Source organism: Enterobacter cloacae complex sp. IR5459, assembly GCF_049238005.1.
GTDB lineage: Bacteria > Pseudomonadota > Gammaproteobacteria > Enterobacterales > Enterobacteriaceae > Enterobacter > Enterobacter hormaechei_C.
Map to the genome: position 1 here is coordinate 1 of NZ_JBMKIG010000015.1, position 53,725 is coordinate 53,725.

Below are 53,725 nucleotides of genomic sequence, written 5' to 3' on the forward strand. Positions count from 1 at the left end.
GGCGCATAACAAAACGTGGCAGGCAAACTGCCAGATAACAAAAGAATCGGGGGCAAAGTGACGAAAACCAACCAGTGCAGTGAAGGTTTCGACAATCCATCCAGGTTCCGTGAGGAATGGGATAAGCAGACCCAGGGGAAATAGAGCCTCATACCTGAGTTTCTGACTCAGCCTCGCATTTCCGAGTTGGGTTGAGAAAAATGACATAGAACATCTTTTAGTGGTGCAATTTACTGCAAGCTGTCATAGCATTTTCCTTTTCGAAGGAGAAAGATATGACTTATCGTCTATACAGGCGCGAAAAAGTAAAGAGCGGTAATTATTATGTAGCAGTAGCATGTCACCGTTGTAACAAAAACATTTATATATTGGATGACCCTTCAAAAGGTGCTAAGGGAATACCGTCCTTTGGCGAGGCTGATTTTTCAATCCCATGCGGCCGTTGCGGGCACGATGATATTTATAGGCCTCAGGAGTTAATGGCATTAGAATCAAAAGAGGATCTTCCTTCAACCTATCCACCTCGAGCCATAATTTCTAAATCACCAAGAAAACCGCTAAACAAGAGCTATCCAAATGCGAAGGTAGTTATGGGTGTCGGATATATTGAAGATAGACCCAGAGCTGCTGCTCTTGTTGGAAGGATTATTACATCATGGGCTGATGTAGAAGTACAATGCGCACGTTTACTCTCTGCTTTAATGCATACTGGCATCCCTGAATCAGCAGCTGTTTTTGGAAGTCTTAGACGTAGTACCTTTCAATCTGATGTTTTAACTGCTGTAGCTGAAGTTGCACTACAGCACAAAGACATGATGTTGTTTAAAGCCTATCTCAAGAGAAAATCAGCCTTGGAGAAGGAAAGAAATGACCTAGCTCACGGTTGTTTTGGAGTTTCAGTAAGCATCCCAGATCACATAGTGTGGGTTTCACAAACGGATTTTTTGAATTATTCAGTCGCTCACTCTGCTGGAAAAGATGGTGTGACATTAACTGATAAACTATACGTTTATGAGTTAGGGACACTTGAAAGAATCGCGTCAGAGATAAGCGACTTCTATCATCAATTAGGGTATTTGGTTGGATATATCAGGGCGCGCAAAGAGGGGCGGGATGAATTTTGCGAGGAGAGATATCAAGATCTATGCAAATTGCCATACCTAAAAGATTTTATTAATTCAGCTAAAAAAAAATGAATTGTTATCATGGCCTCACTTTTGTGGGGCTTATTTGTTGTCATATCCATGTGTATGACCATCGTAATGGCAATATCCCCACAAGCGGATAAAGAGGCTCTCAATGTCCGACATCTACCAAATTACGCTAACCACCCAGACAGGCGAAACCTTCACGGGCAAGATGTCACGACGTCAGCCTGAGCTGGTTAACGGCTTCGTGCCGCTGGCGACGGAAACGGGCCAGTGGCTGTATTTCGCTCCTGCTGATGTGAAGCGAGTGGAGTTCACGCCGGTGCCGGAAGAGCAGGCCGAGCAGCCAGAAGAACAAACAACGGAGTAACGAATGAGCAAACCGGACTGGGAGGCCATCGAAACTCAATAGTACGACGGCCCATTCATAAAAAATTATTTCCGGAATTTCTGATGAGAGATGTGTCGATCAAACGGTGGGTAGATAGAGGTGCTGTCAGTCACTTCATAAGAAGCTACCACATTCCCTTCAGGGTCTAGCTCATCAAAAACGTATACATCAATATCCTGACCTTTTCTTTGCCCTTTCCATTCCATGGATACTTGTCGGAGAGAATGGGCCTCAGGAATGCCAATCTTTTTTTTGTATTCATCACTCATATGAAGTCCTTGAAGGTTAATTATGGCACTCACCGACAAGCAAGAAATGTTTTGTCGCGAGTACCTCATCGATTTAAACGCCACGCAAGCGGCTATTCGGGCGGGGTACAGCGCAAAGACAGCTAACCGCACCGCGTCCGAAAACCTGTCAAAACCTGACGTGCAATCCAGAATTGCCGAACTTAAGTCGCAACGCAATGATCTGGTTGGCATAAATGCGACATACGTCCTGAATCGTCTCGTCGAAATTGACCAGATGGATGTTCTCGACATCTTGACCTCGACCGGAGAGCTTAAGCCGGTTTCTCAGTGGCCGAAGGTCTGGAGGACGACATTATCCGGCCTGGATGTCGTCGAGATGTCAGCCGAGGGAAACACAGCCGCACTTCTCAAGAAGATTAAGTGGCCTGATAAGGTTAAGAACCTCGAGCTGATTGGTAAGCATATCGACGTCCAGGCATTCCGTGAGCAGGTGAAAGCTGAGCATGCCGTTGAATCAATTTCTGAACTGATGGATTCACTGTCTCAGGGGGCGTAATGAAACCTGAGCACATCAAGCTGCTGGCCGACAAAGACTGGCGTCTGAACAACCTTTACTGGATCACCGACAAAGAGGGAAAGCCAGCGCGCTTCAGGATGACGCCTGAACAGCGGGAATACTTCGAAGGGATCCACACCCGCAACATAATCCTGAAAGCACGTCAGCTCGGTTTCACGACTGAGGTGTGCATAATCCAGCTCGACGCGGCTCTGTTTGAGTCGGCGAAGTGCGCGCTGATTGCCCACACACTAAATGACGCAAAGCGCCTGTTCCGTGAAAAGGTGAAGTACGCATACGACAAGCTGCCGGCAGAGATAAAGGCTGCCAACCCGGCGAGCAATGATTCGTCTGGTGAGCTCGTCTTTAAGAAGGGCGGATCGCTATACGTCAGCACGTCGTTTCGTGGCGGTACGCTGCGCTATCTGCATGTTTCCGAGTTCGGAAAGATATGCGCCAAGTATCCAGACAAAGCCCGTGAGATCGTCACTGGTGCGTTTGAGGCGGTATCGACGGGATGCTTCGCTACTATCGAGAGCACGGCAGAGGGACGGGCGGGTTACTTCTTTGATTACTGCCAGACGGCAGAGAAAGCGTTGCTACAGGGCAAGCCCTTATCCGCGCTGGACTGGAAGTTTTTCTTCTTCTCCTGGTGGAAGAACCCGCAATACGCAATCGACCCGGTAGAGTCTCTGCCGGTGCGCCTGCTTGAGTATTTCGCTGAAATGGAGTCGAAGCACGGCATAGTGGTCAATGATCGCCAGAAAGCCTGGTACTACGCCAAAGAGAAAACGCTCGGCGATGACATGAAGCGCGAATACCCGACCATTCCGGCCGAGGCGTTCCAGCAGTCGGTCGAGGGCGCGTACTACGCCAAGCAGTTCCGCTGGCTGTACACCAACAAGCGGATCGGCCAAATCCCTGATAACTCGCACCTCCCGGTACACACGTTCTGGGATATCGGTGTGGGTGACTCCACGGCGATATGGTTCGTTCGTGAGGTCGGCGAAGAGTTCCACATCATCGACTACTACGAAAACTCTGGCGAAGGCCTTAGGCACTACATGAAGGTGCTGAAAGACCGAGGCTATGAGTACGGCGAGCACTGGGGGCCGCACGACATCGAGAACCGCGAGTTCGGCGCTGATGCCAAATCGCGCAAAGAGCTCGCGCAGGAAGGCTATGAAATCGACGGCCAGGTTTACTCGATGACGTTCAATGTTGTTCCGAAAACGGGTGTCGATACCGGCATTGAGTCGGTGCGTGAAATTCTCCCATCCTGTGTTTTCGATGAAGAGAAATGCGCTGAAGGCATTTCCCACCTTGAGGGCTATCGCAAGGAGTGGGATGACAAGCGCGGCTGCTGGAAAGATAAGCCACTTCATGACTTCACATCACACGGCGCCGATGGCTTCCGCTACTTTGCGGTAGCGAAGAATAACCATAAACAGGTTGGAGCTATCTTCTTCACATAAGGAAAACTCAGTGAGTAACACTACAGAAATGCAAGTCCTCGCTGGGCTCATTGTGAACAGCCTTAACGAGGTTGGGCGCGCGCGCCAGTTGTATGCATCAGGGCTTGGGAAGTCCGGTAACACGAAGCGTCACCATCTGTGGTGCGAATTTGGTTACCCGGAGAGACTCGACTTCGACCACTTCTACAACATGTATGAGCGTAACGGCGCGGCGTTCGGCGCGGTGCATAAGTTGCTCGATGCATGCTGGACTGATACCCCGGTGATCGTCGACGGCGATGAGACGAAGAAGTCGAAGAAGTCGACGCCGTGGGAAAAGAAAGTCACCAAGCTCATGAAGAAGCATTGGGCGAAAGTGAAGGATGCAGATCGGCGCAACCTGGTCGGGCATTACTCAGCACTTATCCTCCAGTTTGCAGACAGCAAGGAGTGGTGGGAGCCAGTCGATCGTAGCGTGATGCGTAATTCTCGCGAGCGCGGCCTGGTCAAGATGATCCCCGCATGGGAAGCGCAGGTTAAACCCGGTGAGCTTGAGCAGGACCAAAAGTCTCCAGACTACGGCATGCCGAAGTTCTACTATTTCCAAGAACAGCAGGTCGGCGATAACGGAAATATTCCCGGGCCGATGCGGTCTATTAAGATCCACCCTGAGCGCATCATCATGTTTTGCGAAGGGTCAGAAGACGAGACTTCGCTGGCTGGCATTCCTTTCTTGCGTGCTGGTTATAACGATCTGCTCGACATGGCAAAGACCTCCGGTGGTAGTGCCGAGGGCTTCCTGAAAAACGCCAGCAGGCAGCTCGGCATTAACATGTCGAAGGATACAAACCTCAAGACCATTATCGAAGAGGCGAAGAAAGCTGGTTACTCAGGACTGGCTGAGGCGCTGAACGCCGCCATCCAGAAACTGAACTCAGGTACTGACTCGGCACTGGTTACTCAGGACGGAGAGGCTAAGGTTCTGTCTGTGGCTGCTGCCGACCCGAGCCCTACATGGACGGTCAGTGCAAATCAGTTCTCTTCATCCGTACAGATACCTTTCACCATTATTTTTGGTCAGCAAACGGGCCGCCTGGCCTCCGATCAAGATAAGAACGACTTTGCTAAGCGTTGTAATGGACGTCGTGCTGGATTCCAGACTAGCCGTGTAACCGCTGTTATCGAACGCCTATGGACCGTGGAAGTTATCGAACCACCTAAATCTGGCGAAATCACGTTAACCTGGTCTGATCTGCTCGCTCCAAGTGAGAAAGAGAAGATTGCCAACATGAAGGAAATGGCTGCGGTTGCGAAGGATACCCAGCAAGCCTACGGCACACCGGCTGTTGATGAGAACGAGGTCAGGGAAGCGGGAGAACTTGAGCCGCGTGATGATATTAAGCCGCCTGACCCAAATAAAAAGGTAACGACCGATGATCCTCTTTCCGATGACACCGGAGCAAAAGACGAAAGTCGGGACACCGGTAGTTCCGCGCAGCAAGGTTGACCCGACCCGTTCGGCAAAGCAGGTTACCGCGATGTTCCGGGATATCGAGGAACGGTATCTCGGCATCAAGCGCGCACTGAAAGCTCTATTCGATCAGCGTCTGACCGGGCGAAAGCGAGAGGTGAATAGCCATAACTGGCACTTCCTTTGCCACGACCACGGCGCGGATATGCGGCTCTACCAGGTAAACGCCGGCAAGTTCATCTACGACATGTCGGCGCAGGAACTGGCTGACCTGCTGGAAGCAGTGCAGTCCATTCTCGACGATTACCTGCTTGAAGGTGGCGAGCAAAACCTATGGGCGATGGATTATGTCGTCGCAGAAGCGCAGCGCGGAACGCTGGAGGCATTCAATAACCTCTCGCAGCAGTCGCAGGTATACGCCAGCCAGACGACGCTACAGCAGCTTTTAAGCAGCCCCGGTTATCTGAACCAGATATCGTCAGCCAGGCTGACAACGTTTAGCGACTGGAAGGTTATCAGCGACACCGCCCGCGGCGACCTGACCAACATCATCACCGATGCGGTGGCTCGCGGCGTGAATCCTCGCGAGACAGCCAGCGTAATCAGTAAGCGCCTCGATGTGTCGATGTCGAAGGCCAAAACCATCGCTCAGACTGAGCAGGTCGGCGCGCTGCGGCAGGCGCAATGGAACGAAACGGACTGGGCAGCCGACAGGCTGGGTCTTAATACCGGCCTGCTGTGGCTGTCAGCGCTCAAGCCGACGACGCGTACCTGGCATGCCAGCCGCCACGGCAAGGTCTACACCACCGTAGAGGTGCGGGACTTCTACGCTCAGAACGGCAACCGTTACAACTGCTATTGCAGCCAGATTCCGGTGCTTCTCAACGACGACGGCAGCACATTCAACGAAGGGCTGGCGGATAAGCTGAAGAAAGAGAGAAATGCCTGGCAAACTTGATTTTTTGCTGAAATGATAATGCCTTACAGGATAAGTGAGGTTAAAAATGGATTCAAAAAACGCAGACTTTAAAATTAAAAAGGTCAGCTTTGACTGGAAGGAAATCAACAAGTCAGAGCTTTCAAGTAGTTATAGGGTCGTGTGTAAAGTTATATTTGAGGGCGGATTGGAAATTGAAGGAAGCAATTTTTATACTTGGTATAAACCAAACGCGAACCCTCTTGGCCCTATAAATTATGGGAATGCAGAAATTAATGCAGAGCATGAGGCATTTAAATTAGCTTTATCGCGTGCTCATGAAATTTTTACTTCTCAAACCGTGCCCAGATAAAGCAATCAATAGTATAAACATTCAATGAATATAGGTCGCCACGGCGGCCTTTTTTATTGCCTGCAATCCACCAATGAGGACCCAGCATGAAACGCAACCGCGTTAACGTGCTGACCGTCGTCAACTCCGCTTCAAACATCACCACTGAAACCATCGACGGCAAGCCACATATCGTGGTTCGCGGCATCACGCCTGTCGTGGACGATATCGTGATGAACCGGAAGTTGTACCCGGCAGCAGAAATCGAAAAGGCCTACAACACGCTCGAGCGCAACCCGATGCCGCTGGGTCACCCGAAAGTGGACGGCAAGCATGTGTCGGCACGCGATGTCCGGGCGGTGAACGAGTATCACGTCGGTGCCTGGCTACAGAACGTCAGCCACAAAGACGGGAAGGTGACTGGCGACATGTACGTTAACCGGCAGTACGCCGAATCCAGCGAGAAGGGTAAGCGCCTGATTAATCGCCTGGATGAGATGCTGTCCGGTACCAACTCCGACCCGATCCATATCTCCACCGGCCTGCTGTATTCCGGTATCGCCGCCAACGGCGAGTCGAAGGGCAAAAAGTACAACGAGATCGCCACCAACATGATGTTTGACCATGTGGCGGTGCTGCTTGATGAGCCCGGCGCCGGAACTCCGGAGGAGGGGGGTGGCATCTTCGTTAACTCAGAAGGTGATGAGCAGCAGATCGAAGTTGCCCGCCTGGCTGACGGAATCGACTGCACCCGCGATGGCCTGCTCAACAAGACCAAATTTTTCTTCACCAATGCCTCCAACTTCTCTTTCGACGATATCTCCCGCGCTATCAGCGACAAGCTGCGCGAAGGTGATGAAGAAGATAAGTGGCTTTGGCCTGAAACGGTGTGGCCGGACAGCTTCATCTACCGCGATGACACCAAATACCTGAAACAGAAGTACCTCATCGATGATGACGGCAAGGCCGTGTTCGTCGGCGAACCTGTAGAAGTCGTGCGCAAACCCACTGAGTACGAGATTAAAACCAACGGAGAGAACGATCCGATGAAAGAACTGATTATCAATGCGCTGCAAGCCGCTGGTAAGCCGACTGAAGGCAAGTCCGACGCCGAGCTGATGGACGCATACAACCAGATGAAGGCCGAAGAAGCCACCGCCAAGAAAAAAGGCGATGAAGAAATCGACCCGGAAACCGGCAAGCCCAAGAAAAAAGAGCAGGCCACCAATAACGAAGAGATGCCAGCGTGGGCGAAAACACTCGCCGATCGCGTGGACGTCGTTTTCAACAGCCTGAACGCGAACGCCGACAAAGAGAAAGGCGAAAAGCGCGCGGCTGTGAAGCTGGCGATGAACATGAGCGATGAAGAAGTCGCAGATCTGGATGGTAAGGCGCTCGACGCCATGTATGCCAAGTGCCAGACATCTTTCGGCCTGAACGGTGCATTCCGCCAGGCAACCAACACCCAATCAGTCAGCGAAATGCCGGAGTAAAAAATGGCTAAAGACGGAAAACACGTAATTCACGCCGGTGGCGTATTCCCTAATCCGCTGCTCAACCGTGAAGGTGCCGCGGCGGCCGCCACTAAGCCAGGTACTGTTGGCTTCTTCTCCGCAGCCAAGTTCACGGCCTCGGTTGATGGCAACGAAGAGGCGATCCTATATGTCGCTGACTTTGACTATCTGCGCTGCCAGACGGTTGACGACTCAATCCCTGTGAATGAGTTGGTGGTAGGCATCCATCCGATGCCGGGCATGTTCCTTAACGTGCGCGCGGCGGCAGGCACCTACAAAAAGGGGCAGCCATTATCCATCGCAAACGGCCAGGTTAAAGCCCATGCCACAGGCGAGTCCATCCGCGCATATGTCGAAGAAGACACGGCGTACACCGTCGCTGCAGGCGATCTGCTGCGCGTCGTTATCAAGTAAGGAGCACATGAATGCTTGTATTTTCTCGCTCTATCGGTGAACGCACCGGTAACCTCGAAGTGAACCAGGCACAGTTCCGTGAACTGGAGATGGCGCGCAACATGAGCGCCCAGGCCGTGGCTGACTTCATTGCCCGAGCTCGTTTTGGTGATAATGGTCACCTGGACGCAGTCAACGCCGTCGACGACATCCGCCGCATGTACCGCGCTTATGATCAGACTGTGTTGGCGCAGTTCGAACCGAACACTGAGTTCACCCTGTTTAACGACCTGATGCCGCTGTCTCGATCTGTACGACTGGAAGAGTCCGTGTATGAATATGCACGTACTGGCGGTCGTGGCTGGGCGCACACCTCCATGTCTGGCCAGATTGGTGCTGCGCTGGATGCTCGTGCATACAGCTTCGACGGCACGATGGTGCCAGTGCACGATTCAGGTTTCAAATTCCACTGGCGTGACCCGATCTTTAACAAAGGTTCCGCACTGGCCTCCCTGTCTGACGCTCAGCGCGGCTCTGTTGATGATGTGCGCCGTAAAATCGTGGATTACATGTTCAATGGTTTCCGCGACTCGGAAGGCAACTTTGTAACTTTCGACGGCAAAACCTGGAAAGGCCTGAAGAACGATGAGCGCGTCGGTCAGGTTGATTTAGGCGCATCTGGTCTGAACATCGACTTCTCCAGCCGCACTACAACCGCAGAACAGAACCGAAATGGTGCGATCGCACTGCGCGATACGCTGAAAATCGGTAACAACCAGTACGCACCACAGACCTGGTATGTTTCCAGCGAGATCATGTCCAACTGGGAGCGCTATTACAGCGACAATTACCAGTCTGGCACCATCCTGCAGGAAATCCTGAAACTGTCTGGCATTGCTGCCGTGAAAGAAGATGCAGAACTCACCGGAAACCAGATTCTGGTGGTACCGCTGACTGCAGGCGTTATCGCTCCGATCACCGGCCAGGCCGTAGGTACTGTTGCTGACCCTCGTCAGTTCTATAACAGCGACTACATCTGGCGTACCTGGGGCGCAATGGGCCTGATGGTTAAGCAGGACATCAACCTTAAACACGGTGTGCTCTTCGCGAGCAGCTAAGGAGAAACTGAATGGCACTGGTAGAAATCACATCAGGTAACGTGTTCGCTGGTGCCAACCTCCGCAAGCTGGAGGTTGGTGCGGTATTTGAAGTGGACGATGCAACAGCAGCGCGCTGGAAAGCGACCGGTAAAGCGAAAGATACCGACAAGAAGAAGGGTGAAAAGCTCTTCGGCGAGTCCGTTCCGGCAGCATCACAGCCAAGCGATTTGCTCGAGCAGCTCGCGGCAGTGACGAAGGAGCGTGATGAATCCCTGGAGCAGCTGGCTAAGCTCACTGACCAGGCTGCAGCTGACAAAGTAACTTTCGACGAGCAACTCTCGGCAATGACGAAGCGCGCTGAAGAGGCAGAGGCCGCACTGGCGGAAGCAACCAAGAAGGCGAAATAACCATGGCTGACCCAATCACAGCGGCAGACGTGCAGGCGTTCCTCGGTGAATTGGGTTACTCCATCCCGGGCGCGCTGCTGGATCCGATCCTCTGCGTGGTGAACAAGACTATCCCGTGCCTCGATGGCGCGGGGTATGACGATTGCACCGCGAAGCTGATCCTGATGTACGCCGCCGCGCTCATGGCTACTTCGTCCGGTGCGCGCCGCATCAAATCGCAGGGTGCGCCTTCTGGCGCGTCCCGTTCTTTTGAATATGGCGACGACAGCATCACCTGGTTGCGCGACTCGCTGGCCCATCTCGATACCAGCGGATGCACCGGCGAGCTGCCGATCAGCGCCGGAAACAGCGTAGGCCTGTTCATGGTGGTCGGGGGTTGCTGATGACATACAAATCAGTTAAACACGGCCTTCCGCGCTCATTCGTCCGCGTCTGGGTGATGACCGACACCGGGCGGGAGACTACCGGATACGTGAAATCGGACGGCGAGTGGTTCATCAACTGCCCGCGCATCCGGGCGACTGGCGCGAAGGTGTTGAGGTGGAAAGATGGCTGAACGATACGATGTGCATGCCTTTAAGTGCGAAGACAACTGGTCGCTGTTCATCTGGATAAACGACTCCGGCATTAAGTTTATTGGCCGCCATGCTGAAACTTACGAGAAAGCCAAAGCTGACTTTCTGGAGAAGGCTGATGCTAAGCGCATTGCCAGTCAATCAGGCTCGATGCGGCCTCTTGATGATTTCAAAATCGTTGAGAAGGTGGAGGCATTCACTCTATGAGCAGCGTTGCCAACTGGTCTTACACCGCCACGGCGACCATCTGGCGCAAGCTGGAAGGCAATGACGAATACGGCGACCCGCTTGGCTATACGGAACCTGAGCAAATCCTCTGCGATTACGAGGGCGGGCTCAGCAAGAAGTTAGCCAGCCTTGGCGCTGAAATCGTTGTGAAGAACACCGTCTGGACGGAGTTCGCGCTGGCGGCCGCAGGTGATTACCTGCTGATTGGCGTTTCGACCGAGGTCGACCCGGTTGTAGCCGGCGCCGACGAGGTGCGGCAGGTAATCCGTTACGCTGATACGTTCGAGCGTGTAGCTGATGATTATGCGATACTGACCGGCATCTAAGAAGAGGTCTTCATGAGCATTTCTTTCTTTGTCTTTTATTTATGGTTGATGGCAATCTGTTTTCTTTGCTGCGCTAAAGAACTGATGACTAATCACCGCAAAATAGCGTGGCTTGCTGCTCCACTTGTATTTGCTGCGCAGGTGGTCTCTGTATATGCAGTTTACAGATTCATCTGGACTTAAATGGGGGGATTTATGGGGCTCGACCTGCTCACAATGTCTATCTCAGTGCTGGCGGTGGCTATTTCTGTTTACGCCGCTGCGCCGGTTCCTGAGAAGAAGTCCAAACAGATTAAGCGCACGCCTCCCGATCAGCTTCCACCCGAGGTTAGAAAGCTCATTGAGAACGTTGATGAGCTTGAGCGGATAGCAAATGTCTCTGAATAGGTCGCTCCGGCGGCCTTTTTTATTGCCTGGAGAAAGCCATGGGCATCAAAGTGCGCGGCGTTAAGCAGTCGAAAGCCGGGCTCAGCCGCATCATTAACGATGTGAAAGGGCGAAAGGTCGTCAGGGCGCTACAGTCAGCAATGATAATTGGCAGCTCCCAGGCCGCGCTTTACACGCCGATCGACACCTCGACGCTGTTGAATAGCCAGTATCGGGAGTTGATAAACAGCGGCGTTCGGCTGACAGGTCGTGTGGGATACACGGCGAACTATGCTGTTTTCGTGCACGATCCGAACGTGCCGCAAACCTTCCGCCGCGCAACCGCGCAGAAAGAGTTCCTCACTAAAGGCTTTGAGGATACCCGCAGCCAGATTGATGCCGTAATGCGCAAGGAGCTTTCATTATGACACCTGCCATGTATGAGCGCGTGCGTAACTACTTCGTTGATGCCGGGCTTACCACTGGCTTCATTGTTCAGTTGCTTGCGTGGGACGACACAACCAAGTTAACCGACGCATTCATCGTGTTCCGGCCTAACGGCGGTACCGACATCAGAAATGACCTCGGGTCTGACCACTACGTGCTGGTGGATGTCATCTCCGCCAAGGATAAACGCCGAGCAGCCGCTGAAAAGGCTCAGGAAATTATCAACTATGTCGAACAGAACGACATTGCCGACGAATGCCTTGGCCTTATTCAAAACCTCGGCAATATGCCTGCACCCATCCTGACCGAAGAGGGGCGCCTGGTCTTCAGACTCCAGTTCATGTGCGTTTACGGCGAATAACCCAATCACCAACCCATCAGGCTGCCATCCGGCGGCCTTTTTTATTTGAGAGGTACACATGCAAGGCTGTGCTAATGATTTTGGCAAGCTGATCGGGAAAGTAGCTGTGCTACGCATGGCCTATGGCTGCCCCGACGCAGTGCCAGCGCTTTCTGAATGGAAGCGTCTCGGCGCTATGACGACCAAGGGTTTTGATTATTCGATGAACACAATTAATTCCGAGGCTGATGATTCCAAGGCGTTGGTTGAGAACCTGGTCAATAACATGGACATTACAATTTCTGGTGAAGGCGAGGCTCGCAAGAGGGACAAAAGTACAGAAATTGGCGCCTGGAGAATGGGCAAATACATCTTCGATGAATTGCAAGCCGGTCGACAGCCGACTCTGTGGGTTAGATTTGATTTTGCTGGCGAAGATGCTGGCACATACATCCAGGGCTACATGAACACCACGTCATGGTCTGGTGATTTCGGTACTAACGATATCTCCACCTTCTCCGGCGAGTGGAAGGTCTACGACGCTGACACTGTTGTGTTTGAGGTAGCTGATTCTATCGCGGCCACTGGCGTTGAGGTTACACCCGCAACTGCTTCTCTGGTCGTTGGCGCAACCCAGCAACTGAGCGGCGCGGTTCAGCCAACAGATGCGACTAACAAAGCGATCACCTGGACCACTTCGGCACCTTCCATAGCCACTGTCAGTTCAACCGGCCTGGTGACAGCAGTAGCCGAGGGCACCGCGACTATTACGGCTACCACTGCTGACGGTGATTTCACCGACACCTGTGCTGTGACCGTGACTGCCGCGCCGTAATCACTACAAAGGGCGGCGTGCTGCCCTTGATACTGGTTATGGAGAGCGATATGACCCCTTTGAAAGAAATTGGAGAGTGCCTGATTGGTGCTGGCGGCCGTGAATACTTCTTCCGGCCATCGTTCCGTAACATGACTCGGATCGGCGAGCCAGAACATATCGTTCGCACTTTCTATGCACTGTTCAATGACGATGTGGCAAAGATGCTTGAGGCGGCGCGCGAAATTCACAGTGCGATACCAGAGCATCAGCGCAGATTTTACGCCCATTATTTCGGTGACGTTTCGCTGCCACGCTGGGCACTTGATGCAGCAGGCTCTGCCGCGTTTGTGCGTGAGGCATTGCTCTCGGCTATTAACGTCATTCAGTCCTGCTGTGACGAGGACGTTTCTGAGCTGACAGGCTGGCATGAGATTTCACGTACTGGCAGGCGCACATTTGTATGGCACCGCGGCGCGCTTCCGCCTGAGAACCTGATTCTGATAGCTCAGTCGCTGATAATGCATGGCGTTATCGGACGGGCCAAGGTTCGTAAATTGCAGAAGCACGAAAGCAAGGAAACGACGCCGGAGTTTCATGCGGCTGAATACATCATGGCGGCGCGAAACCATTTCGGGATCAGCAGGGAAGAGGCTGAAAACCTTACCATGACCGAATTCGCCATGATGCTTAACGCCAAATACCCTGACCAGAAAGGCTTCACAAGGGAAGAGTATGACGCGGTTATGGACGATGACGAACGCCGTTGGCAGGAAATGATTGAGCGCGAAAAATCAGCAAAGAAAGCGACCTGAGTTAATAATGGATGTACCAGCCCCGCCTGACCGGGCGTATGATGGCACGACAAAAAATACTCAGGGGATAAGAGTGAAGAAAATACTTTTGGCTTTGGTGATTCCATTGATTCTGGCTGGCTGTAAGCCGGGCGAGGAAAAGGCAATTTCTCTGGCACAATCTGAAGTTTCAGCCAATCTACTGGATCCTGGCAGCGCACAATTCCGTAACGTGAAAGTCGTGAAGATGACAGATGCCGATGACGGTCGTGTTAATGCTGTTGTTTGCGGGGAGATTAACGGAAAGAACGGTTTCGGTGCCTATGCAGGGTTTCATCCATTCTTTGTTGAGCTGAAAATGAAATCGAAGGGGTTTTTCTCAAAAGGTGTCGACTACACCCTTGGTGATCACTTCCTCAGTTCGAAAGATACGCCTCCACCACCGTCCTACACAGAACGATGCCAATAAACGACACGAATAACTAACCCACCACTCGGTGGGTTTTTTTATGCCCGGAGAAAACTGATGTCTGAGAAAGCAGGCGAGATTTATTACGACATCGAGGCCGATGTATCTGGCTTGCTCAAGGCCCAGGGAAAGGCCAATAAGTCGCTCGACTCCATCGGCAACTCGGCGACCAATGCAGCCAAAAAGATGGATGAGTTGCAGACGAACATCAACCGAGTCGCCGGGGCAATTGCCGCCTCACTCGTAGTTGACTGGGGTAAGGCGTTTCTCGTTGCTGCTGACAACATGAGCCAGCTCAACGCGCGTATAGAGAGGCTCACTGGTAGCTCAGCGACAGCCTCGCAGACTATGCAGAGTCTGATGCGCATCAGTTCGGCAACGGGTGGTTCGCTACAGGATACAGCGAAGCTGTGGGAGACTCTCAGCACGGCGTTGCGCGATACCGGCGCGACGAACGGCCAGATCATCCAGCTCACCGAAACACTTCAGAAAATAGGTCGCATTGGCGGATCCTCTTCCGAAGAAATGGCGAATGCTCTTCGTCAGTTCGGCCAGTCAATTTCATCCGGTACGGTTCGGGCGGAGGAGTTCAACTCCATCCTTGAGCAAATGCCGGAACTGGCGCGGCAGATCGCCGCCGGGATGGGCGTAAGTATCGGCGAACTGCGTCAACTGATGCTGGACGGGAAACTGACGGCAGAAGATGCTCTTAACGCCATTCAGAAGCAAACCGGCTCAGTGAATGCAGAATTCGAGAAACTACCGCGCACGCTTTCACAGGCCAATACCGCGTTGACAAACTCATTCCTGTCGATGATCGACTCTGTTAACCAGGCAACAGGTGCGAGTAACGGCCTGGTGGCTGTCATCGATTCAATGACTGCTGCACTCGACCGGCTGGTGGGTAAAGCGGCGTCGGCAGATGCTCAGATATCGGATCTGAACAGCACCGCTGAAATGTTTACCCGCCGCGCGCGCACCTGGTCATGGCTTGGGCTTGATGGTTGGGAGGCGCAAAACAAAGCGCTGGCCGGGCTGAGTAATAAAGCCGCCATGCTGGTTGGCGACCTGGCCGCTGTTTCCAAAGCATCGCAGACCGCGGCTAACACAAAGCCGATCGAGATTAAAACGACCGCCTCAGCTACTGGCAGCAAAGCGAAAGGCGGAAAGTCTGCGGCACAGAAAGAAGCTGAGCAATACGCCAAAGCTCAAGAATCTGTTAATCAAAAGCTGGATGAACTGAGGCAGAAGGCCGAGCTGTCAGCTGGCAGTGTTGGTGAACTGTCCAGAGCGCAGGCCGTGCTTAATGCGCAACAGTCTCTCGGTAACACAGCCACGCAGGAACAAGTTCTGCTGGCCGGGCAACTGGCAGGAAAAGCCTGGGACAATGCCAACGCATTGCGTGAGCAGGCCAAGGCTGAACGGGAGCGCACAGAGGCTGCAAATAAGTTCAGTACCATCCAGGGTAAAACCAGCAAAACTGCCGGGCTGGATAGCCAGTATCAGAAAGACATTGCTGACATCCAGCTTTACGCCCAGCTTTACCCGCAGAAGATCGGGGAGGCTGAGGCAGCGCGTGCCGCTATTGAGCGGCAGTATCGTGATCAGCGTAACGCTGCAATGTGGGAAGAATGGGCGCAACAGAACGCGGCCACTCAGGCAGCAGCGGCGGCATTTACCGCATTCGGCAATAATGCCTCTAACACTCTGACTGGTCTTATCACCAAAAGCATGGACGCTGAAGAGGCAGCTAAATCTTTAGGAAGAACTGTTTTAAATAGCCTAGTAAACACTTTTGTGCAGATGGGCGTCGAGTGGGTTAAGTCGGCCATTATGGGCCAGACGGCCACTACCGCGGCGGTTGCAGCATCCACCACCGCACAGGCGGCAGGCATCGCAACCACGACAGCGACTTCGACGGCTGCGGCTGCGGCTACTACGGCGGCATGGACTCCGGCGGCCATCATGTCCTCCGTGGCTTCATTCGGTGGCGCAGTGGCTATTGGTCTTGGCGCGATGGCTGGCATCCTGGCACTGTCAGGAAAACGTAAAAACGGAGGCCCCGTCTCGGCTGGTGGGATGTATCAGGTCGGCGAAGGTGGAATGCCAGAGATTTACCAGGCCAGTACCGGTAAGCAGTACATGATACCGGGCGACAACGGCAGGGTGATCAGCAATAAAGAAATGACAGCCGGTGGAGGTGGTGGGGTAGTTATCAACATCCAGAACTACACGTCATCCTCGGTCGATGCGCAGGCCGGTACGGATGCTAATGGTGGAGTGACTGTGGATGTAATTGTCGCTGACCTGAACAACGGCGGGCCAATCAGTAACGCCATAACCAGCAACATGAACGTTAAACGCACGCCAAGGGGGCAGGGCTGATGCCAATTATCGACTATCCCGACTGGCTGCCGCTGGCGCAGAAGGCCAGCAAAAACATGACGCTCGATACCGGGTTCCAGACCGATCAGCCAGCGGTCGGCCCGGCTATCTTTGTGAATCAAACTGACGATCTGAAAGTGACCTGGTCACTGACGTGGATCTTCACTCTGGCTGAGGAACGAGCATTCCAGCAGTGGCTACGCAGCCCAAACTATCTCAACCGGGGCCTGAACTGGTTCAGGATGAATATCAATCTGGGCGGCAGTGGTCTCCAGTTGCAAGAGCTTCACTTCACGCAGATGCCGGTGCAAACCAGTATCGACGGCGGGGTGGTGACATGGACAGGAACCGTTATTGCCAACCATCTGTACAACGCTGACGACGAGTTTGACGACGTAATTGTTGAGCTGCCGCCGCCGTGGCCTTCAGTGCTTGATATCGTGGTGACTGGCTATCCGGACGGACGCGATCCAGAAAGTCTTCCGAGGGTTCCCTGATGCCTTCATATCGTGAATATAATCAGAAGCGCCCGATTAGCGGCTGTTACAACACCATCACGTTCTATCACCCCTCCTTTGGTTACGTTCGCCTCGTCGACAAACAGTTCTTCCCGAAGACGCTTGGCGGCCAGACGTACACGCCTGCGCGGTTTGAAATCGAAGAGAGCCAGCAGAGCGGAACTCCGGTAATCGACGCAACGGTGAAGCTTGGGCGACTGTCTTCAGATATCAAAACGCTGATGAAGAAGTGGAGTGGTGTTTCCAGGCTGTCGCCTATCACGGCAACTCGTCAGGTTTTCGATAGAGTTGATACCTCTACGCCAATGAAGAATTGGACATTATTTGTAAAAACTGTCGATGTTGTTTCAGATAACGCATCAGTTACTTTATCAATGACAAACCCGCTAAATAACAACATTGGCCAACCATATGATCCAGTCGAATACACGGGGCTTCAGTACCTCTGATTTTATCAGCAGGATGATCGGCGTGCCGTGGTCTAACCGCGCCTGCTCATTCGTAAAGACTGATTGCTGGGGGCTGGTTGTGCTGTATTACCGACATGTGCTCGACATTGAGCTGCACCAGACGCCGGGTTACGAAGCCGGGGAGGATTTCTTCACCTGCTATCAGGGAGACGTCGTTTTCTGGCGCAAGGTCGATAAACCGGTCGACGGGGGGATATTTGTCGGGTACCGCGGCGCGCAACCGGCGCACGTTGGCCTGGTACTGAACCGGCAGGCGCTGCACTCGCGTGGAGAGAACGGAAGCGTGCGCATGGACTCGTTGCTGGTCATTCAGCGGGCATTCACCAAAGTGGAGTTTTTCGAATATGGCGCTGGTTGAGATATCGAATTTTCCAGGAACGCCTAAGCTGCGTTGCAGGGTGCCAAACGGCACCCTTTTTTATGACTGGCTGGCGGCCAATGACGCTACTTTTCACCGCGACCTGCTGATCGTCCGCAACGGCGTAAAGCTGGGCGACGATGATGAGCTGGCGTTTGAACTGAGCGAGCTGGACCACATCCAGATATTCGACCAGCCAAAGGGCATTGTCGACGACATCCTGAGCCCGATCTTTAAAGTGGTGGGCCAGGTATTTTCGTTCCTGGCGCCGAAGCCAGCTATAGCGAACAACGGCGGTAATACTGTCGACTCGCCCAACAATAGCCTGACCGGTCAGACAAATACCGCTCGCGTTTACAAGGCCAAGCCGGATATCTATGGCCAGATTCGTTCGTTCCCGGATCTGATTCAGGAGTCGGTATTCGAATATGTACACCAGACTTCCACAGACGGCGGCCTGAAGTACGTTACAGAGTGGATGTGCATCGGGATCGGCAAATACGATTACGAGTCCGTGCGCTACTCAGAATCCAGCCTGGGCTCTCTGGCCGGTGCCGAATTCCAGTTCTTCCACCCTGGCGAAGTAATCCCGCAGATCGTTGAGGGGTACGGGTTCGATGACGTCGACGGGCAGGAGGTCCCTGGGCAGAACGAGGCCAGCGACTTCCCTATCGAAACAGCAACGGCAAACACGGTGGTCAGCGGAACGTATTCCGGCGGCCAGATAGCGATGAAAATCGTTAAGCAGGCTGAGTTCGACTATTTCATGGGGCTGGTGCTGCCGCACGCGGTGACTTTCACCATCAACGTGACGTACAGCACGGCCTCCGGCACCGTGACTACCGATGCTACATTCTCCGGCACGCTGATATCCGCCGTTGAAACAAACGATGGCGCGGTGGTGAATCCCGTGCGCTGGTACACGTTCACGATGAACCAGCTGGAGGGTCCGCAGGACATCCCGGCGAATGCCACGATCAACACAACGAAATTCATCCTCAACGATAACGAGGCGCTGGTGGTTGGCCCGTTCTTTTCCCCGGTCGAGTCAACGCAGCTGTGGCTGCATACCCAGTCCAGCCTCGGCGGGAAGAAAGAGACCAACTGGAAGGTTGTCATCTGGAAAATCGACGACGACTACAACCAGGTGCCGGGAACGCAGCAGACGTTTACGTACCGGCAGACGACGCCGCACCAGTCGACGAGCGAGGTGTTTTATCGCACCGACAAGATCACTCCTACCGGCGGGTTCGGGAAATACGCGGTCAGCTTCCAGCGCACGGATAACTCCGGCGACGCGTCACTGCTCAAGGTAGAAGAGATCCACAGCATCAACATCAGGACAAACGTCGTTCACCCGACCGACACGCTGGTGCGCGTAAAAGTCCGGGCGACCGAGAATGCACTGGGGAGCCGTGAGCGCAAATACAACGCGCTGGTGACGCGCCACACCATCACATACGACCTCGACACGCAAATGGTGGATTACACCCTGAGGCCGTCGCGCTCGTTCGCTGATGCGGTGGCGCATACCTGGCTGATTATGGGCGAGCAGCCGGTAAGCAGCATTGACCTGTATGGGCTGTACTCTATCGCAGAAAGTCTGCCTGACGAGCGCTTGGGCTACTTCGATTACACATTTGACGACGAGAACGACTCACTTGGCGACCGCGTGCAGGCGATCTGTAATGCGGCGTCGGTGGTGGCGTACTGGGATGACGGCGTGCTGACGTTTACCCGCGATCAGAAGGTTGACTACCCGGCGGCCGTATTCAACCGGGCCAACATGAAGACGGACGAGTACAAAATGACGTACGAAGCCACGTTGCCTGGTGGTTATGACGGTGTGCAGGTTTCCTACGTTCACCCGACCACGAACAACAAGACGTACATCAACTACCGCGTGCTGAACGGTGCCATCGTTGAGCAGGAAGCGGAAAACCCAAACAAGCTGGAGATCGTCGGCTTCCGTAATGAGTATCAGGCCCGGGAGCGAGCATTACGCGAAACCAAGCGCCTGATCTACTCGCGCGTGAAGATGAACGCCAAGGTGTTTGAGGACGGCATTATCCAGGTCGGCAGCGTCATTCAGATGCCAGACATCTACGACAGCAACCAGCAGGGTGGTTACGTCACCGGCCGCTCCGGGAATGACTTCGATACCAGCGAGCCGATCACGTTTACCGGATCGATGTATGTGCTGGTTACCGACAGCCTGGGTAACCCAACTCTTCGTTATCCGGCCACCGCCCGTAGCGACACGAAGTACGGATTCACCGCGGCTATCCCTAACATTCAGCTCAACATATGGAACGGTGACACTGTGCAGCTCCCGTCGCGCTATCTCATTGCGACCGTTGAGGAACTGGACAGTCAGCTATGGACAGTCAACAGCATCAAACCGAACACAGATAACACGGTATCTCTGACCGTCGCGGAATACAGCGACGCCATCTACGAATAAGAACCGCCCCCCCCGACAAACCTAACCCGGCCATCGCGCCGGGTTTTTTATGGAATAAATATGGCCACTACACCTACTAATCTGCCAGTACCGAGCGAATCCCCGCGTGATCTGAAGTTTAACGCAGGCAAAATCGACGAGTTCGTTACGTCAGAAAATCATGTTTATGTTGACAGGTTCGGCGATGAACATCGTACAATTGCGGGAATAAATTACGATGCGAATCAGGCAATTCTGAATTATGGCTATATCACGAAGGATTCTTTTGAAGATGGCAGCACCATTAGCCTTGCTAACGAGTGCCTGCGCTGGAAGAGCAACGGGGAATATTACAGATGGGACGGAACCCTCCCCAAAGTAGTTCCCCCAGGATCTACTCCCGATAGCACTGGCGGTATTGGTGACGGGAAGTGGGTCAGTGTTGGGGATGCCGCTTTAAGGACAGAGCTAAGCAACGGTAAATACCGCAGTGACGCATTAGCTGTAAAATATGTTCCAGGGGTCGTCATTGATAGCACGACTGATAACCGCGCAGCAGTATACGCTTACACAGGACAAATTTATGTTCCGAATGGTGTCCAGCTACGCTGTAATTTCCTGCCAGATGATGATGTAACCAAATTCACCGGTGAAGGGAAAATTCTTACTCGCGACCCATGGGGTAACGAGCATGTGTTTGACGTTTCACTGGCCACTCATGGCAGCAAATACACTGCATTCAACGTAATAAACCAGTTCGCTCGCCGCAATACGCAATGTCGTGTTGGTATCGTTGGTGACTCAATCACAGACGGAGCATACGGAACCGGGTGGGTTGCTAACCCAACGGATTCAAACGGGGACCTGTCTTCGACTAATTACGACCACAATAGCAATGGTGGCGCAGGTTCCTGGTTCCGTACCTTCACGGACTGGCTTAACCGTTTTACTAAAAATAACTCCTTCATTTTCAAAGCCGAGAACTGTGCATCATCAGGAAAGCGACTCATTGATGGCTGGGCTAATCGTAACTTTGACCATGGCTTTTTCAAAAACACTGCATACGGGAATGTTCCGCCAGACGTTTGCTTCATGTCCATGGGCGTTAACGATAACGGGCAACTAGATGCGTTAGGGTTCGATCAGTATTTGTTCCGCTTTGAGCAGTTTATTCGCAAGGCTTGGGGTTATGGATGTGCTGTCTGCGTTGTTTCAATGAACCAGAATGGCTCACAGTGGGCGGCGCTAGAAGCATCAATCAAGAAGCATATTGAACGCCTGTTCCCAGCGGTCGAGTTCCTTGATCTGTCTCAGCCAGTAACTGAGATGTACAGAGACCTCGGAAGCTATACGCTTGAAGATATTGCGCGGCGCCCGACAGATGGCACTTTTGATAACACGCATTTTGCTCCTCTGGGCCATCAATATATCGGCGCATATGCAGCAAAGGCTGTTATGCCGTATAGAGTCCACACTGCGAAAAAAGGGAATAACTTCGTACCAACAGTTGATAATGATATCCAGCCATTTGGTTTCCCGTCTGGTAGCACGTACAGCGTTGGTATGGAGCGGTTGAGTGGAAACACGTATCTAAATGGTTTAACTGGCTGGGGCGTGGTTTCCCCAGCTACTGAAAATTTAACCATACGATATTTTGTCTGGTGTGATACTTCTGATATATCAATGGTTATTTTTGAACCGTATAACCCAACATATGTTGCAACAGGTCGCGCAAACTCCATCTCTATCCGACAACAAGATAACCGTAATGCAGCATTCTTTTCGGGTAATATCGCGAGTAATGGCGTCTCATCGTTTACGAACAAACTCACCACTCGAACTGGAATCCTTAGAAAAGGACTGAATCAGATTGAGATTGTTTACGATGGTACACCGTCAAAAGTATACCCTCCCGCTCTGTTATTCAGAGGAGAGCTGAACGAATCATGTTCTCAGAACGCCTCTGTATTCCTGGCTGCAAATGCGATAAAGGGTGTTTACGGGCAGGTAAGAGATAAAGCAGATCTCTTATTAGCATATGGTGCAGAAACAGCAAATGATGAAGCACCTGATATGTATGGTGCCACTAAATCATCAAATGTTCAGAATGTTGTCTTGTCATCTTTGCCTGTTGATTGTGGTGTGGTTTTTTACTACAAACCCACGTCACAAAGTGGAGTTGTTGCCAAGCGAGTGGCGACTGGCATTGAGATCTCGACGATGCTTTTCGGCGCTCTTAGTGTTGTCGGCACATTGACTTGCGATGTGACAGGTGAGGTCACGCTTACAGCTGGCCTGTCTGGAACAAATCCGACCATTACAGTTAAGCCAACTAGTGGAGCGACCGTTACGCAACAAGTCGCTGGTTTCTCTGGAGGGAAGATTGGATTGATAAATAAAGGAACAAGCGGACAAACATTATCTGTTAGATCTACTTCGCATTATGTTCTTTAAAATTTGATCAGGGCGGAGAGGGGCGAAAGCCCCTCTTTTTTAACATTTATTTGTAAAGTCTAAAAGAACATCTTTTCTATCAGAAAAGACATCTACCGAACAAGAAGTAAATATCTTAACACCATTCGAAATAATCTTTTTCTTTAACTCTAAATTGTTATAGAACCTATTTTTGTATGTAATGTCATAGTAAGGAGCTACCGCTCCGATACCCCAAGTGCTTGAAAGATATTGCGGCATGATAGTTTTAAAGAATGGGTATTTTCTAAAGGCAACTTTAGTAGGAAGAGAAACTGGAGGCCATCCTGAAATATTAATGTTGTCAATGGTCTTTATGCCGTTTTGATGCAGCGCGGAAGATATTGAAGTCAGAATAACTGAATCAAATCTATTCTGATGCTTTATGGCATTGTTGAATGAATAGGATATGTTAATTGAGTTGGCTGCAAATATAACATATGCCAGATATGATATTTTTTTAAATCCTATTAGTTTGTGTGCCATGAAGAATACAAGGCATAGCGTTAAGCCAAGTGACATTAGCACGCGAGGCATAACATAGTCTGATTTTACGGCTAGAGAAAAACCAGAGAACATTATCAGTGAGAATGCAAAACTAACTACTAATAATATACGATCTTGTATTTTGTAATCACGTGAAAAAGCGTACCTGATTACACAAGCTACTGATATTGCCAAAGTAATTACTAAAGTAGCCTTAACAATAGAAGGCATTGAGCCTATCACAGGATCAAGATTGCGACTAAAAGCATCATGTAATCCGGTAAGAATTCCATTATCGAAATCAATAAACTGAGAATTTCTCAAGGCATATTCATTTGGCGGATAAATTTTTTGCACCACTTGGGTGTAAATCGTGAAACCGGCAACAAAAGAAATGGCATTTAATATCAATACCTTGATATACCCGCTCTCATGTTCAAGTATTTTTACAATAACAATAAAGGCTGTCATTGTAACAAAAAGAGCAGAAGAAGGCTGATACATTGACATGACAGAAGTTACTGCGACGATTTTCCAGACGACATCGATATAACTTCTATTGTAAAAGAAATATGCTGAAGCAATCGCAACTACTATAGACGCACCCATGGTGGCACTATCAAATGAAAATACTGCATTACCTATAAACATAGGATTTAAAAATATTAGCGATGCGAATGCTGATGAGAAATATGAAGGTCTGTTAGATGATATGGCCCTTGAAATTATAATGGCGGATATTATCATGCACACCATAGCAAGGATAAAGGATAGAGGAGACACATCAGTTATCATATCCCCTAAATTTAACGCCTTCATTAGTACTGTTGTTAGCGGTCGGCTATCTTTATCCCAATAGCTCGGATCTCCAGAAACAGCCCTATATAAGTCGTCCTTAAATAATTCAGCATTCAACAAAAATGGAAGGCTGAATAAAGCGGCTAGCAAAAATATAAGTTTATCTGACTTATGAAATCTCATTTTTTTCCCTTAAGAATATATCTCGGTCTTTTTTTAACTTCTACATAGATTCTGCCAATATACTCACCAAGAACTCCTACCCCGATTAACTGTATGCCACCAAGGAAAAGTACAGAAACCAGCAATGAAGGATATCCGCGTACTGCATTTCCGAATACCAGCGTGTCGAAAATCATCCATGCACCATATAGGAACGCAGCGCCGGCAACGAAAAGGCCGATGTAAGTCCACATGCGTAGTGGGAAGGTAGAAAAGCTTGTGATCCCTTCAAGTGCAAGGTTCCACAGCTTCCAGCCATTAAATTTCGTGCTGCCAGCAACCCGTTCTGCGCGAGCATATTCGACAACATCAGTACGACCACCGACCCAGCTAAGAACACCCTTCATGAACAGATTGCGTTCTGGCATTAGCTTAATGTTTTCCACTACCTCGCGAGACATCAGACGGAAGTCGCCAACGTTTTCTTCGATCTTTGGATTGCTGATTTTGTTGTGCAGCTTATAGAACCACTCAGCGGTCTTTCGTTTCAGGCGCCCGTCAGTAGAGCGGTCAGATCGCTTAGCCAGAACCATATCGGCCCCAGCCTGCCATTTCTCTATCAGGTGCGGAATGACTTCGATAGGGTCTTGCAAGTCAACGTCAATAGGGATAATTGCTTCACCGGTGGCGTGATCAAGACCAGCGAATAGCGCAGGCTCTTTCCCAAAGTTGCGAGTGAACGACAGCGGAACAACAAGAGGATCGGCAACGGCAAGTGCGTAAATAATAGATTCTGTGGAGTCCTTGCTGCCGTCATTTATGAAGACGATCTCAACTTCATGCTGCTTGAGCCCTTCAAATTCCCGCACCGTTTTATAAAAAATAGGTATTGCGTCTTCTTCGTTGAAGACGGGTACAACCAAAGAAATCTTCATTTCGCATCCCTAAAGACAATGAACTTTGAGTAAACAAAACCTGCTATGAGACTAAACGCGGAGAACCCAACAAGGGTCACAATCGGAGGAGCCCCTATAACATCTGCAATGTAGCCGGTTAATGCGGCCATAAGCCCCATGAACGCAACAAATGCTATGTATCGACTTGAAGTTGCCTGAGCATTAAAAGTCCATTTTGCATTTGCAAAGAAGCTGAAGGTAACAGCAATGCAAAATGCTATTACGTTAGCCAGAGCTTGCCCGACGGCAAAAAAATGAAGTAGAGCACCAAAGCATAACCAATGTAAGGCAGTGTTAATTACGCCAACTGAAACATAACGACTAAATATCTTTAACATTATAAAAATCAGCAAATTCGGAAAGGTCTGAAGTTTAGCATCACTGTGAAACTTGATCGACCCTCATATTTGACGATACTGTATATGCATACAGTTATTTTGTGAGGTGATTATGCCATGCACAGCAGACATTCATGCCGCCATGGTTGCGGCTCCGGAGCCATTCATTCCTCCATCTGCCAACATTGTCGAAACGCAGGACGGCTACGATGTCATTGAGTACTCATCGCTGTTTAAGCGCGGAGACACCTTACTCATTTGGTTTTGCGGCAGACAGCAGCACGCATATTGGGCCGGTGATGCGCTAATCACTGATGACGGCGAGGCCATAGAGGGCGAGGCATTAGATGATGTTCGCTTTGTTGGTGTGGTGACTCATACCATTATCCCGGTGTGGGTAGACGACAATCCGGTGATGTGATGTTTGCCCTGGTTGATGTGAACTCATTTTATGCCAGCTGCGAGACGGTGTTCAGACCCGATCTGCGCGGGCGGCCGGTTGTCGTTCTGTCGAATAATGACGGGTGCGTAATAGCGCGTAGCGCAGAAGCAAAGGCTGCCGGGATAGCGATGGGTGAGCCGTTCTTCAAGCAGAAGGAATTGTTCCGGCGCGCTGGTGTTGTTTGCTTCAGCAGCAACTACGAGCTCTATGCAGATATGTCCAGCCGGGTAATGACCACGCTGGAAGAAATGAGCCCCCGCGTGGAAATTTACAGCATAGACGAAGCCTTTTGCGACCTGACTGGCGTAAGAAACTGCCGGGACCTGACTGAATTTGGGAAAGAGATCCGCGCGACTATTTTACAGCGGACGCATCTTACAGTCGGAGTCGGCATAGCCCAGACCAAGACGCTGGCGAAGCTGGCTAACCATGCTGCGAAAAAATGGCAACGGCAGACCGGCGGGGTGGTTGACCTCTCAAACGTCGACCGGCAGAGGAGGCTACTGGCGCTTGTTCCTGTGGAGGATGTCTGGGGCGTTGGTCGGCGCATCAGCAAGAAACTGAACGCTATGGGCATCAAAACAGCACTGGACCTCTCAGAGCAGAGCACGTGGATTATCCGAAAACACTTTAACGTTGTGCTGGAGCGAACCGTCCGGGAGCTGCGCGGCGAGCCATGTCTGGATCTGGAGGAGTTCGCCCCGGTAAAGCAGGAAATTGTATGCAGCCGATCGTTTGGCGAACGCATTACAGACTATGAGCAGATGAGGCAGGCTATTTGCAGCTATGCGGCCCGTGGTGCTGAGAAGCTACGTGGTGAGCATCAGTACTGCCGTTTTATCTCCGCTTTCGTCAAGACCTCTCCATTTGCCCTTAATGAGCCGTATTACGGAAACAGCGCATCGGTAAGGCTGCTCACGCCAACGCAGGACAGCAGAGACATCATCAACGCCGCGGTAAAGTGTCTGGACAAAATATGGAAGGACGGTCACCGGTACCAGAAAGCGGGTGTCATGCTGGGCGACTTCTTCAGCCAGGGCGTGGCCCAGCTCAATCTGTTCGACGACAGTGCGCCTCGAGCTGGTAGCGAGAAGTTAATGGAAGTGCTGGATCACCTGAATGCAAAGGACGGAAAGGGCACGCTCTATTTTGCCGGGCAGGGTATACAGCAGCAGTGGCAGATGAAGCGTGAAATGCTGTCGCCTCGATACACTACGAGATTTTCAGATTTGCTTGTTGTCCGATAAAAGAGGTGCGCACCTGATAAATCTTACAATCGGATCGGTGGTGATTATGCTGATGGTATGGGAAGGCGTAAAGCGGCAAGTTGCGAAACTGGAAGGAGCTACGCAAAGTTTAGCGGTGGGGCATGGGTGGGGCACAAAACAGCACTCGTTCTAAGGCGAACTTAGACGACTGATGTTTTTGACGACTATAACCATCTGTTATTTGGTGCGCTCTTGGACGATCTTTGTCGATTAATAAAAATGTATGCTCATGTCATGGGGATGCAGGTGTAAACCTTCCAATCTTACGCTGGCAGCCTGATGGCTTTAATGCCACAATATTTTTTTCTTCGCATGCAGGAAAGATGATGAAAAAAGTAGCAATTGTGGCTGCAATGCTGACGTTAGCGGGATGCGTTCAGGTCGAAAACTATCAGGAAGTGGTTAAGCATCCGGCACCTTCGCATCTGGCAGGTTACTGGCAGTCGAAAGGGCCGCAGAGCGCGATGGTGAGCCCGGAGGCGATTGCCACGCTGGTGGTGACGCCAGAGGGGGATACGCTGGATTGCCGTCAGTGGCAGCGCGTTATCGCGGTGCCGGGTAAGATCATGCTGCGTTCAGATGATTATTATAACGTGACGCGTAAGCTGGATGTCTATCCGCTGGAGCGTGATGGGGCGGCGCTGGAGTATGACGGTATGGAACTGTACAAGGTTGACCGTCCAACGGTGGAATGCGCAGATTACCTGAGTAAGAATCCGCTGGAGAGTAAGCTTCCGTAACTTTTAACCCGAAGCAAAAAACTTGTTTGAGAACGACTGAAGGCTTTCAGCGATGCTCTGGTCCGGCTGTAAATCGCTGAGGCGTTTCCTGTAGGCCGGGGCGAGGCGCAGGGATGCGCCGAGAGGGCGGGCTTTACAGGGATGTTACCTCCGCCCGTCCCCGATAAGCCGGAAGGAATAAGCCGAAGGCACCGCGAAGCGGCGATTTTCCGCCGGAAGCCCGGGTCGCCAGGGTGGTGGCGACTGAGCCACCCTGGCACGTTCACCGGTTATGTTGTGACAGAGTAGCAAGGAACATAACGTGAACGGAATGACCACCAGAGCCGTATGTTCCCCCTCACCCCAGCCCTCTCCCTCAAGGGAGAGGGGGCCGTCTGTGCAGACATTATTTTGTGAGGATGGCGTACGCTTCGGGAGCGGGTCCGCAGACCGCACTGTTCCAGCCCTACAGCGCGTCCTCAATCACCCAGACGCTGACGCTTCCCCCGTTACAGAAGAACGTCCCTTCGCCATCCGCCGCCGTGGTCACGGTTTCCTCGCGGTTGCCTAAAAAATCACGCCAGGTCTTATTGCCGTAATTTTCCCCGAGGCAGATCGTCTTCTCGCCGTCATCACCATTCGACAGCACCACCACACAGCCCGGGTGCTCCTCAGTCCCGCTGCGGCTGAACGCAATACAGTTTGGATGATCGAAAAACAGCGTCTGCACGCCGTGGGCAAAACGCTGCCGGGCGAGGATAAGCTCGTGGAGTTGTTCAATCACCGGCATATCGATGTGATACGTCTCGCCATCCCCGCCGGTGTCGTCATAGCTGGCGCCAAAAAGATCCGGGTAGAACACGCTCGGCACGCCGTTTTCACGCAGCAGGATGAGCGCGTAGGCCAGCGGTTTGAACCAGGCTTCAACTGGGGCTTCCAGCGCCTGCAAGGGTTGGGTGTCGTGGTTGGCAACCAGCGTCACGGCATGGAACGGATCGGCTTCCACCAGCGTACCGGTGAAAATCTGGCTCATATCGTAGTCGCGTCCCTGGCGTGACGCTTCGTGAAATTTCATTTGCAGCGGCGCATCAAACAGCATCGTTTTGCCGTCCACCTGATTGATGTAGTGCTGCAATTTATCCACTTCGTGAGACCAGTATTCCGCCACAATAAACAGCGGCTGCGGGGCCACCTCCTGGACGTGCTCAATCCACTCTTTATAGAACCAGGCCGGGATGTGTTTTACCGCGTCCAGGCGGAAGCCGTCGCAGTGGGTTTGCTCCATCACCCAGCGCGCCCAGTATTTGATCTCCTCCGTCACCGCATGGTTGCGAAAATCAATATTTTCACCCATCAGGTAATCGAAATTGCCCATCTCATCGTCGACCTGATCGTTCCAGCCTTCGCCGGTGTAGTCGTTGACGATTTTGAAGATACCGTCCTCATTGGGGTTTTCAATGTGGTCGATACCGCTAAAGCATTTGTAATCCCAAATGAACTGCGAATACTGGCCGGCCCGAGCGGGGAAGGTGTAGCGCGTCCAGGCTTCGCATTCGATGATCTCATCGCTGATTTGGGTGCGATCCTGCGCATCCACGCGCTGCACGCGGACGGGTTCCTTCTCATCGGCCCCCATTTTGTGGTTGACCACCACGTCCAGAAGCACCGCAATCTGGTTACTTTTTAAGGCGTTGATGGCCTCCAGCAACTGGGCTTTATCGCCGTATTTGGTGGCGACGCTGCCTTTCTGGTCAAACTCACCGAGGTCGAAAAGGTCATAAGAGTCATACCCGACGGAATAGCCGCCGGATGCCCCTTTGTAGGCCGGCGGTAACCAGACCATATTGATGCCGATTTCGTTCAGGTTGGGGGCTAATGCCGTGACTTCTCGCCACAGTTCACCGCCGGTGGGGTAGTACCAGTGAAAACATTGTAAAAGTGTTGGGTTGCGCATGCACCATCTCCATGAGGTCGCGAAACTCAAGTATGGAGCAGGTTTGGCAGAAATGCCTGGCGAACGAAACGGTTAACGTTTGCCCGCCAGTTAAATGGCTAATTGATATCGCTATTACTTTGCGGAACCAGGACATGACCGCCCTGGTTACCGTAGGTGGAGAGAACGGTTTTCTGGATGGAGGATTGACCAACCAGCTTCGCCAGTTCATCCATTCTGGCTTGCAGCAACGTTTTTACCTGGCCTTCGTTGTCCAGGATCACCCGCAGCGTCGGGCGAAGCTGCTCCTGAATCTGCGTCGAAGGTTCACTTTCCTGAGTGAGACGAGCCAGTGAGTGCACCGCATTAACATAGTCGGTTTCACAGATGATCAGATCATCCCATAGTCCCTGCCGGGCCAGTCGCAACATCAACTGGCTCTGCTCAAGGAGTTGCTGATAAAGGGCATAAAGTTGCGGTGCGTTACTCATTAGACGGCGTCCTGGACAAGAGTTGGTATACCTGCAGCCTCCTTCCAGCCATCCGCAATATTGCGCAGTAAATTTTCCACCTCTTCGATGGCACTGGCATCATTGCGAAGGTTGGCCTGAAGCAGGCGACGAACCATATAGGCATAGAGAGCGATCAGGTTTTGTGTTAACTCGTCTTTACTCTCTTCATCCAATCCGACCTTCAGGCCATTTTCGATGATATTAATCGCTTTGGAGAGCGCCTGCCCTTTTGCCGGGATATTACCGTCTGCAAGGAACAGACGCGCACGTACCAGTGCGCTGAGGGCTCCGTCAAATAGCATGATAACCAACTGCTGCTGGCTGGCGCTCATCACCGCGCTTTCAACTTCTATCTTTGCGTAGGCTTGTGTGCCTTTTGCGCCGTACATGTTATCCCCCTCGGGTCTGATTAACTGTTACTACTTGTTGGAAGACGTATTTTCGAACTGCTGTGTCAGGTAACTGCTGGTGTTGTTTAGTGATGTCATCATTACATCCAACTGGGTAAATTGAGCTTTGTACCGTGCGACAGTGTTATCAATTCGCTCGCTAACAGCATTGTATTGAGCCGTCAAATTGTTCAGTGTTTTGCTTACGCCATCCTTCGCTGCCTGGATAATGCCTTTAGTTGATAGCCAGTCAGTCAGATTGGTTGCCATTGCAGTAGTGATACCGGTTTTTTTGCCATCACCGACGATGAGTTCTTTGACGCCTGATGAATCTTTGCTGAGTGCAGTTTCAAGCTTGGTGTTATCTAGTTCAAGTTTCCCTGTGCTTGGGTTACTGGTAATACCAATTTGTGAAAGTGACTTAATGTTTGATGTACTTGCAGAATTACTCAGCATGCTTTTAAGCTGTGTCTGGATTGTACGCAAAGTTGTGTCACCAAGTAGTGCACCATTACTTGTGTCTTGCGCATCACTTCCGGCATCAACGGCTGTGTATTTTGTTAATGAGGCGAAGGTATCCTGAAGCGAGTTATAAGCATCTACCCAAGCTTTGATAGCTGTTTCAGCTTTGGATGCATCTTTGGCAATAGTAATTGTTTGATTATCTTTCGTAACATTGTTTAGATTAAGCGTGATGTCTTCCAGAGCATCACTGATGGTGTTGCTACTGTTTTCAATATCAACGTTATTGATCTTCAGTTTTGCATTTTGAGCCGTTACGCTCTCTGTCATGCCGTTACTGGCATCATCGCTGGTACCGTTGTAACCCAAAAAGCTTTTGAGTGTGCTATCACCGCTAACGCTAATACTGACCGCGTTATTTGCCCCTGTTTCAGTTGAGGTCACAGAAAGGCGATACTGCCCATTCCCAACATTAATGATACTTGCTGACACACCCGCATTAGCTTTGTTGATTGCATCGCGGAGCCCAGTTAAGGAAGAGTTTCCTGCACTGATATCAATGGATACCGGATCTTTACCATTCCCCGGAGTAAAGGTGATCTTACTGTCTGTTGATGCGATTGCCGTTTTGGTGTCGGGTTGGGTGTTTTTAGTTGTCAGCGTTTGCGCCTGAGCAAGCTGAGAAATGCTGATGGTGTATTTGCCCGGAATGGCGCTGCCTGTTGTGGTTGCACTGAATGCGTCACTACTGCTCGTCGTAGTTGTAGCCGTAAATAAATCAGCTTTGTTTAACGCTGTATTTGCGGTTTGAAACGCTTCCAAAGAACTTTTCAACGTGCCGTATGCACTCAGCTTGGCTGTATAGGATGTCTGCTGTTTTGAGATCGGCGTTAGCTGGGCTTTTTCCGCTGCAGTCAGGCTATCCAGAATGTCTGCCAACTTAAGGCCAGAACCGATTCCCAATGATGAAATACTTGCCATATTTATTCCTTAATCTATCGACACGTAGAACGAATAGTGGGGTTATCGGCCTCAATGGGGGAAAGTTTACGGTTAATTTCTTTTTTTTAATGGCGGGAATAGCGGTAATAGAGAAGAGCTTTTCCGTGGCTAAAAAAATTATCGCGATCCTGAAAAAATATCTAAAGGTTGGTTTGGACCAGACGATAACACCTTTGACGGCGATGAAGCCGAAGGGTGGAAACCCAAATCTAACCAAACAGATTTGATGAACAACAGGAATCGAAATCATGGCACAAGTCATTAATACCAACAGCCTCTCGCTGATCACTCAGAACAATATCAACAAGAACCAGTCCGCTCTGTCTTCTTCTATCGAGCGTCTGTCTTCTGGTCTGCGTATCAACAGCGCGAAAGATGACGCTGCGGGCCAGGCTATCGCTAACCGCTTCACCTCTAACATCAAAGGTCTGACTCAGGCTGCACGTAACGCTAACGACGGTATCTCTCTGGCGCAGACCACTGAAGGCGCGCTGTCTGAAATCAACAACAACCTTCAGCGTGTTCGTGAACTGACCGTTCAGGCAACAACCGGTACTAACTCTGATTCTGACCTGTCTTCAATCCAGGACGAAATCAAATCCCGTCTATCTGAAATTGACCGCGTATCTGGTCAGACTCAGTTTAACGGCGTGAACGTTCTCGCTAAAGATGGCACCATGAAAATCCAAGTTGGTGCGAATGATGGTGAGACCATCAGTATTGATCTCAAGCAAATTGACGCGAAAACATTGGGCCTCTCTGGCTTCAATGTTGACGGTGCTCAGAAAGTTACCGCTGGTACGTTGATCGCTGACTTTGGTGCAACTGGTACTGATAACTATTCAGTAACTTCTGGCGGTACAACTTCAACTTATCATGTTGATGTTAAAACTGGCGCTGTAACTGATGATGCAGCTACACCTGCTGCGCAGTATATCGATGCTGCAACTGGTAACTTGACAGGTGCTTCCAAGACAACCAACACTGCGGCTATTGATACCACTGACAATACGCAAGCACAGGCAATTGCTGCATTGGCTGCTGGCAAGGCTGATGGCGCGAAAATCAATTATAATGGTGTTGATCTTACACTTGTGGGTGCAGCTGACGCTAACGGCAACGCAACCCTGAAAGCAAACGTTGATGGTAAAGATGTAACGCTCAAAGTTGGTACTTCTACCGCACCTGCAGGTACTGGCGCAACCTTCACTACGACTGATTCAATTTATACCGATGCGGCATCTGGTCAATTGACTACAGCTGCATCAACGGCTAACCGTGAAGCCAAGCTGTCTGACCTTGACCTCCAAGGGGCCACTAAAACCGGTAGCACACTCAAAATTAATGGCAAGCAGTACGACGTGGATTCAACTGGAAATGTAACTTCACTGTTTACTGACCCTGCTAACCCAACGGGTCCACAGATTTCAGAAGATGTTTATCTTGGTAAGACGGCAGCTGGTGCAACAACTCTGATCAGTGCTGATGCTGCAAAATCTCAACAGTCTACTAATGATCCACTGAAAGCATTGGATGATGCTATCGCTCAGGTAGACAAATTCCGTTCTTCACTGGGTGCTATCCAGAACCGTCTGGATTCTGCTGTAACCAACCTGAACAACACCACCACCAACCTGTCTGAAGCGCAGTCCCGTATTCAGGACGCCGACTATGCGACCGAAGTGTCCAACATGTCTAAAGCGCAAATCGTTCAGCAGGCCGGTAACTCCGTGTTGGCCAAAGCTAACCAGGTTCCTCAGCAGGTTCTGTCTCTGCTGCAAGGCTAATCGCCTGATTAAGCTCAAACCCCGCTTCGGCGGGGTTTTTTCTGTCCGCATTTACGCGTAACCCCCCAAATAACCCCTCATTTCACCCACTATTCACCCGATTAAAACCCCTCCAGAATCGGATAATCATGCCGATAACTCAACTAACGCAGGGCTGTTTATCGTGAATTCACTCTATACCGCTGAAGGTGTAATGGATAAACACTCGCTGTGGCAGCGTTATGTTCCGCTGGTGCGTCACGAAGCATTGCGCCTCCAGGTGCGTTTGCCGGCGAGCGTGGAACTGGACGATCTGCTACAGGCGGGCGGTATCGGGTTATTGAATGCAGTTGACCGGTACGACGCTCTGCAAGGAACGGCATTTACGACTTACGCAGTGCAGCGTATTCGTGGTGCGATGCTGGACGAGCTGCGCAGCCGCGACTGGGTGCCGCGCAGCGTTCGCCGCAACGCGCGCGAAGTGGCGCATGCGATGGGGCAGCTGGAACAGGAGCTGGGGCGCAACGCGACGGAAACCGAAGTAGCGGAGCGTCTGGGCATTCCTGTTGAAGAGTATCGCCAGATGTTGCTCGATACCAATAACAGCCAACTCTTCTCTTATGATGAGTGGCGCGAAGAGCATGGCGATAGCATCGAGCTGGTGACCGATGAACATCAGCAAGAAAACCCGTTACACCATTTACTGGAAGGGAATTTACGCCAGCGCGTGATGGAAGCGATCGAAGCTTTACCGGAACGTGAGCAACTGGTGTTAACCCTCTATTACCAGGAAGAGCTCAATCTCAAAGAGATTGGTGCCGTGCTGGAGGTGGGCGAGTCACGGGTGAGCCAGCTGCACAGCCAGGCCATTAAACGCCTGCGCACAAAACTGGGTAAGTTATAGGTGAGTCATTCGCCTTGGAAATGCCGCACAACGTATTGACAACCAGGAGTTATCATGACGGTGCAGCAATCTAAAAGACGGCCTTTAAGCCGCTACCTGAAAGACTTTAAACACAGCCAGACGCATTGCGCCCACTGTAAAAAATTACTCGACCGCATCACGCTGGTTCGTCGCGGTGAAATCGTGAATAAGATTGCGATTTCCCGCCTCGATACGCTGATGGATGAAGCCGCCTGGCTTGAAGAGCAAAAAGAGTGGGTAGCGCTTTGCCGTTTCTGTGGCGATCTCCATTGCAAAGAGCAAAGCGACTTCTTCGATATTATCGGCTTCAAGCAGTTCCTGTTTGAACAAACGGAGATGAGTCACGGCACCGTGCGTGAATACGTGGTTCGCCTGCGCCGCCTGGGTCAGCATTTGACCATGCAAAATATCTCCCGCGATCTGCTGACGACCGGATACCTGGATGAAAATCTGGAGCCCTGGCTGCCCGCCACCAGTACCAACAATTACCGCATCGCGCTGCGAAAGTATGCACAATATAAAGTCCAGATGCCGGGCGTCATAAAGCAGAAAGTCCGCGCCGGAACAACTTCTGATATATATTAAAAAAGAATAAGATGTAGCGCAGCCGCCTTTGACGTTGCAGGCGATTTCTCTACACTACTCAAAAATTCCACTGTATCGGAGTACTTATGAAATTAGCACTTCTGGGTCGTCAGGCGCTGATGGGGATGATGGCCGTTGCGCTGGTCGCGGGGATGAGCGTGAAAACGTTCGCGGCAGAGAATCTGCTCAACAAAGTTAAAGAGCGCGGCACGCTGCTGGTTGGGCTGGAAGGAACCTATCCTCCGTTCAGCTTCCAGGGCGACGACGGTAAGCTGACCGGTTTTGAAGTGGAGTTTGCGCAGGAGCTGGCAAAACACCTCGGTGTTAAAGCCTCCCTGAAACCCACCAAATGGGATGGGATGCTGGCGTCACTGGACTCCAAACGTATTGACGTGGTGATTAACCAGGTAACCATTTCTGACGAACGTAAGAAGAAGTATGACTTCTCCACGCCGTACACCGTGTCCGGTATTCAGGCGCTGGTGAAGAAAGGTAACGAAGGCAGCATCAAGTCCGCAGCGGATCTGAAAGGTAAGAAAGTCGGCGTCGGTCTGGGCACCAACTACGAAGAGTGGCTGCGCCAGAACGTGCAGGGCGTGGACATCCGTACCTACGATGATGACCCGACGAAATACCAGGATCTGCGCGTAGGCCGTATCGACGCCATTCTGGTGGACCGCCTGGCAGCGCTGGATCTGGTGAAGAAAACCAACAATACCCTGGCTGTCGCGGGTGATGCGTTCTCCCGTCAGGAGTCCGGCGTGGCGGTGCGTAAGGGTAACGAAGATCTGCTGAAAGCCATCGATGGTGCCATTGCTGAGATGCAGAAAGACGGTAGCCTGAAAGCGCTTTCTGAGAAGTGGTTCGGCGCAGACGTGACGAAATAAGTCGCTGACTGACAAAAAAAGGCGCTTTTAAAAGCGCCTTTTTTATTTCTCGCGCGTCTGCGTGCATAATGAAATAACAATTGTTTGCGTGACCGGAGGAACCATGTCACTACAGAATTTAACGCGCTTTCCCCGTCTGGAATTTATCGGCGCACCCACGCCGCTGGAGTTTCTCCCGAGATTTTCTGACTATCTGGGGCGCGATATATTCATTAAGCGTGACGATGTGACGCCCATGGCGATGGGCGGAAATAAGCTGCGCAAGCTGGAATTTCTCGCCGCCGATGCCCTGCGCGAAGGCGCGGACACGCTGATCACCGCCGGGGCAATTCAGTCTAACCACGTTCGCCAGACGGCGGCAGTGGCGGCAAAGCTGGGGCTCCACTGCGTAGCCCTGCTGGAGAACCCGATCGGGACGCAGGCAGAGAATTACCTGACTAACGGTAACCGTCTGCTGCTGGATCTGTTCAACGTGCAGGTTGAAATGGTCGACGCGTTGACCGACCCGGCAGCACAGCTCGACGAGCTGGCGACGCGTCTGGAAGCGCAGGGTTTTCGTCCGTACGTGATCCCGGTTGGCGGCTCGAATGCGCTGGGTGCCCTCGGCTATGTTGAGAGCGCGCTGGAAATCGCTCAGCAGTGCGAAGGCGCGGTAAGTTTATCCTCGGTGGTGGTGGCGTCCGGCAGTGCGGGGACCCATGCCGGTTTAGCGGTCGGGCTTGAGCAGCTGATGCCGGAGGTCGAGCTGATTGGCGTGACGGTTTCCAGAAGCGTTGCGGACCAAAAGCCGAAAGTCGTCACCCTGCAACAGGCGGTGGCTGAACAGCTTGCGCTTCAGGCGAAGGCGGAAATATTGCTGTGGGATGACTATTTCGCGCCGGGCTATGGCACCCCCAATGATGAAGGGATGGAGGCCGTTAAGCTGCTGGCCCGTCTCGAAGGTATTCTGCTTGACCCGGTCTATACCGGTAAGGCAATGGCGGGCCTGATCGACGGCATCGCCCGGAAGCGCTTTAAGGATGAAGGACCTATTTTGTTTGTTCATACTGGCGGAGCGCCTGCGCTGTTTGCCTATCATCCTCATGTCTAAAAATCAGGTAGAAAAATAATAATGCAAGAAAGTATTCAACTGGTTATTGATTCGCTGCCGTTCTTGCTTAAAGGCGCGGTGTTTACTTTACAGCTCAGTATCGGCGGGATGTTCTTCGGGCTGGTGCTCGGGTTTGTGCTGGCACTGATGCGCATGTCCAACATCTGGCCGGTGCGATGGCTGGCGCGGTTTTACATCTCCGTGTTCCGCGGAACGCCGCTTATCGCCCAGCTGTTTATGATTTACTACGGGCTGCCACAGTTCGGTATCGAGCTGGATCCGATCCCGGCGGCGATGATTGGCCTGTCGCTGAATACAGCGGCGTACACCTCTGAAACGCTGCGTGCGGCGATCTCCTCCATCGATAAAGGGCAGTGGGAAGCGGCGGCCAGTATCGGGATGACCCCGTGGCAGACGCTGCGCCGGGCGATCCTGCCCCAGGCGGCGCGCGTGGCGCTGCCGCCGCTGAGCAACAGCTTTATCAGCCTGGTGAAAGACACCTCCCTTGCGGCGACCATTCAGGTGCCGGAGCTGTTCCGTCAGGCGCAGCTGATCACCTCGCGTACGCTGGAAGTGTTTACTATGTATCTGGCGGCCTCGCTGATTTACTGGGTGATGGCGACGGTGCTGTCCGCTCTGCAAAACTATTTTGAAAACCAGCTTAACCGCCAGGAGCGTGATCCAAAATGAGTGCAATTGACGTCAAAAACCTGGTGAAAAAATTCCACGGGCAAACGGTGCTGCATGGCATTGATCTTGAGGTTGAGCAGGGCGAAGTGGTGGCAATTATCGGCCCGAGCGGGTCAGGCAAAACCACGCTGCTGCGCAGCATCAATTTACTGGAGCAGCCCGAAGGCGGGACGATCCGCGTGGGTGATATCACCATTGATACCGGGAAACCTATCAGCCAGCAAAAAGGGCTGATTCGCCGCCTGCGCCAGCATGTCGGCTTCGTGTTCCAGAGCTTTAATCTCTTCCCGCACCGCACGGTGCTGGAAAACATTATTGAAGGGCCGGTCATCGTCAAGGGGGAACCTAAGGAAGACGCCACGGTCCGCGCCCGCGAGCTGCTGGCGAAGGTTGGCCTGGCAGGGAAGGAGACGAGCTATCCGCGTCGCTTATCTGGCGGGCAGCAGCAGCGTGTCGCCATTGCGCGCGCGCTGGCGATGCGCCCTGATGTGATCCTGTTTGACGAACCCACATCCGCGCTCGATCCTGAGCTGGTCGGGGAAGTGCTGAACACCATCCGACAGCTGGCGCAGGAGAAACGCACGATGGTGATTGTGACGCATGAAATGAGCTTCGCCCGCGACGTTGCCGATCGGGCTATTTTCATGGATCAGGGCAGAATAGTTGAGCAGGGGCCAGCTAAAGCGCTGTTTGCCAATCCGCAGCAGCCACGTACCCGTCAGTTCCTTGAAAAATTCTTAATGCAGTAGCATTTTAGCGTTCAATTTGCTCCAGATGCCGCTTCTGGAGCAAATTATCCTCCCTTAAACTCCGTTCTGTTGCTTTTTTATTCCGCCTGAAGTGGATAAGCCATCGCCAAATTAAAGATAATCTGCCTGTGGCCGATATTTTATATAAATAATCATGCTAAATGTGTTAGGTTATATTCACCATAATAATGATTATCTTTATCAGAGGCTTCATTCGGCAAGTATGAGGGATATAGACTTTTTCACCTGGCGACGGGAATGCGTCCTCCGGTTTCAGCAAATGACCTGTGCTGACGAGGTATATCAGGAACTTCAGCGACAAACGCAGGCGCTTGAATTCGATTATTATGCGCTTTGTGTTCGACACCCTGTGCCATTTACCCGCCCGCGAACATCCGTCCATTCCAGTTATCCGCAACAATGGATGGCGCAATATCAATCCGAAAATTATTTCGCCATTGACCCGGTACTGAAGCCGGAGAATTTCATTCAGGGACATTTGCCCTGGACGGATGAATTATTCACGGATGCCCAGCAATTATGGGACGGCGCGCGGGATCACGGTTTACGCAAGGGAATAACGCAGTGTCTGATGATGCCAAATCATGCGCTCGGTTTCCTTTCCGTGTCATGTACCAGCTTACAGGCACACTCGATATCCAGTGAAGAAGTTGAGCTGCGTTTACAAATGCTGGTCCAGATGGCGCTCACTACGCTGTTGCGCTTTGAACATGAGACGGTGATGCCGCCTGAAATGAAATTCAGCAAGCGTGAACGGGAAATTCTGAAGTGGACCGCAGAAGGGAAGACGTCGGCAGAAATCGCCATCATTCTTTCCATCTCGGAAAATACCGTCAATTTCCACCAGAAGAATATGCAGAAGAAATTCAACGCACCGAATAAGATCCAGATAGCGTGTTATGCCGCGGCGACGGGGCTTATCTGACTGATATCACGTTCTGCGTGTCAGACGAGAAAACGGCTGAATGCTTTGCATCCAGCCGTTTTTGTTACTGGCGGTAGGCTTGTTTAATTTGCTTAACCGTATTGGCAAAAACAGCGGATTCCGCCTGGTCTTCCATCTGCGCGATCTGTTTTTCCATTTTAATGATCACACGACCAGCATCAGCCTGGCCCATCGCCTGTAGCATAAGCGTCAGCAGCGACTTCAGGCAGTTTACTTCCTGTGCCAGTTCCTGGTTATTCTCGGCAGTGGCAAATTCAGGTGTGCTCATTTATTTTCCTCATTATAAAACAGCGCATGAGCGCGACGATGAAAGTTAAGGCGGCGGAGTATACCACAAGCTATGGCAAAAAATGCAGTGGTTGTTTTTTATACTTGTCGCGCCGCGATTATTGGTCGACGCGGATTATGAAGGTACTCTGTCCAATATGTTAGCGGCAATTAAATGTTTATCCCCGGTTCGTCATTCGTTAATTGTTGTTACAAAAAATCGCGCGCTCTTTTTCGTTTGAGTTAACAACTGTTTTAGTAACTTTTTGAATATCGATGCTAGAAAATAGCGGTAAAAGCCCAGCGGACAAGGGTTTTCTTTCCACTTGCTGTACAGCCTAATTTCCAAAAACGAGACCAGAATCGTATAGCCGATTTTTTAGCGTTTTAATCTTGCATGGAAAACCGTTAATATAAACCCAATTAGCAGTCAGTAGCGTTATCCCTATTCTGGAGACATTTCCTTTGATCAACGTCCTTCTTGTTGATGACCACGAACTGGTGCGCGCAGGGATACGACGCATTCTTGAAGATATAAAGGGTATTAAAGTTGCCGGCGAGGCGTGCTGTGGCGAAGATGCCGTCAAATGGTGTCGCGCTAACTCCGCAGACGTGGTGCTGATGGATATGAACATGCCCGGTATTGGCGGGCTTGAAGCCACGCGCAAAATCGCGCGCATGTTCGTTGATACCAAAGTTATCATGCTGACCGTCCATACCGAAAATCCGCTGCCTGCCAGGGTTATGCAGGCGGGTGCTGCCGGGTATCTCAGTAAAGGCGCCGCGCCGCAGGAAGTTGTCAATGCGATCCGCACCGTATACGCCGGGCAGCGTTACATCGCTTCTGATATTGCTCAACAGATGGCTCTGAGTCAGATTGAACCGGAAAAAACGGAATCTCCGTTTGCCAGTTTGTCTGAGCGCGAATTGCAGATTATGCTGATGATCACTAAAGGTCAGAAGGTGAATGAGATCTCAGAGCAGTTGAATCTCAGCCCGAAAACGGTCAACAGCTATCGCTATCGGATGTTCAGTAAATTGAACATTCACGGTGATGTCGAACTGACTCACCTGGCCATTCGCCATGGTTTGTGCAATGCGGAGTCGTTAATAAGTCAGTGAGTGAAGCGTTCGATTCAAAAGCATTTCTAAAAACCGTCACCAGCCAGCCGGGCGTCTACCGAATGTACGACGCTGGCGGTACGGTTATCTATGTCGGTAAGGCAAAAGATCTGAAAAAACGCCTTTCCAGCTATTTCCGCAGCAACCTTGCCTCCCGTAAAACCGAAGCGCTGGTCGCACTTATACACAACATTGATGTCACCGTAACGCATACGGAAACGGAAGCGCTGCTGCTTGAGCACAACTATATCAAGCTGTATCAGCCGCGCTACAACGTCCTGCTGCGTGATGATAAGTCCTACCCGTTTATCTTCCTGAGCGGTGATACCCATCCTCGCCTGGCGATGCATCGTGGCGCTAATCATGCGAAGGGTGAATACTTTGGCCCTTTCCCGAACGGTTATGCCGTACGCGAAACGCTGGCGCTGTTGCAAAAAATCTTCCCCGTTCGCCAGTGTGAAAACAGCGTCTACCGCAACCGTTCCCGGCCGTGCCTGCAATATCAGATTGGCCGCTGCCTGGGGCCGTGCGTTGAAGGGCTGGTAAGCGAAGAAGAGTACGCGCAGCAGGTGGAATATGTCCGCCTGTTTTTAGCCGGGAAAGACGATCAGGTGCTGACGCAACTGATTACTCGTATGGAAAAAGCCAGCGCGGCGCTGGAATTTGAAGAGGCCGCACGCATCCGCGACCAGATCCAGGCGGTGCGCAGGGTGACCGAGAAGCAGTTTGTTTCTAATACGGGCGACGACCTCGATGTTATCGGCGTAGCCTTTGACGCCGGTCTGGCCTGCGTTCACGTGCTGTTTATTCGTCAGGGTAAAGTGCTCGGCAGCCGCAGCTACTTCCCGAAAGTGCCTGGCGGCACCGAGCTGGGTGAAGTGGTGGAGACTTTCGTCGGCCAGTTTTATTTGCAGGGCAGCCAGATGCGTACGCTGCCCTCGGAGATCCTTCTAGACTTCACGCTCGACGATAAAACCCTGCTGGCGGAATCGCTTTCAGAGCTGGCAGGCCGCCGGGTGAATGTCCAGACGAAACCGCGGGGCGATCGCGCACGTTATCTGAAGCTGGCGCGAACCAATGCCGCCACGGCGCTGACCACCAAACTGTCCCAGCAGTCGACCGTCAGCCAGCGTTTAACCGCCCTTGCTACGCTGCTCAAGCTGCCGGAAGTGAAACGCATGGAATGCTTCGACATCAGCCATACGATGGGTGAGCAGACCGTGGCGTCGTGTGTGGTCTTTGATGCGAATGGCCCCCTGCGGGCAGAGTATCGTCGCTATAACATCACCGGCATTACGCCCGGTGACGATTATGCCGCCATGAACCAGGTGCTGCGCCGTCGCTATGGTAAAGCGATTGAAGAGAGCAAAATCCCGGACGTTATCCTTATCGACGGCGGGAAAGGGCAGTTGGGGCAGGCGAAGGCGGTATTCGAATCGCTCGACGTAGAGTGGGACAAGAACCATCCGCTGCTGCTAGGGGTAGCGAAGGGGGCAGATCGTAAGGCTGGCCTGGAAACGCTGTTCTTTGAGCCGGAAGGCGAGGGCTTTAGCCTGCCGCCGGATTCCCCTGCGCTGCACGTGATCCAGCATATTCGCGATGAGTCGCACGATCATGCCATCAGCGGGCACCGTAAAAAACGGGCGAAAGTGAAAAATACCAGTACCCTTGAGACGATTGAAGGCGTCGGGCCAAAACGTCGCCAGATGCTGTTGAAGTATATGGGCGGATTGCAAGGATTACTCAACGCCAGTATGGAAGAAATTGCAAAAGTGCCGGGTATTTCGCAAGGGCTGGCAGAAAAGATCTACTACTCGTTGAAACATTGAGGGCTCTGTAGCAACATAGAGCTAAATTTTACTGACAACAGACAGTTACCGTCATCATGCGATTTAATATCCCTACGTTGCTCACTCTCTTTCGCGTTGTGCTCATTCCGTTCTTCGTCCTGGCATTTTACCTGCCGGTCGTCTGGGCGCCTTTTGCCTGTGCGCTTATTTTCCTGATCGCTGCCGTGACGGACTGGTTTGACGGTTATCTGGCGCGTCGCTGGAACCAGAGCACCCGCTTTGGCGCATTCCTCGATCCGGTTGCGGATAAGGTGATGGTAGCAATCGCGATGGTGCTGGTGGCGGAACATTATCATACCTGGTGGGTGACGCTGCCTGCCGCGACCATGATTGGACGTGAGATTATTATCTCTGCCCTGCGCGAGTGGATGGCGGAGCTGGGTAAACGCAGCAGCGTGGCGGTGTCCTGGATTGGGAAAGTTAAAACCACTGCGCAGATGGCGGCGCTGGTGTGGATGCTGTGGCGTCCGAATGCCTGGGTTGAGTGGGCCGGCATTGGTCTGCTGTGGGTTGCGGCGGTGCTGACATTGTGGTCAATGCTGCAATATTTGAACGCTGCGCGCGGTGATTTGCTTGAACAGTGATCGTTTCGGCTTAATTTTCAGCAAACGGTCCTGAGATGCAAAAAATAACGTTGACTCATAACGTCATATCAGTAGAATGCAACGCATCGAACGGCGGCACAGTTAGCCGGACGATAATGAAATCAAGTGGTTAGGAAGTCGTTAAATAGTTACTTGATGACATGCGGGAATAGCTCAGTTGGTAGAGCACGACCTTGCCAAGGTCGGGGTCGCGAGTTCGAGTCTCGTTTCCCGCTCCAGATTAAAGCATCGGCAGTTTGCGGGTGCAGGTCGAAAGACAACAGATTTAAGGCGCGTTAGCAAAGCGGTTATGTAGCGGATTGCAAATCCGTCTAGTCCGGTTCGACTCCGGAACGCGCCTCCACTTTCTTCCCTGGCCGGATGGTGGAATCGGTAGACACAAGGGATTTAAAATCCCTCGGCGTTCGCGCTGTGTGGGTTCAAGTCCCACTCCGGCTACCATGGGAAAACTTGAATAAAATCAATGATAAGCAGTGTCGTATAAACCACCGAGAGGTGGTTTTTTATTGTCTATTTTTCGCCATTCGCCATTGTTTCGCCATTCGACTTCGCCAGAGAAAGAGGGCATTACTGCCCCCCAACCACCGGCACTACAGATATTTTTCGGTTATATCTTGCTGTCTGCGAAGCATTTTTGTGGCCTGAGATTTCCTGTTTCTCATGCAGCGTTCCTTCCAGATCAGATATCCCTTTAGCTTTCAGATCATGGAACGTGAAGTTAAATTCGAGCTCAGGAAATTTTTCTGCGGCTAACTTTTTCGCCTTCATCCACTGAGCATTAAAGGCATCACGCGTATAACGAGAACCAGACTGCTGGTGGATCACGTAAAGGCTCACCATGCCAGTATTTAACGGAAGGGAATCGGCTAGGGTGATCGCATTTGATAGACGCACTGTCCACGCCTTAATCTGACTCACTGCCGTCTTACTTTGCTGAATTAGAATCCCTTCATCCAGTATCTGACTCTTTTTAAGATCCAGAATATCTCCTTGGCGTGCGCAGCATAAATAGGCCAACTCCATAGCAATTTTCACCGGCACCGACGAAACACTGAATAGTGCATCATATTCTTTGTCCGTCACGTACCGTGTGCGCGCCTGCTCTTTAAACTGCTTTACGCCTTGGCATGGATTCATTTTCACTTTGCCGCGCTCATATGCCCACCTGAACACCCTCGACATAAAGGCTTTCTCTCGGTTCGCCTGAACTCTGCTCTTAACCCCCCTCTTGTCCATATACTTTCTGATGTGCTCTGGCTTGATGTTTTCTGGTTTCATTTTGCCGAAAACGACATTTACCTTTGAACCATATTTCCGGTAATCCTTTCTGGTTTCTGTTGCCAGCTCATGGAAATCACCAGAGTTAAAAAACTCTTCGCATAGAGCATGGAAGTTGGAACCAACCTTGATATCGTTGATGAAGTTTTCATAGGCAGCCCAGACCTGAGACTTGGTAAGATCGCGATTGCACAATCTCACAGTTCTGCCGTCTGGCGTTCTGAACTCATAGGCTGATTTGCCCCGGCGAACGCGGGGCGGCATCCAGTTATCTTCTGGGTTTTTGCGGATTCTAGGCATTACATGTCCTTAAAGTTTGGTTCTTCTTCCTCTGGATTGTTCACTACCAGCTTCAGTCCAGCAGGATTAGTTACATGATCCCATGTAGTTCCCGGCCTGCCGTCTTTTCGTGGTACAAAAAATACACCGCTTTCTTTCAGCGCTTTGCACTGAAGGGAGGGGCGGCGATAACCAGTAAGCTGATAGAGGTCATCAGGGGTAAGAAAACGTTGGCTTTGTCCGCTCATCGTATAGCTCTCCACTTAACCGGCTGCACCCGGCTATCTCATATAGAAAATGCAAGATGAGCAACCACCACGGAGCCCATCATTGCAGGTACGACATCTTTTTGTTTCGGTGTAATAGATCTGATGGACCATCTCCTTCGGCATGAGAACCGGCATCGGCACGCGGATGACTAGCTTTTTGAGCCTGTCGACTTCTCCAGCCAGCTCCAGCAGGCGGGAGCGGCAATACTCCGCCTCTTCGCGCCACCAGGCCACGTCGGCTTTAAGGCGGCGCAGGCGCCGCTGTTTAAGTTTGCTCACCATGGCAGCCACCCCATGCCCTGAAGTGCACTGATAACCAACAGCACGGACATCACCACGTCGAATGGGTTAGCCATCACTTCACCTCCTGCTGCGGTGCTGCTGGCAGTGGCATCCAGTGAGTGAAGTTCTTCTCCCAATGTTTACGGAGGAAAAACACATTGCTGATGCTGTATAGCGGACCGCAGTCAACTTCATTTTTGTGCCAAACGAGATAGCAAACAGCACCACCATCTGGCTCGTATCCTTCTGGTGGAAGCCGCTCACTGCAAGCCACCCAGCCATCCTGAATTACCGTAGAGTTACGATCGGCTAATTTCCTGTTCAGCTCCAGAGCCACCATAGCGATAGTCGATGTTGTTAGTGAATGCATGTGCGGATTGCTTGCCACGGCCTCCAGCCACACGACATCGTTAAAGCGGTCGAAGTCGAAATCATCAAGCAACTTGCAAGCCGTCGTTACAGGTTCAACCATATTGTTGGAGTCACCGGAATGGTCAACCATAGCGAGCTTATCCTCGGTATGGTTGGTTATCGCTTCCTGAAAGCGTTCAAGCTCCACGTACTCCTGGCATGACCAACCGCCATCAATGAAATCACGAGCTTCAACAGCGTCGAAAGTGAATGATGTTTCGCCACCAGTTGGTGAGGTTAAGCCGTACAGGTCTGCTACCGGCTTAAACTGTGTGGCTGGAATATTTTCCGGTTCGTTTTGTGGTCGATCGGCACCCTGAAGCATGGCTGCGCGATAGGCGTTCCAGCCGACAGCTTTTCCGTGTTCAAACGAGCTGTCAAAGTCATCATCCATTTCCATCGCAGCGGGCACAGATACCGGCGCTGGCGTGGCGGAGCGATACAGAAGCACATCACCCATCTCTGCTCTGGACGCAGGCCATACGTCTGCATCGGAGCCAGATTTGAGATAATCAAGATTGGACTGGTCGATGACGCACACAGCCTCCGCTTCGAGCGATGCCAGCGCAATCTTCATCGCCGCCAGAGACATCGCAGCATCTTCGTTTACGATGCCAGGCACAGCATCTCGCTCTTCTTCGAGCTCCGCGATGGTCTTCAGTAGCCATTCTTTGGTAAGAGTGTTCATGATGCCTCTCCTTTACCGACTGCGGCGCGGTCGATTATTTTTATGAACTCAGCAGCGCCAACATCACCAAGACCAGCGTACTCGCTGATGAACTTCCTCGCCGATGCGATGATTCCGCACTGGTCAGCAATCCGTTTCTCTGCGGCTTCAGCCCTGGCTTCCTGTCTATGCGCCTCCGTCCATCCAGCATTGGAATGTGCCGCCGTTGCTTTCAGATCGTCGATCTGCTTGTCTTTGGCTTCCAGCTCATCCAGCAGCGCCAGCACGGTGGACGGGGTTAGAGCCTCATTGAATTCATCGCGATCATAACCCCAACTATCGGATTCTGCTCTCTCCGCAACTTCACGCAGCGCCTGTTTATCGATGTTGCTCATTGGGCGGACTCCTGCTTCTGCTTGTTGTATACGGCCCAACTCAGAGAATCGAGCTTGTCACGGCCTGCTTTGTCGTACATGTGGATGCCGTCTTTGCAGGCGTGTTCGAGCTTCACCTGCTCCTCAAGCTGATTGAGTTCGTCGTAAGACAGAGTTGCCAGTTTGAGTCGATTCCAGCCAAAGTTACGGATGCGAGTCATGACTGCACCCCTTTGCGAAGCTGGGCGGCTATGTCTTCGAGTACGCCATCAGCGAACGAGCGGTCGAAATCATCCACTGGCGCACCAGCCATAAACTCTGTTGACGTCAGGATCATCCGCGCGATATCTGCCGCGTTCTTTGCTGTGTCGTCGATAAAACCAGCATCCCATGCGGCCAGCATCCTGTTAGCAACAAAGTGAGCGCCTTCCTTGTGGGCCTGCGCCCGCACTTCAGCCAGGAAAGCGTCGGTCGCTGGCATGTTCCCCGTTGCGCTCATTGCTGCAAGGATGGCCCTCACACCGTCCTGCCCGACCTCTTCGCAGATAGCGTCTGTATTTGCACCAACTACATCGCAAAATACCTGCACCGCATTGCGAGCGCCCGCATTCTCCGCAGCCAGCGCCGCGCATCTAGCTTCAAGTTCTTCATAATTCAGTTTCATGCTGGTGCTCCTGAACGTTGTGAAGCTATGGCTTTATGCTCGTCGATAATTTCCATGGCTTCTGCATGCGCCAACCCTTCGAGAGAGATGATGCCCGTGTCACTTATCCCGGCCAGGCTTATCAACTCAACAAGGCGGCGCGCTTTCTTAACGCTAATCTCCGGCGCTATAACGCTGCGGGTGACTTTCTTTTTCCCCCTGGCGGCAGCAGAAGCTTTATCCTTCTGAAGAACCTCACCGGCCTTTTCGCCAAACTCTTTTACTCGGTCAACGGCCACATCTACAGACACGGTCCCGGACTTAACTTCTTTCTGAACGTCGTGATTGGCTGTGCTAAGAAGCAGAAGCTTTTCGACAGTAGGGACAGACTTATTAACCAGCTTTGCTATCTCGCTGGTGGTCTGGTTGAAGGCGTTATGAAGCTCCTGAATAACAGCTGCCTGTTCCATATCAGATAGCGGGAGCTGGTTGTTACTGGTCATGATGCGCGCCAGGCGCTGAACATCGTTACCGTTGAACGGCATGATATGGATGCGGTCTACTGGCTTACCAGCTTCTGCACAGCGCGCATAGCAGCGACGCCGACGGTGGCCCTCAACAACCCACACTCCACCTTCATCACGGGCGATAACCTCCAGCGGGGGAACAGAGCCACCATTCATCAGATAGTTGAAAAGGTCATCATCTGCCTGGCGGGTACGTTCATCATCTTCGCGTTTGTTGAAACCTTCACGCACATGGATTTGGTCAAGGCTGATGAACATCCCGGTATCGGTGCGCTTGATGGTCCCGTCACGGGTCATTTGCTTGAATGAGTTAGCCATCAGAGAGCCACCTCGTTATTTTGGGAAATGACGACGGTAGACAACTCACGTAGTTCTCGCTGGGCTTCCAGTAAATGCATATTGGTTCTGGTCTTCGTGTGGCGTTCAACAATGCGGTCACACTCTTTCGCCCAGCTTGCGACATCTTCACGCAAGGTGGCGTTCTGAACAGCCAGTTCCTTACGCTGAGCCATCGCTTCACAAAGCGCGACGCTGGTATAGTCCAGGCGGTTAGCCAGTTCGGTCATAATGCCGCGATAAGCTGGGGGAAGGAGAGGGGCGGCCTTACGCGCTGCGTCGATCAGCTGCTCCCGGGTCATGCGTGGTTGTAACTCGGTGACGTTCTGTGTGTTCGTCATGGATAGTTTCTCCGTGTTATACGCGCTCTGCACAGCGCTGAATTTTGGTTGCACGAATCCCTCGCCGACTGGCGACAAAAAATAATGGGGTTTCGTTTTAATAAGCACCCAACCAGGGCACTTAGTGAAACGGGCGGCTGCCACCGCCAGTTAGCTTCTCCACAATTGGAAGCGCGTTCTCCTGAGTTGATTTAACGACTACGGCCTCTCAAGTTGAACGCTGAACGCGCTTTCAGTTGTGTAAAAGGGGCGGTCGACATTAAGGACATTCAAAACTGCCGACCGCCAAGACTACACACAGCAATCAAAAATTTGCCTGTCTTTTCACCACATCAGGCTCGGTGGTATTCTTGGAGTTCTCACACAACCAAGAAGGATATTACAAATGGACGAAGTTAAGTTCTCTTGCCCAGAATGCAGTGGCGAACTCTTCGATAGCACCGCGATACCTGAAGGTTCTGACAGTTTTGCGGGAGCTGTCTGTGGAAATTGTGGTCACGTTGTAACTGAAGGCGAGAGCTCTCAGTTCGATGATCAGCTTGCCAATGATTACTTCGACAATCTCACCAGGAACCTTTTCGATTAATGGCAAGTAACGCTTGCTGACCGCCTCAACAACCTGCGTTTGAGCTTTCAAGGCGCTGCAATCTACATGCAGCGTCAATTCGACATAGCCACAGCTCTTACACTTATTGCTAATAGGCGCAAAGGTCTCGCCGGCTGGCAACTTAATCGTCTTTCTGTTTGCGCTTGTGCTCATACTTGCTACCCACAATGTTCGCTGCTGATGGATGTAATATTAGACATCTTACATTTTCAGTCAAGTCTATTTTGTAAGTTTGCTTACTATATTTTTACAGGAATGAAAAAGCCCGCATGATCAGCGGGCTTGTAAGAAACCAGAGGCGCTAAAGGTCGATGATAATTTGTTTAACTATCCCAATTAGATTGGTCTCCTGATTAACCTCAATGGGTTTAAATGCAGGATTCAGTGGGATTAGGTACGAGAACGGTGGATCTATCGCCAGCTTTTTTAAAGTTGCCTCACCACCAGATACCGTTTGAGCAACGACAATTTTACCGTTTGCCTCATCCACGAAGCCGAACTCTGGTTCAACAATAACAATAGAACCCTCAGGAATACTCAACTCCTGGCTAGAAGTCATCGAATCTCCCTTAACCCTCAAAGCAAAGGCAGAATCAGAAAGTTTTCGAGTGGTTTTCACTTGTTCATTATTAGGATTTCCAATTACTTCCGTCCAATTACCAGCTTGCACCCATGATATGAGTGGAACCTCTCTGGCAGACATAAAGTTGATGTTAATGCCATTTTCGATATCGCCTGAACCAAAAACCAACCACTCTGGCGAACACTGAAGGCATTTACACACCAATATCAAGTTCTCACCAGAAAGTTTCGTTAAATCACTCTCCCACTGGGTCACAGCAGACGCGCTTACTCCTGCCCACTCAGCCACATCGCGCTGGGTAAGTTTTTTCTGCTTTCTTCTAAATCTCAGTCTGCTGCCAACGGTATCCATAAAATCTCCTCGGAATGCACGTTAGCAATCTTACATTTTATTGACGTAAGTATGCTGTCCATATACGATGTAAGAATGCTAACTAATGAGGATTCAAACCATGCATAAAGGGACAGTCGTCGATTACTACGGCGGCATTTCTAAAACCGCAGTTGCCTTAGGGGTAACTCACAGTGCCGTATGTCAATGGGGGGAAGTAATCCCAGAAAAACAGGCCCTTTACATTGAAAGAATTACGAACGGGAAATTGAAATACGACGCTTCTCTCTACAGCAAGATTAACAATTCTAAAGTCAAGCAGTAACCACAGAGATAAGGGGTTAACCGTGGGTATAGAACCTGAATGGAAAGTTGAGAAGCAGCCCGCATGGCTGGTGGCTGCAATCAGGAAGACAATTGCCGCTTTGCCAGGCGGATACGCTGAAGCGGCGGAGATTCTGGACGAAACCCAGAACTCACTCTTTAACCGCCTTCGTGCTGGTGGCGACCAGATCTTTCCAATGGGCTGGGCAATGGTGCTGCAAAGCGCTGCTGGAGTAAGTTACATCGCTGACGCGTTCTCTCGTGAAACTGATAACGGAATTCACGTTCCCGGCGCCGTGCCTGATGATGAAAACGAAGAGATTGGCCTGAAGCTGGCCGAGCTGGTGGGGAGGCTTGGTGAGCTGGTTAATGCTTACCGTCATTACATTGAAGATGGTGTAGTTGACCGGAGCGAGTGGCAAAGTCTTAACGATATCGCATATCAGTTCAGGGTCACTCTCATGACGTTCCTGAACCTTATTTCCCGTGTTTATTGCCTCCCAGAAATGGGTGAGGCCCGCGAGTGTGCAGCTCCGGGCCCCTTGGCGTGTCGTATCAGTGGAGAAACTAACGCATGAACAGTGTAACGGTAAACAACCGTCTCCCGCAACTACGTGGTATTCCCGTTGTTGGAACCTCGTTGTTTCGGTATGAGCGGATGGTATCAGGCCGCTGGGTTCCATGTAACCACAGCAGGGCTATGGCGATTGTGGGTGTCTGGCGTCGGAAGGGGAGAGCGCTATGCGAGAACTTAACCGGCGTTTCAGAGATCACTATGGCGTCCCGGTGCGCGTCATCAGATGGGAGCCCGAGACTCGACGCGTTATATACCTTCGCGAAGGGTACGATCATGAGTGCTTCAGCCCTCTTGAGCAATTCCAGCGTAAATTTACAGAGTTAAAGGACGACCATGAGCAGAATCTTTGACATCGTCCAGTCAATGTCAGGCCAGAAGAACGTCATTGTTCTTCCCAGGCCGTACCTGCTGTTCTTTAAAGAAGACCAGCAGGCTCATGCGCTGGCAGCAGTTCTTAATAACCTCGTATTCTGGTCAGCATTTGGGGATGAAGACGGCTGGTTCTATAAAACTCACAAGGAGCTTGGAGCTGAGGCGGGCGAATTAACTGAAGACCAGACAGAGCGGCTGGTTAAAAAGTTGGTAAACAAGTATCTGCCTGGCGTGATCGAGACGTGTTCTCGAAAGGTCAATGGCACGCCAACCAAGCATTATCGCATCGACGGCGATGCTCTAATCTCATTAATCTTTCCAGAAAATAGCGATTCCGCAAAAGTACGAAATGGAAAACGTGAAGATGCGGAATCAAAACCGCGAAGCTGCGTTTCTCAATCCGCGAATAACAGGAATCTTGGGAGCCGCGAAAGTACGGAATCCTATCTCTATACAGACTTTAATACAGAGTTAAACAAGCAGACTAATAAACCTATTTGTCCGGTTGCGCCGCAACCAGACCGTGATGTGTTGATCACCGATCAGGCTAAACAGGTTTTAACCCATCTGAACCAGGTGACCAGTTCGCGTTATCAGGTTTCAACAACCTCGCTGCAAAACATTCGCGCCCGAATCGGGGAGGGCTTCACCGTTGAAGAGCTGTCGCTGGTGGTGGACTACTGCAACGCCAAGTGGAGCGACGATTTAACAATGGCGGCCTACCTGCGCCCACAAACGCTTTTCCAGCCAACAAAGTTTCCAGCGTACCTGAAGTCCGCTACCAACTGGGCGAATGCTGGAAGGCCAGCGCGTGTTAACGGGAAGTGGGAGCGTGAGGATGGAATCTTCAAATCCAGCTTCCAGAATACCGACTACAGCAAAGTCCCGGCGGGCTTCAGAGGAGCGAACTCATGAGCCTTCTGAAAGATATTCAAATTTTCATCGCTGAAAATCCTGGGTTAACTAACAAGCAGATCGCGGCTTCAATGCCTCAATACGGCGTTCACGCTGTTCAGCGCGGTGTATGTCATCTGATCAAACTGAATCGCGCAACCCGCCAGCATAACGGCAAGTGCTACCAGTATTTTGCCAAAGCACCGGGTGGTGACGTTAGCGAGGGGCGTTCTGCACTAAAAATTAACCGGGCAGATACACCAGTTGCATCAGAACAGGAAGAGGCTTTGAATCCGGCTGTGACCACAATGATGGATAAGGCTCAAGGCCTGTTTGAAAAAGGGCTCTACCAGCGTGCAGCCACAGTTCTGATGGATGCCTTCAACCGCTCTAAGAACGAAGAGCAGCGGATGAAGATACTGATTGAGCGTCAGCGTTGCCTGAGCATGGCGCCGAAAGTGAAAGCACCCTCTGATGCATGGTGTCTGGCTGGCCGAGCGAGGAATGTCTGATGAAATACTCACTGATTTACGCTGACCCAGCCTGGCTTTATGACAACAAAGCCAGTAACGGTGCAGCAGAAGATCACTACGACACGATGAAACTGATCGACATGAAGCGCTTACCGGTTTGGGACCTGGCTGCCGATGATGCAGTTCTGGCTATGTGGTTTACCGGAACCCACACCCGCGAGGCTATCGAA

Annotated in this window: 69 protein-coding genes and 3 tRNA genes (1 of these 72 cut by a window edge); 51 read left to right on the top strand and 21 right to left on the bottom strand. The window is 51.5% G+C overall.

Annotated features, from left to right (window positions below):
- Nucleotides 1-207: hypothetical protein (locus ACOTX4_RS22485; RefSeq protein ID WP_421635430.1), on the bottom strand; the 207-nt coding region annotated here is incomplete at its 3' end.
- A 68-nt stretch (nt 208-275) separates the two neighbouring features.
- Here ACOTX4_RS22485 and ACOTX4_RS22490 point away from each other — a divergent pair.
- Both ACOTX4_RS22490 and ACOTX4_RS22495 read left to right on the top strand, forming a co-directional pair.
- Entirely contained in the window at nt 276-1,196 is a 921-nt protein-coding gene (locus tag ACOTX4_RS22490; RefSeq protein WP_063938111.1) for a hypothetical protein, read from the top strand.
- Between the two features lie 103 nt (nt 1,197-1,299).
- A complete protein-coding gene (locus ACOTX4_RS22495) occupies nt 1,300-1,518 on the top strand; it encodes a hypothetical protein (protein WP_045332553.1) in 219 nt (72 codons plus the stop codon).
- A gap of 65 nt (nt 1,519-1,583) precedes the next feature.
- Here ACOTX4_RS22495 and ACOTX4_RS22500 read toward each other — a convergent pair whose 3' ends face one another.
- The gene (locus ACOTX4_RS22500; protein ID WP_045332552.1) at nt 1,584-1,808 is read right to left on the bottom strand and encodes a hypothetical protein; all 225 of its coding nucleotides are present in this window, start codon (nt 1,806-1,808) and stop codon (nt 1,584-1,586) included.
- 22 nt (nt 1,809-1,830) lie between these two features.
- Between ACOTX4_RS22500 and ACOTX4_RS22505 the strand changes: the two genes are divergently transcribed.
- The 25 genes from ACOTX4_RS22505 to ACOTX4_RS22625 all read left to right on the top strand — a co-directional run bounded on the left by ACOTX4_RS22505 (nt 1,831) and on the right by ACOTX4_RS22625 (nt 22,940).
- Nucleotides 1,831-2,346 (top strand): terminase small subunit, encoded by a 516-nt coding sequence (locus ACOTX4_RS22505; protein ID WP_045332551.1) that lies wholly within the window; start codon nt 1,831-1,833, stop codon nt 2,344-2,346.
- Nucleotides 2,346-3,821 (top strand): terminase, encoded by a 1,476-nt coding sequence (locus ACOTX4_RS22510; RefSeq protein WP_045332550.1) that lies wholly within the window; start codon nt 2,346-2,348, stop codon nt 3,819-3,821. The genes ACOTX4_RS22505 and ACOTX4_RS22510 overlap by 1 nt, the downstream gene beginning before the upstream one ends.
- A gap of 28 nt (nt 3,822-3,849) precedes the next feature.
- Nucleotides 3,850-5,307 (top strand): DUF1073 domain-containing protein, encoded by a 1,458-nt coding sequence (locus ACOTX4_RS22515; RefSeq protein WP_063938107.1) that lies wholly within the window; start codon nt 3,850-3,852, stop codon nt 5,305-5,307.
- Complete coding sequence (locus ACOTX4_RS22520) at nt 5,234-6,229, top strand: phage minor head protein (protein WP_063938105.1); 996 nt, start codon at nt 5,234-5,236, stop codon at nt 6,227-6,229. Before ACOTX4_RS22515 ends, ACOTX4_RS22520 begins: the two co-directional genes overlap by 74 nt.
- A gap of 46 nt (nt 6,230-6,275) precedes the next feature.
- Nucleotides 6,276-6,560 carry a hypothetical protein gene (locus tag ACOTX4_RS22525; RefSeq protein ID WP_063938103.1) on the top strand — a complete coding sequence of 95 codons (285 nt, stop codon included), beginning with the start codon at nt 6,276-6,278 and terminating at the stop codon, nt 6,558-6,560.
- Between the two features lie 86 nt (nt 6,561-6,646).
- Nucleotides 6,647-8,032, top strand: coding sequence for a DUF2213 domain-containing protein (locus ACOTX4_RS22530; protein WP_421635431.1), 1,386 nt, complete (start codon nt 6,647-6,649; stop codon nt 8,030-8,032).
- Nucleotides 8,033-8,035: 3 nt separating this feature from the next.
- The gene (locus tag ACOTX4_RS22535) at nt 8,036-8,467 is read left to right on the top strand and encodes a hypothetical protein (RefSeq protein ID WP_047361809.1); all 432 of its coding nucleotides are present in this window, start codon (nt 8,036-8,038) and stop codon (nt 8,465-8,467) included.
- 11 nt (nt 8,468-8,478) lie between these two features.
- Complete coding sequence (locus ACOTX4_RS22540; RefSeq protein ID WP_063938477.1) at nt 8,479-9,564, top strand: major capsid protein; 1,086 nt, start codon at nt 8,479-8,481, stop codon at nt 9,562-9,564.
- 11 nt (nt 9,565-9,575) lie between these two features.
- A complete protein-coding gene (locus ACOTX4_RS22545) occupies nt 9,576-9,953 on the top strand; it encodes a hypothetical protein (protein WP_063938479.1) in 378 nt (125 codons plus the stop codon).
- Between the two features lie 2 nt (nt 9,954-9,955).
- Nucleotides 9,956-10,336 (top strand): DUF7370 family protein, encoded by a 381-nt coding sequence (locus ACOTX4_RS22550; RefSeq protein WP_063938481.1) that lies wholly within the window; start codon nt 9,956-9,958, stop codon nt 10,334-10,336.
- A complete protein-coding gene (locus ACOTX4_RS22555) occupies nt 10,336-10,509 on the top strand; it encodes a hypothetical protein (protein WP_032646326.1) in 174 nt (57 codons plus the stop codon). Before ACOTX4_RS22550 ends, ACOTX4_RS22555 begins: the two co-directional genes overlap by 1 nt.
- Nucleotides 10,502-10,735, top strand: a complete 234-nt coding sequence (locus ACOTX4_RS22560; RefSeq protein WP_063938483.1) for a hypothetical protein — start codon at nt 10,502-10,504, stop codon at nt 10,733-10,735. Before ACOTX4_RS22555 ends, ACOTX4_RS22560 begins: the two co-directional genes overlap by 8 nt.
- Nucleotides 10,732-11,082 (top strand): hypothetical protein, encoded by a 351-nt coding sequence (locus tag ACOTX4_RS22565; RefSeq protein ID WP_063938485.1) that lies wholly within the window; start codon nt 10,732-10,734, stop codon nt 11,080-11,082. Before ACOTX4_RS22560 ends, ACOTX4_RS22565 begins: the two co-directional genes overlap by 4 nt.
- 195 nt (nt 11,083-11,277) lie before the next feature.
- Complete coding sequence (locus ACOTX4_RS22570) at nt 11,278-11,469, top strand: hypothetical protein (RefSeq protein ID WP_063938487.1); 192 nt, start codon at nt 11,278-11,280, stop codon at nt 11,467-11,469.
- A gap of 38 nt (nt 11,470-11,507) precedes the next feature.
- On the top strand, nt 11,508-11,876 hold the full coding sequence (locus ACOTX4_RS22575) for a hypothetical protein (protein WP_063938489.1): 369 nt from the start codon (nt 11,508-11,510) through the stop codon (nt 11,874-11,876).
- Nucleotides 11,873-12,256: a phage tail termination protein gene (locus ACOTX4_RS22580; protein WP_032104758.1), complete on the top strand. Its 384-nt coding sequence runs from the start codon at nt 11,873-11,875 to the stop codon at nt 12,254-12,256. Before ACOTX4_RS22575 ends, ACOTX4_RS22580 begins: the two co-directional genes overlap by 4 nt.
- A gap of 58 nt (nt 12,257-12,314) precedes the next feature.
- Entirely contained in the window at nt 12,315-13,070 is a 756-nt protein-coding gene (locus ACOTX4_RS22585) for an Ig-like domain-containing protein (RefSeq protein WP_047724454.1), read from the top strand.
- Nucleotides 13,071-13,120: 50 nt separating this feature from the next.
- Nucleotides 13,121-13,864, top strand: coding sequence for a DUF6246 family protein (locus ACOTX4_RS22590; protein ID WP_063938491.1), 744 nt, complete (start codon nt 13,121-13,123; stop codon nt 13,862-13,864).
- Nucleotides 13,865-13,871: 7 nt separating this feature from the next.
- On the top strand, nt 13,872-14,312 hold the full coding sequence (locus tag ACOTX4_RS22595; RefSeq protein WP_235831813.1) for a hypothetical protein: 441 nt from the start codon (nt 13,872-13,874) through the stop codon (nt 14,310-14,312).
- Between the two features lie 57 nt (nt 14,313-14,369).
- The gene (locus ACOTX4_RS22600; protein WP_346400036.1) at nt 14,370-16,697 is read left to right on the top strand and encodes a tape measure protein; all 2,328 of its coding nucleotides are present in this window, start codon (nt 14,370-14,372) and stop codon (nt 16,695-16,697) included.
- Nucleotides 16,697-17,194 (top strand): hypothetical protein, encoded by a 498-nt coding sequence (locus ACOTX4_RS22605; RefSeq protein WP_251995365.1) that lies wholly within the window; start codon nt 16,697-16,699, stop codon nt 17,192-17,194. Before ACOTX4_RS22600 ends, ACOTX4_RS22605 begins: the two co-directional genes overlap by 1 nt.
- A complete protein-coding gene (locus ACOTX4_RS22610; RefSeq protein ID WP_015571561.1) occupies nt 17,194-17,664 on the top strand; it encodes a hypothetical protein in 471 nt (156 codons plus the stop codon). The genes ACOTX4_RS22605 and ACOTX4_RS22610 overlap by 1 nt, the downstream gene beginning before the upstream one ends.
- Before the next feature lie 13 nt (nt 17,665-17,677).
- Nucleotides 17,678-18,043 (top strand): NlpC/P60 family protein, encoded by a 366-nt coding sequence (locus ACOTX4_RS22615; RefSeq protein ID WP_063938496.1) that lies wholly within the window; start codon nt 17,678-17,680, stop codon nt 18,041-18,043.
- A complete protein-coding gene (locus ACOTX4_RS22620; protein ID WP_045332679.1) occupies nt 18,030-20,507 on the top strand; it encodes a host specificity factor TipJ family phage tail protein in 2,478 nt (825 codons plus the stop codon). The genes ACOTX4_RS22615 and ACOTX4_RS22620 overlap by 14 nt, the downstream gene beginning before the upstream one ends.
- A 60-nt stretch (nt 20,508-20,567) precedes the next feature.
- Nucleotides 20,568-22,940 carry a hypothetical protein gene (locus ACOTX4_RS22625; RefSeq protein WP_275146570.1) on the top strand — a complete coding sequence of 791 codons (2,373 nt, stop codon included), beginning with the start codon at nt 20,568-20,570 and terminating at the stop codon, nt 22,938-22,940.
- Nucleotides 22,941-22,979: 39 nt separating this feature from the next.
- Here the strand turns inward: ACOTX4_RS22625 and ACOTX4_RS22630 are convergent, their stop codons facing one another.
- From ACOTX4_RS22630 to ACOTX4_RS22640, 3 genes are read right to left on the bottom strand one after another with little or no spacing between them, the layout of a single operon-like run.
- On the bottom strand, nt 22,980-24,425 hold the full coding sequence (locus tag ACOTX4_RS22630; protein ID WP_045332695.1) for a glucosyltransferase domain-containing protein: 1,446 nt from the start codon (nt 24,423-24,425) through the stop codon (nt 22,980-22,982).
- The gene (locus tag ACOTX4_RS22635) at nt 24,422-25,339 is read right to left on the bottom strand and encodes a glycosyltransferase family 2 protein (protein ID WP_045332693.1); all 918 of its coding nucleotides are present in this window, start codon (nt 25,337-25,339) and stop codon (nt 24,422-24,424) included. Before ACOTX4_RS22635 ends, ACOTX4_RS22630 begins: the two co-directional genes overlap by 4 nt.
- Complete coding sequence (locus ACOTX4_RS22640) at nt 25,336-25,698, bottom strand: GtrA family protein (RefSeq protein WP_045332692.1); 363 nt, start codon at nt 25,696-25,698, stop codon at nt 25,336-25,338. Before ACOTX4_RS22640 ends, ACOTX4_RS22635 begins: the two co-directional genes overlap by 4 nt.
- Before the next feature lie 112 nt (nt 25,699-25,810).
- On the opposite strand from ACOTX4_RS22640, the gene ACOTX4_RS22645 reads away from it, so the two are divergent.
- From ACOTX4_RS22645 to yedD, 3 genes are all read left to right on the top strand, one after another.
- Nucleotides 25,811-26,119 (top strand): hypothetical protein, encoded by a 309-nt coding sequence (locus ACOTX4_RS22645; protein WP_234707572.1) that lies wholly within the window; start codon nt 25,811-25,813, stop codon nt 26,117-26,119.
- Entirely contained in the window at nt 26,119-27,387 is a 1,269-nt protein-coding gene (locus tag ACOTX4_RS22650; protein WP_044704326.1) for a Y-family DNA polymerase, read from the top strand. The genes ACOTX4_RS22645 and ACOTX4_RS22650 overlap by 1 nt, the downstream gene beginning before the upstream one ends.
- Before the next feature lie 347 nt (nt 27,388-27,734).
- On the top strand, nt 27,735-28,148 hold the full coding sequence (yedD, locus tag ACOTX4_RS22655; RefSeq protein ID WP_045332691.1) for a lipoprotein YedD: 414 nt from the start codon (nt 27,735-27,737) through the stop codon (nt 28,146-28,148).
- 445 nt (nt 28,149-28,593) lie between these two features.
- Here the strand turns inward: yedD and amyA are convergent, their stop codons facing one another.
- From amyA to fliD, 4 genes are all read right to left on the bottom strand, one after another.
- Nucleotides 28,594-30,081, bottom strand: coding sequence for an alpha-amylase (gene amyA / locus ACOTX4_RS22660; protein ID WP_045329940.1), 1,488 nt, complete (start codon nt 30,079-30,081; stop codon nt 28,594-28,596).
- Between the two features lie 98 nt (nt 30,082-30,179).
- A complete protein-coding gene (fliT, locus tag ACOTX4_RS22665; RefSeq protein ID WP_003859615.1) occupies nt 30,180-30,551 on the bottom strand; it encodes a flagella biosynthesis regulatory protein FliT in 372 nt (123 codons plus the stop codon).
- Nucleotides 30,551-30,961, bottom strand: coding sequence for a flagellar export chaperone FliS (fliS, locus tag ACOTX4_RS22670; protein ID WP_045329938.1), 411 nt, complete (start codon nt 30,959-30,961; stop codon nt 30,551-30,553). Before fliS ends, fliT begins: the two co-directional genes overlap by 1 nt.
- Nucleotides 30,962-30,991: 30 nt before the next feature.
- Nucleotides 30,992-32,404 (bottom strand): flagellar filament capping protein FliD, encoded by a 1,413-nt coding sequence (gene fliD, locus ACOTX4_RS22675; RefSeq protein ID WP_023303920.1) that lies wholly within the window; start codon nt 32,402-32,404, stop codon nt 30,992-30,994.
- Nucleotides 32,405-32,673: 269 nt separating this feature from the next.
- Between fliD and ACOTX4_RS22680 the strand changes: the two genes are divergently transcribed.
- The 8 genes from ACOTX4_RS22680 to sdiA all read left to right on the top strand — a co-directional run bounded on the left by ACOTX4_RS22680 (nt 32,674) and on the right by sdiA (nt 40,063).
- Nucleotides 32,674-34,212, top strand: coding sequence for a flagellin (locus ACOTX4_RS22680; protein WP_023303919.1), 1,539 nt, complete (start codon nt 32,674-32,676; stop codon nt 34,210-34,212).
- A gap of 163 nt (nt 34,213-34,375) precedes the next feature.
- Entirely contained in the window at nt 34,376-35,095 is a 720-nt protein-coding gene (locus ACOTX4_RS22685) for an RNA polymerase sigma factor FliA (RefSeq protein WP_003859623.1), read from the top strand.
- Nucleotides 35,096-35,149: 54 nt separating this feature from the next.
- Nucleotides 35,150-35,701: a flagella biosynthesis regulatory protein FliZ gene (fliZ, locus tag ACOTX4_RS22690; RefSeq protein WP_015570235.1), complete on the top strand. Its 552-nt coding sequence runs from the start codon at nt 35,150-35,152 to the stop codon at nt 35,699-35,701.
- An 86-nt stretch (nt 35,702-35,787) separates the two neighbouring features.
- Entirely contained in the window at nt 35,788-36,588 is an 801-nt protein-coding gene (tcyJ, locus tag ACOTX4_RS22695; protein ID WP_003859627.1) for a cystine ABC transporter substrate-binding protein, read from the top strand.
- A gap of 103 nt (nt 36,589-36,691) precedes the next feature.
- A complete protein-coding gene (gene dcyD / locus ACOTX4_RS22700) occupies nt 36,692-37,678 on the top strand; it encodes a D-cysteine desulfhydrase (RefSeq protein WP_003859630.1) in 987 nt (328 codons plus the stop codon).
- Between the two features lie 21 nt (nt 37,679-37,699).
- On the top strand, nt 37,700-38,368 hold the full coding sequence (gene tcyL / locus ACOTX4_RS22705) for a cystine ABC transporter permease (RefSeq protein ID WP_003859632.1): 669 nt from the start codon (nt 37,700-37,702) through the stop codon (nt 38,366-38,368).
- Nucleotides 38,365-39,117, top strand: coding sequence for an L-cystine ABC transporter ATP-binding protein TcyN (tcyN, locus tag ACOTX4_RS22710; protein ID WP_003859634.1), 753 nt, complete (start codon nt 38,365-38,367; stop codon nt 39,115-39,117). The genes tcyL and tcyN overlap by 4 nt, the downstream gene beginning before the upstream one ends.
- A 223-nt stretch (nt 39,118-39,340) precedes the next feature.
- A complete protein-coding gene (gene sdiA / locus ACOTX4_RS22715) occupies nt 39,341-40,063 on the top strand; it encodes a transcriptional regulator SdiA (RefSeq protein ID WP_003859639.1) in 723 nt (240 codons plus the stop codon).
- Between the two features lie 64 nt (nt 40,064-40,127).
- On the opposite strand, the gene ACOTX4_RS22720 is transcribed toward sdiA, so the two are convergent.
- A complete protein-coding gene (locus ACOTX4_RS22720; protein WP_003859644.1) occupies nt 40,128-40,352 on the bottom strand; it encodes a DUF2594 family protein in 225 nt (74 codons plus the stop codon).
- Nucleotides 40,339-40,419, bottom strand: coding sequence for a hypothetical protein (locus ACOTX4_RS22725; protein WP_418235935.1), 81 nt, complete (start codon nt 40,417-40,419; stop codon nt 40,339-40,341). Before ACOTX4_RS22725 ends, ACOTX4_RS22720 begins: the two co-directional genes overlap by 14 nt.
- 397 nt (nt 40,420-40,816) lie before the next feature.
- Between ACOTX4_RS22725 and uvrY the strand changes: the two genes are divergently transcribed.
- The 6 genes from uvrY (at nt 40,817) to ACOTX4_RS22755 (ending at nt 44,369) form a co-directional block, all read left to right on the top strand.
- Nucleotides 40,817-41,473, top strand: a complete 657-nt coding sequence (gene uvrY, locus ACOTX4_RS22730) for a UvrY/SirA/GacA family response regulator transcription factor (protein WP_003859647.1) — start codon at nt 40,817-40,819, stop codon at nt 41,471-41,473.
- Entirely contained in the window at nt 41,470-43,302 is a 1,833-nt protein-coding gene (gene uvrC / locus ACOTX4_RS22735; protein WP_421635432.1) for an excinuclease ABC subunit UvrC, read from the top strand. The genes uvrY and uvrC overlap by 4 nt, the downstream gene beginning before the upstream one ends.
- A 56-nt stretch (nt 43,303-43,358) precedes the next feature.
- Nucleotides 43,359-43,907: a CDP-diacylglycerol--glycerol-3-phosphate 3-phosphatidyltransferase gene (pgsA, locus tag ACOTX4_RS22740; RefSeq protein ID WP_003859652.1), complete on the top strand. Its 549-nt coding sequence runs from the start codon at nt 43,359-43,361 to the stop codon at nt 43,905-43,907.
- A 163-nt stretch (nt 43,908-44,070) separates the two neighbouring features.
- Nucleotides 44,071-44,146 (top strand) — tRNA-Gly (locus ACOTX4_RS22745).
- A 51-nt stretch (nt 44,147-44,197) separates the two neighbouring features.
- Nucleotides 44,198-44,271, top strand: a tRNA-Cys gene (locus ACOTX4_RS22750).
- Between the two features lie 11 nt (nt 44,272-44,282).
- Nucleotides 44,283-44,369: transfer RNA gene (locus ACOTX4_RS22755), tRNA-Leu, on the top strand.
- A gap of 126 nt (nt 44,370-44,495) precedes the next feature.
- Here ACOTX4_RS22755 and ACOTX4_RS22760 read toward each other — a convergent pair.
- The 9 genes from ACOTX4_RS22760 to ACOTX4_RS22800 all read right to left on the bottom strand — a co-directional run bounded on the left by ACOTX4_RS22760 (nt 44,496) and on the right by ACOTX4_RS22800 (nt 49,335).
- Entirely contained in the window at nt 44,496-45,506 is a 1,011-nt protein-coding gene (locus ACOTX4_RS22760; protein WP_045345080.1) for a tyrosine-type recombinase/integrase, read from the bottom strand.
- The gene (locus ACOTX4_RS22765) at nt 45,506-45,733 is read right to left on the bottom strand and encodes a DUF4224 domain-containing protein (protein ID WP_059443606.1); all 228 of its coding nucleotides are present in this window, start codon (nt 45,731-45,733) and stop codon (nt 45,506-45,508) included. The genes ACOTX4_RS22760 and ACOTX4_RS22765 overlap by 1 nt, the downstream gene beginning before the upstream one ends.
- Before the next feature lie 33 nt (nt 45,734-45,766).
- On the bottom strand, nt 45,767-46,036 hold the full coding sequence (locus ACOTX4_RS22770) for a hypothetical protein (RefSeq protein WP_063436767.1): 270 nt from the start codon (nt 46,034-46,036) through the stop codon (nt 45,767-45,769).
- Between the two features lie 73 nt (nt 46,037-46,109).
- Nucleotides 46,110-47,135: a DUF551 domain-containing protein gene (locus ACOTX4_RS22775; RefSeq protein WP_236917548.1), complete on the bottom strand. Its 1,026-nt coding sequence runs from the start codon at nt 47,133-47,135 to the stop codon at nt 46,110-46,112.
- A complete protein-coding gene (locus ACOTX4_RS22780; protein ID WP_049019343.1) occupies nt 47,132-47,509 on the bottom strand; it encodes an ead/Ea22-like family protein in 378 nt (125 codons plus the stop codon). Before ACOTX4_RS22780 ends, ACOTX4_RS22775 begins: the two co-directional genes overlap by 4 nt.
- Nucleotides 47,506-47,709, bottom strand: coding sequence for a hypothetical protein (locus ACOTX4_RS22785; RefSeq protein WP_047050266.1), 204 nt, complete (start codon nt 47,707-47,709; stop codon nt 47,506-47,508). Before ACOTX4_RS22785 ends, ACOTX4_RS22780 begins: the two co-directional genes overlap by 4 nt.
- On the bottom strand, nt 47,706-48,152 hold the full coding sequence (locus ACOTX4_RS22790; RefSeq protein ID WP_063159552.1) for a hypothetical protein: 447 nt from the start codon (nt 48,150-48,152) through the stop codon (nt 47,706-47,708). The genes ACOTX4_RS22785 and ACOTX4_RS22790 overlap by 4 nt, the downstream gene beginning before the upstream one ends.
- Complete coding sequence (locus ACOTX4_RS22795; RefSeq protein WP_047720060.1) at nt 48,149-48,976, bottom strand: hypothetical protein; 828 nt, start codon at nt 48,974-48,976, stop codon at nt 48,149-48,151. Before ACOTX4_RS22795 ends, ACOTX4_RS22790 begins: the two co-directional genes overlap by 4 nt.
- Nucleotides 48,976-49,335: a hypothetical protein gene (locus ACOTX4_RS22800; protein ID WP_063159551.1), complete on the bottom strand. Its 360-nt coding sequence runs from the start codon at nt 49,333-49,335 to the stop codon at nt 48,976-48,978. The genes ACOTX4_RS22795 and ACOTX4_RS22800 overlap by 1 nt, the downstream gene beginning before the upstream one ends.
- 385 nt (nt 49,336-49,720) lie before the next feature.
- Here ACOTX4_RS22800 and ACOTX4_RS22805 point away from each other — a divergent pair, with 385 nt between their 5' ends.
- Complete coding sequence (locus ACOTX4_RS22805; protein WP_080396513.1) at nt 49,721-49,921, top strand: zinc ribbon domain-containing protein; 201 nt, start codon at nt 49,721-49,723, stop codon at nt 49,919-49,921.
- Nucleotides 49,922-50,243: 322 nt separating this feature from the next.
- Here ACOTX4_RS22805 and ACOTX4_RS22810 read toward each other — a convergent pair whose 3' ends face one another.
- Complete coding sequence (locus ACOTX4_RS22810) at nt 50,244-50,876, bottom strand: LexA family protein (RefSeq protein ID WP_044703881.1); 633 nt, start codon at nt 50,874-50,876, stop codon at nt 50,244-50,246.
- 100 nt (nt 50,877-50,976) lie between these two features.
- Here ACOTX4_RS22810 and ACOTX4_RS22815 point away from each other — a divergent pair, with 100 nt between their 5' ends.
- The 6 genes from ACOTX4_RS22815 to ACOTX4_RS22840 all read left to right on the top strand — a co-directional run.
- A complete protein-coding gene (locus ACOTX4_RS22815; RefSeq protein ID WP_044703883.1) occupies nt 50,977-51,180 on the top strand; it encodes a Cro/CI family transcriptional regulator in 204 nt (67 codons plus the stop codon).
- 22 nt (nt 51,181-51,202) lie between these two features.
- Nucleotides 51,203-51,757 carry a YmfL family putative regulatory protein gene (locus tag ACOTX4_RS22820; protein ID WP_023315870.1) on the top strand — a complete coding sequence of 185 codons (555 nt, stop codon included), beginning with the start codon at nt 51,203-51,205 and terminating at the stop codon, nt 51,755-51,757.
- A 163-nt stretch (nt 51,758-51,920) separates the two neighbouring features.
- Nucleotides 51,921-52,106, top strand: a complete 186-nt coding sequence (locus tag ACOTX4_RS22825) for a DUF4222 domain-containing protein (RefSeq protein ID WP_032673528.1) — start codon at nt 51,921-51,923, stop codon at nt 52,104-52,106.
- Entirely contained in the window at nt 52,090-53,043 is a 954-nt protein-coding gene (locus ACOTX4_RS22830; RefSeq protein ID WP_421635433.1) for a conserved phage C-terminal domain-containing protein, read from the top strand. Before ACOTX4_RS22825 ends, ACOTX4_RS22830 begins: the two co-directional genes overlap by 17 nt.
- Nucleotides 53,040-53,534 carry a hypothetical protein gene (locus ACOTX4_RS22835; protein WP_350360205.1) on the top strand — a complete coding sequence of 165 codons (495 nt, stop codon included), beginning with the start codon at nt 53,040-53,042 and terminating at the stop codon, nt 53,532-53,534. Before ACOTX4_RS22830 ends, ACOTX4_RS22835 begins: the two co-directional genes overlap by 4 nt.
- Nucleotides 53,534-53,725 carry the 5' portion of an MT-A70 family methyltransferase gene (locus ACOTX4_RS22840; RefSeq protein WP_111976172.1) on the top strand. Its footprint extends 468 nt past the window's final position, so 192 of the gene's 660 nt are visible here — the first part of the coding sequence; its start codon is at nt 53,534-53,536; the stop codon falls past the right edge of the window. The genes ACOTX4_RS22835 and ACOTX4_RS22840 overlap by 1 nt, the downstream gene beginning before the upstream one ends.

Coding starts and splice junctions, on each gene's coding strand:
- ACOTX4_RS22490 (WP_063938111.1), top strand. CDS start 276: ATGACTTATCGTCTATACAGGCGCGAAAAAGTAAAGAGCGGTAATTAT.
- ACOTX4_RS22495 (WP_045332553.1), top strand. CDS start 1,300: ATGTCCGACATCTACCAAATTACGCTAACCACCCAGACAGGCGAAACC.
- ACOTX4_RS22500 (WP_045332552.1), bottom strand. CDS start 1,808: ATGAGTGATGAATACAAAAAAAAGATTGGCATTCCTGAGGCCCATTCT.
- ACOTX4_RS22505 (WP_045332551.1), top strand. CDS start 1,831: ATGGCACTCACCGACAAGCAAGAAATGTTTTGTCGCGAGTACCTCATC.
- ACOTX4_RS22510 (WP_045332550.1), top strand. CDS start 2,346: ATGAAACCTGAGCACATCAAGCTGCTGGCCGACAAAGACTGGCGTCTG.
- ACOTX4_RS22515 (WP_063938107.1), top strand. CDS start 3,850: ATGCAAGTCCTCGCTGGGCTCATTGTGAACAGCCTTAACGAGGTTGGG.
- ACOTX4_RS22520 (WP_063938105.1), top strand. CDS start 5,234: ATGATCCTCTTTCCGATGACACCGGAGCAAAAGACGAAAGTCGGGACA.
- ACOTX4_RS22525 (WP_063938103.1), top strand. CDS start 6,276: ATGGATTCAAAAAACGCAGACTTTAAAATTAAAAAGGTCAGCTTTGAC.
- ACOTX4_RS22530 (WP_421635431.1), top strand. CDS start 6,647: ATGAAACGCAACCGCGTTAACGTGCTGACCGTCGTCAACTCCGCTTCA.
- ACOTX4_RS22535 (WP_047361809.1), top strand. CDS start 8,036: ATGGCTAAAGACGGAAAACACGTAATTCACGCCGGTGGCGTATTCCCT.
- ACOTX4_RS22540 (WP_063938477.1), top strand. CDS start 8,479: ATGCTTGTATTTTCTCGCTCTATCGGTGAACGCACCGGTAACCTCGAA.
- ACOTX4_RS22545 (WP_063938479.1), top strand. CDS start 9,576: ATGGCACTGGTAGAAATCACATCAGGTAACGTGTTCGCTGGTGCCAAC.
- ACOTX4_RS22550 (WP_063938481.1), top strand. CDS start 9,956: ATGGCTGACCCAATCACAGCGGCAGACGTGCAGGCGTTCCTCGGTGAA.
- ACOTX4_RS22555 (WP_032646326.1), top strand. CDS start 10,336: ATGACATACAAATCAGTTAAACACGGCCTTCCGCGCTCATTCGTCCGC.
- ACOTX4_RS22560 (WP_063938483.1), top strand. CDS start 10,502: ATGGCTGAACGATACGATGTGCATGCCTTTAAGTGCGAAGACAACTGG.
- ACOTX4_RS22565 (WP_063938485.1), top strand. CDS start 10,732: ATGAGCAGCGTTGCCAACTGGTCTTACACCGCCACGGCGACCATCTGG.
- ACOTX4_RS22570 (WP_063938487.1), top strand. CDS start 11,278: ATGGGGCTCGACCTGCTCACAATGTCTATCTCAGTGCTGGCGGTGGCT.
- ACOTX4_RS22575 (WP_063938489.1), top strand. CDS start 11,508: ATGGGCATCAAAGTGCGCGGCGTTAAGCAGTCGAAAGCCGGGCTCAGC.
- ACOTX4_RS22580 (WP_032104758.1), top strand. CDS start 11,873: ATGACACCTGCCATGTATGAGCGCGTGCGTAACTACTTCGTTGATGCC.
- ACOTX4_RS22585 (WP_047724454.1), top strand. CDS start 12,315: ATGCAAGGCTGTGCTAATGATTTTGGCAAGCTGATCGGGAAAGTAGCT.
- ACOTX4_RS22590 (WP_063938491.1), top strand. CDS start 13,121: ATGACCCCTTTGAAAGAAATTGGAGAGTGCCTGATTGGTGCTGGCGGC.
- ACOTX4_RS22595 (WP_235831813.1), top strand. CDS start 13,872: ATGGATGTACCAGCCCCGCCTGACCGGGCGTATGATGGCACGACAAAA.
- ACOTX4_RS22600 (WP_346400036.1), top strand. CDS start 14,370: ATGTCTGAGAAAGCAGGCGAGATTTATTACGACATCGAGGCCGATGTA.
- ACOTX4_RS22605 (WP_251995365.1), top strand. CDS start 16,697: ATGCCAATTATCGACTATCCCGACTGGCTGCCGCTGGCGCAGAAGGCC.
- ACOTX4_RS22610 (WP_015571561.1), top strand. CDS start 17,194: ATGCCTTCATATCGTGAATATAATCAGAAGCGCCCGATTAGCGGCTGT.
- ACOTX4_RS22615 (WP_063938496.1), top strand. CDS start 17,678: ATGATCGGCGTGCCGTGGTCTAACCGCGCCTGCTCATTCGTAAAGACT.
- ACOTX4_RS22620 (WP_045332679.1), top strand. CDS start 18,030: ATGGCGCTGGTTGAGATATCGAATTTTCCAGGAACGCCTAAGCTGCGT.
- ACOTX4_RS22625 (WP_275146570.1), top strand. CDS start 20,568: ATGGCCACTACACCTACTAATCTGCCAGTACCGAGCGAATCCCCGCGT.
- ACOTX4_RS22630 (WP_045332695.1), bottom strand. CDS start 24,425: ATGAGATTTCATAAGTCAGATAAACTTATATTTTTGCTAGCCGCTTTA.
- ACOTX4_RS22635 (WP_045332693.1), bottom strand. CDS start 25,339: ATGAAGATTTCTTTGGTTGTACCCGTCTTCAACGAAGAAGACGCAATA.
- ACOTX4_RS22640 (WP_045332692.1), bottom strand. CDS start 25,698: ATGTTAAAGATATTTAGTCGTTATGTTTCAGTTGGCGTAATTAACACT.
- ACOTX4_RS22645 (WP_234707572.1), top strand. CDS start 25,811: ATGCCATGCACAGCAGACATTCATGCCGCCATGGTTGCGGCTCCGGAG.
- ACOTX4_RS22650 (WP_044704326.1), top strand. CDS start 26,119: ATGTTTGCCCTGGTTGATGTGAACTCATTTTATGCCAGCTGCGAGACG.
- yedD (WP_045332691.1), top strand. CDS start 27,735: ATGAAAAAAGTAGCAATTGTGGCTGCAATGCTGACGTTAGCGGGATGC.
- amyA (WP_045329940.1), bottom strand. CDS start 30,081: ATGCGCAACCCAACACTTTTACAATGTTTTCACTGGTACTACCCCACC.
- fliT (WP_003859615.1), bottom strand. CDS start 30,551: ATGAGTAACGCACCGCAACTTTATGCCCTTTATCAGCAACTCCTTGAG.
- fliS (WP_045329938.1), bottom strand. CDS start 30,961: ATGTACGGCGCAAAAGGCACACAAGCCTACGCAAAGATAGAAGTTGAA.
- fliD (WP_023303920.1), bottom strand. CDS start 32,404: ATGGCAAGTATTTCATCATTGGGAATCGGTTCTGGCCTTAAGTTGGCA.
- ACOTX4_RS22680 (WP_023303919.1), top strand. CDS start 32,674: ATGGCACAAGTCATTAATACCAACAGCCTCTCGCTGATCACTCAGAAC.
- fliZ (WP_015570235.1), top strand. CDS start 35,150: ATGACGGTGCAGCAATCTAAAAGACGGCCTTTAAGCCGCTACCTGAAA.
- tcyJ (WP_003859627.1), top strand. CDS start 35,788: ATGAAATTAGCACTTCTGGGTCGTCAGGCGCTGATGGGGATGATGGCC.
- dcyD (WP_003859630.1), top strand. CDS start 36,692: ATGTCACTACAGAATTTAACGCGCTTTCCCCGTCTGGAATTTATCGGC.
- tcyL (WP_003859632.1), top strand. CDS start 37,700: ATGCAAGAAAGTATTCAACTGGTTATTGATTCGCTGCCGTTCTTGCTT.
- tcyN (WP_003859634.1), top strand. CDS start 38,365: ATGAGTGCAATTGACGTCAAAAACCTGGTGAAAAAATTCCACGGGCAA.
- sdiA (WP_003859639.1), top strand. CDS start 39,341: ATGAGGGATATAGACTTTTTCACCTGGCGACGGGAATGCGTCCTCCGG.
- ACOTX4_RS22720 (WP_003859644.1), bottom strand. CDS start 40,352: ATGAGCACACCTGAATTTGCCACTGCCGAGAATAACCAGGAACTGGCA.
- pgsA (WP_003859652.1), top strand. CDS start 43,359: ATGCGATTTAATATCCCTACGTTGCTCACTCTCTTTCGCGTTGTGCTC.
- ACOTX4_RS22760 (WP_045345080.1), bottom strand. CDS start 45,506: ATGCCTAGAATCCGCAAAAACCCAGAAGATAACTGGATGCCGCCCCGC.
- ACOTX4_RS22765 (WP_059443606.1), bottom strand. CDS start 45,733: ATGAGCGGACAAAGCCAACGTTTTCTTACCCCTGATGACCTCTATCAG.
- ACOTX4_RS22770 (WP_063436767.1), bottom strand. CDS start 46,036: ATGGTGAGCAAACTTAAACAGCGGCGCCTGCGCCGCCTTAAAGCCGAC.
- ACOTX4_RS22775 (WP_236917548.1), bottom strand. CDS start 47,135: ATGAACACTCTTACCAAAGAATGGCTACTGAAGACCATCGCGGAGCTC.
- ACOTX4_RS22780 (WP_049019343.1), bottom strand. CDS start 47,509: ATGAGCAACATCGATAAACAGGCGCTGCGTGAAGTTGCGGAGAGAGCA.
- ACOTX4_RS22785 (WP_047050266.1), bottom strand. CDS start 47,709: ATGACTCGCATCCGTAACTTTGGCTGGAATCGACTCAAACTGGCAACT.
- ACOTX4_RS22790 (WP_063159552.1), bottom strand. CDS start 48,152: ATGAAACTGAATTATGAAGAACTTGAAGCTAGATGCGCGGCGCTGGCT.
- ACOTX4_RS22795 (WP_047720060.1), bottom strand. CDS start 48,976: ATGGCTAACTCATTCAAGCAAATGACCCGTGACGGGACCATCAAGCGC.
- ACOTX4_RS22800 (WP_063159551.1), bottom strand. CDS start 49,335: ATGACGAACACACAGAACGTCACCGAGTTACAACCACGCATGACCCGG.
- ACOTX4_RS22805 (WP_080396513.1), top strand. CDS start 49,721: ATGGACGAAGTTAAGTTCTCTTGCCCAGAATGCAGTGGCGAACTCTTC.
- ACOTX4_RS22810 (WP_044703881.1), bottom strand. CDS start 50,876: ATGGATACCGTTGGCAGCAGACTGAGATTTAGAAGAAAGCAGAAAAAA.
- ACOTX4_RS22815 (WP_044703883.1), top strand. CDS start 50,977: ATGCATAAAGGGACAGTCGTCGATTACTACGGCGGCATTTCTAAAACC.
- ACOTX4_RS22825 (WP_032673528.1), top strand. CDS start 51,921: ATGCGAGAACTTAACCGGCGTTTCAGAGATCACTATGGCGTCCCGGTG.
- ACOTX4_RS22830 (WP_421635433.1), top strand. CDS start 52,090: ATGAGCAGAATCTTTGACATCGTCCAGTCAATGTCAGGCCAGAAGAAC.
- ACOTX4_RS22835 (WP_350360205.1), top strand. CDS start 53,040: ATGAGCCTTCTGAAAGATATTCAAATTTTCATCGCTGAAAATCCTGGG.